The sequence below is a fragment of the Mycobacterium sp. NGS24 genome (assembly GCF_059813065.1).
In genome coordinates this window covers 460,308-516,619 of record NZ_JCALDW010000001.1, presented here as the reverse complement: position 1 = coordinate 516,619, position 56,312 = coordinate 460,308, and the positions used below count along the sequence as shown (strand labels likewise).

General features: G+C 67.0%; 54 protein-coding genes (2 of these 54 cut by a window edge). 18 read left to right on the top strand and 36 right to left on the bottom strand.

Annotated elements, in window-relative coordinates; translation table 11 throughout:
• On the top strand, positions 1 to 50 hold the final stretch of the coding sequence (locus AC5Y6Y_RS02375; protein WP_463824389.1) for a precorrin-8X methylmutase. Its footprint begins 577 nt before the window's first position; the window shows 50 of its 627 coding nt (coding positions 578-627); the start codon falls outside the window, past its left edge; it ends in the stop codon at positions 48 to 50.
• Entirely contained in the window at positions 47 to 1,519 is a 1,473-nt protein-coding gene (locus AC5Y6Y_RS02370; RefSeq protein WP_463824390.1) for a precorrin-2 C(20)-methyltransferase, read from the top strand. Before AC5Y6Y_RS02375 ends, AC5Y6Y_RS02370 begins: the two co-directional genes overlap by 4 nt.
• On the opposite strand, the gene AC5Y6Y_RS02365 is transcribed toward AC5Y6Y_RS02370, so the two are convergent.
• The 4 genes from AC5Y6Y_RS02365 to AC5Y6Y_RS02350 are packed head-to-tail and all read right to left on the bottom strand — an operon-like array spanning position 1,516 to position 4,917.
• Positions 1,516 to 2,253: a cobalt-precorrin-6A reductase gene (locus AC5Y6Y_RS02365; RefSeq protein WP_499929196.1), complete on the bottom strand. Its 738-nt coding sequence runs from the start codon at positions 2,251 to 2,253 to the stop codon at positions 1,516 to 1,518. The two genes, AC5Y6Y_RS02370 and AC5Y6Y_RS02365, sit on opposite strands and share 4 nt — an antisense overlap.
• Positions 2,253 to 3,002 carry a precorrin-4 C(11)-methyltransferase gene (gene cobM, locus AC5Y6Y_RS02360; RefSeq protein WP_499923125.1) on the bottom strand — a complete coding sequence of 250 codons (750 nt, stop codon included), beginning with the start codon at positions 3,000 to 3,002 and terminating at the stop codon, positions 2,253 to 2,255. The genes AC5Y6Y_RS02365 and cobM overlap by 1 nt, the downstream gene beginning before the upstream one ends.
• Positions 2,999 to 4,171: a precorrin-6y C5,15-methyltransferase (decarboxylating) subunit CbiE gene (gene cbiE / locus AC5Y6Y_RS02355; protein WP_499929194.1), complete on the bottom strand. Its 1,173-nt coding sequence runs from the start codon at positions 4,169 to 4,171 to the stop codon at positions 2,999 to 3,001. Before cbiE ends, cobM begins: the two co-directional genes overlap by 4 nt.
• Positions 4,168 to 4,917, bottom strand: coding sequence for an SDR family NAD(P)-dependent oxidoreductase (locus tag AC5Y6Y_RS02350; RefSeq protein WP_499929192.1), 750 nt, complete (start codon positions 4,915 to 4,917; stop codon positions 4,168 to 4,170). Before AC5Y6Y_RS02350 ends, cbiE begins: the two co-directional genes overlap by 4 nt.
• Before the next feature lie 35 nt (positions 4,918 to 4,952).
• Between AC5Y6Y_RS02350 and AC5Y6Y_RS02345 the strand changes: the two genes are divergently transcribed.
• A complete protein-coding gene (locus tag AC5Y6Y_RS02345; RefSeq protein ID WP_463824395.1) occupies positions 4,953 to 5,363 on the top strand; it encodes a F420-dependent biliverdin reductase in 411 nt (136 codons plus the stop codon).
• A gap of 12 nt (positions 5,364 to 5,375) precedes the next feature.
• Here the strand turns inward: AC5Y6Y_RS02345 and AC5Y6Y_RS02340 are convergent, their stop codons facing one another.
• Positions 5,376 to 6,830, bottom strand: a complete 1,455-nt coding sequence (locus AC5Y6Y_RS02340; RefSeq protein WP_499929190.1) for a phosphoinositide-specific phospholipase C-related protein — start codon at positions 6,828 to 6,830, stop codon at positions 5,376 to 5,378.
• 202 nt (positions 6,831 to 7,032) lie between these two features.
• Between AC5Y6Y_RS02340 and AC5Y6Y_RS02335 the strand changes: the two genes are divergently transcribed.
• From AC5Y6Y_RS02335 to AC5Y6Y_RS02320, 4 genes are all read left to right on the top strand, one after another.
• Positions 7,033 to 7,347 carry a DUF2563 family protein gene (locus AC5Y6Y_RS02335; RefSeq protein WP_499929188.1) on the top strand — a complete coding sequence of 105 codons (315 nt, stop codon included), beginning with the start codon at positions 7,033 to 7,035 and terminating at the stop codon, positions 7,345 to 7,347.
• 11 nt (positions 7,348 to 7,358) lie between these two features.
• Positions 7,359 to 9,662 (top strand): putative alpha/beta hydrolase, encoded by a 2,304-nt coding sequence (locus AC5Y6Y_RS02330; RefSeq protein WP_499929186.1) that lies wholly within the window; start codon positions 7,359 to 7,361, stop codon positions 9,660 to 9,662.
• Positions 9,663 to 9,777: 115 nt separating this feature from the next.
• On the top strand, positions 9,778 to 10,737 hold the full coding sequence (locus tag AC5Y6Y_RS02325; RefSeq protein ID WP_499929184.1) for a hypothetical protein: 960 nt from the start codon (positions 9,778 to 9,780) through the stop codon (positions 10,735 to 10,737).
• A gap of 2,065 nt (positions 10,738 to 12,802) precedes the next feature.
• On the top strand, positions 12,803 to 13,615 hold the full coding sequence (locus AC5Y6Y_RS02320) for a DUF5631 domain-containing protein (protein WP_499929182.1): 813 nt from the start codon (positions 12,803 to 12,805) through the stop codon (positions 13,613 to 13,615).
• Between the two features lie 123 nt (positions 13,616 to 13,738).
• Here AC5Y6Y_RS02320 and AC5Y6Y_RS02315 read toward each other — a convergent pair whose 3' ends face one another.
• Positions 13,739 to 14,866, bottom strand: a complete 1,128-nt coding sequence (locus tag AC5Y6Y_RS02315; protein ID WP_499929180.1) for a M24 family metallopeptidase — start codon at positions 14,864 to 14,866, stop codon at positions 13,739 to 13,741.
• Positions 14,867 to 14,907: 41 nt separating this feature from the next.
• Between AC5Y6Y_RS02315 and AC5Y6Y_RS02310 the strand changes: the two genes are divergently transcribed.
• Positions 14,908 to 15,864, top strand: coding sequence for a 5'-3' exonuclease (locus tag AC5Y6Y_RS02310; RefSeq protein WP_499929178.1), 957 nt, complete (start codon positions 14,908 to 14,910; stop codon positions 15,862 to 15,864).
• 3 nt (positions 15,865 to 15,867) lie between these two features.
• Here the strand turns inward: AC5Y6Y_RS02310 and AC5Y6Y_RS02305 are convergent, their stop codons facing one another.
• The 11 genes from AC5Y6Y_RS02305 to dop form a co-directional block, all read right to left on the bottom strand.
• Complete coding sequence (locus tag AC5Y6Y_RS02305; RefSeq protein WP_499923108.1) at positions 15,868 to 16,599, bottom strand: DUF4333 domain-containing protein; 732 nt, start codon at positions 16,597 to 16,599, stop codon at positions 15,868 to 15,870.
• Positions 16,600 to 16,691: 92 nt separating this feature from the next.
• Positions 16,692 to 19,433, bottom strand: a complete 2,742-nt coding sequence (locus tag AC5Y6Y_RS02300) for a DEAD/DEAH box helicase (protein WP_499929176.1) — start codon at positions 19,431 to 19,433, stop codon at positions 16,692 to 16,694.
• A gap of 108 nt (positions 19,434 to 19,541) precedes the next feature.
• Positions 19,542 to 20,402: a twin-arginine translocase subunit TatC gene (gene tatC, locus AC5Y6Y_RS02295; protein ID WP_499929346.1), complete on the bottom strand. Its 861-nt coding sequence runs from the start codon at positions 20,400 to 20,402 to the stop codon at positions 19,542 to 19,544.
• Positions 20,403 to 20,520: 118 nt separating this feature from the next.
• A complete protein-coding gene (gene tatA / locus AC5Y6Y_RS02290) occupies positions 20,521 to 20,772 on the bottom strand; it encodes a Sec-independent protein translocase subunit TatA (RefSeq protein WP_463824405.1) in 252 nt (83 codons plus the stop codon).
• 91 nt (positions 20,773 to 20,863) lie between these two features.
• Positions 20,864 to 21,832, bottom strand: a complete 969-nt coding sequence (locus tag AC5Y6Y_RS02285) for a helix-turn-helix transcriptional regulator (protein ID WP_499929174.1) — start codon at positions 21,830 to 21,832, stop codon at positions 20,864 to 20,866.
• Positions 21,829 to 22,827 (bottom strand): helix-turn-helix transcriptional regulator, encoded by a 999-nt coding sequence (locus AC5Y6Y_RS02280; RefSeq protein ID WP_499929172.1) that lies wholly within the window; start codon positions 22,825 to 22,827, stop codon positions 21,829 to 21,831. Before AC5Y6Y_RS02280 ends, AC5Y6Y_RS02285 begins: the two co-directional genes overlap by 4 nt.
• 80 nt (positions 22,828 to 22,907) lie before the next feature.
• Entirely contained in the window at positions 22,908 to 24,266 is a 1,359-nt protein-coding gene (gene pafA, locus AC5Y6Y_RS02275; protein ID WP_463824408.1) for a Pup--protein ligase, read from the bottom strand.
• Between the two features lie 119 nt (positions 24,267 to 24,385).
• Positions 24,386 to 25,147 carry a proteasome subunit alpha gene (gene prcA / locus AC5Y6Y_RS02270; RefSeq protein ID WP_463824409.1) on the bottom strand — a complete coding sequence of 254 codons (762 nt, stop codon included), beginning with the start codon at positions 25,145 to 25,147 and terminating at the stop codon, positions 24,386 to 24,388.
• Positions 25,144 to 26,010, bottom strand: coding sequence for a proteasome subunit beta (gene prcB, locus AC5Y6Y_RS02265; protein ID WP_499923103.1), 867 nt, complete (start codon positions 26,008 to 26,010; stop codon positions 25,144 to 25,146). Before prcB ends, prcA begins: the two co-directional genes overlap by 4 nt.
• Positions 26,007 to 26,201 carry a ubiquitin-like protein Pup gene (locus AC5Y6Y_RS02260; RefSeq protein WP_065049939.1) on the bottom strand — a complete coding sequence of 65 codons (195 nt, stop codon included), beginning with the start codon at positions 26,199 to 26,201 and terminating at the stop codon, positions 26,007 to 26,009. The genes prcB and AC5Y6Y_RS02260 overlap by 4 nt, the downstream gene beginning before the upstream one ends.
• Positions 26,202 to 26,316: 115 nt before the next feature.
• Positions 26,317 to 27,813, bottom strand: coding sequence for a pup deamidase/depupylase (gene dop, locus AC5Y6Y_RS02255; RefSeq protein ID WP_463824411.1), 1,497 nt, complete (start codon positions 27,811 to 27,813; stop codon positions 26,317 to 26,319).
• Positions 27,814 to 27,947: 134 nt separating this feature from the next.
• Between dop and AC5Y6Y_RS02250 the strand changes: the two genes are divergently transcribed.
• Positions 27,948 to 29,108, top strand: a complete 1,161-nt coding sequence (locus AC5Y6Y_RS02250) for a hypothetical protein (RefSeq protein ID WP_499929170.1) — start codon at positions 27,948 to 27,950, stop codon at positions 29,106 to 29,108.
• Positions 29,109 to 29,117: 9 nt separating this feature from the next.
• Positions 29,118 to 29,759 (top strand): hypothetical protein, encoded by a 642-nt coding sequence (locus AC5Y6Y_RS02245; RefSeq protein WP_463824413.1) that lies wholly within the window; start codon positions 29,118 to 29,120, stop codon positions 29,757 to 29,759.
• Between the two features lie 17 nt (positions 29,760 to 29,776).
• On the opposite strand, the gene arc is transcribed toward AC5Y6Y_RS02245, so the two are convergent.
• Complete coding sequence (gene arc, locus AC5Y6Y_RS02240) at positions 29,777 to 31,606, bottom strand: proteasome ATPase (protein ID WP_463824414.1); 1,830 nt, start codon at positions 31,604 to 31,606, stop codon at positions 29,777 to 29,779.
• Positions 31,607 to 31,889: 283 nt separating this feature from the next.
• On the opposite strand from arc, the gene lppK reads away from it, so the two are divergent.
• Both lppK and AC5Y6Y_RS02230 read left to right on the top strand, forming a co-directional pair.
• Positions 31,890 to 32,504 carry a lipoprotein LppK gene (gene lppK, locus AC5Y6Y_RS02235; protein WP_463824415.1) on the top strand — a complete coding sequence of 205 codons (615 nt, stop codon included), beginning with the start codon at positions 31,890 to 31,892 and terminating at the stop codon, positions 32,502 to 32,504.
• A 6-nt stretch (positions 32,505 to 32,510) separates the two neighbouring features.
• Positions 32,511 to 32,807, top strand: coding sequence for a DUF503 domain-containing protein (locus AC5Y6Y_RS02230; RefSeq protein ID WP_463824416.1), 297 nt, complete (start codon positions 32,511 to 32,513; stop codon positions 32,805 to 32,807).
• A 21-nt stretch (positions 32,808 to 32,828) separates the two neighbouring features.
• On the opposite strand, the gene trmI is transcribed toward AC5Y6Y_RS02230, so the two are convergent.
• Positions 32,829 to 33,671, bottom strand: a complete 843-nt coding sequence (gene trmI / locus AC5Y6Y_RS02225; protein ID WP_499929167.1) for a tRNA (adenine(58)-N(1))-methyltransferase TrmI — start codon at positions 33,669 to 33,671, stop codon at positions 32,829 to 32,831.
• Between the two features lie 84 nt (positions 33,672 to 33,755).
• Here trmI and AC5Y6Y_RS02220 point away from each other — a divergent pair, with 84 nt between their 5' ends.
• Both AC5Y6Y_RS02220 and AC5Y6Y_RS02215 read left to right on the top strand, forming a co-directional pair.
• Positions 33,756 to 34,607 (top strand): RecB family exonuclease, encoded by an 852-nt coding sequence (locus tag AC5Y6Y_RS02220; protein WP_463824418.1) that lies wholly within the window; start codon positions 33,756 to 33,758, stop codon positions 34,605 to 34,607.
• On the top strand, positions 34,604 to 35,401 hold the full coding sequence (locus AC5Y6Y_RS02215; protein ID WP_499923096.1) for a thioesterase family protein: 798 nt from the start codon (positions 34,604 to 34,606) through the stop codon (positions 35,399 to 35,401). The genes AC5Y6Y_RS02220 and AC5Y6Y_RS02215 overlap by 4 nt, the downstream gene beginning before the upstream one ends.
• A 79-nt stretch (positions 35,402 to 35,480) precedes the next feature.
• On the opposite strand, the gene AC5Y6Y_RS02210 is transcribed toward AC5Y6Y_RS02215, so the two are convergent.
• The 5 genes from AC5Y6Y_RS02210 to metH form a co-directional block, all read right to left on the bottom strand.
• Positions 35,481 to 36,851: an FAD-containing oxidoreductase gene (locus AC5Y6Y_RS02210; RefSeq protein WP_499929165.1), complete on the bottom strand. Its 1,371-nt coding sequence runs from the start codon at positions 36,849 to 36,851 to the stop codon at positions 35,481 to 35,483.
• Positions 36,848 to 37,330 (bottom strand): DUF4126 domain-containing protein, encoded by a 483-nt coding sequence (locus AC5Y6Y_RS02205; RefSeq protein WP_499923094.1) that lies wholly within the window; start codon positions 37,328 to 37,330, stop codon positions 36,848 to 36,850. The genes AC5Y6Y_RS02210 and AC5Y6Y_RS02205 overlap by 4 nt, the downstream gene beginning before the upstream one ends.
• A 106-nt stretch (positions 37,331 to 37,436) precedes the next feature.
• Positions 37,437 to 38,282 (bottom strand): ATP phosphoribosyltransferase, encoded by an 846-nt coding sequence (hisG, locus tag AC5Y6Y_RS02200; protein WP_463824422.1) that lies wholly within the window; start codon positions 38,280 to 38,282, stop codon positions 37,437 to 37,439.
• A gap of 2 nt (positions 38,283 to 38,284) precedes the next feature.
• Positions 38,285 to 38,566, bottom strand: a complete 282-nt coding sequence (locus AC5Y6Y_RS02195; RefSeq protein ID WP_463824908.1) for a phosphoribosyl-ATP diphosphatase — start codon at positions 38,564 to 38,566, stop codon at positions 38,285 to 38,287.
• A 73-nt stretch (positions 38,567 to 38,639) separates the two neighbouring features.
• Complete coding sequence (gene metH, locus AC5Y6Y_RS02190) at positions 38,640 to 42,431, bottom strand: methionine synthase (RefSeq protein WP_499929163.1); 3,792 nt, start codon at positions 42,429 to 42,431, stop codon at positions 38,640 to 38,642.
• Positions 42,432 to 42,780: 349 nt separating this feature from the next.
• Between metH and AC5Y6Y_RS02185 the strand changes: the two genes are divergently transcribed.
• Positions 42,781 to 43,671 carry a PAC2 family protein gene (locus tag AC5Y6Y_RS02185; RefSeq protein ID WP_499923091.1) on the top strand — a complete coding sequence of 297 codons (891 nt, stop codon included), beginning with the start codon at positions 42,781 to 42,783 and terminating at the stop codon, positions 43,669 to 43,671.
• Between the two features lie 2 nt (positions 43,672 to 43,673).
• On the opposite strand, the gene AC5Y6Y_RS02180 is transcribed toward AC5Y6Y_RS02185, so the two are convergent.
• The 9 genes from AC5Y6Y_RS02180 to AC5Y6Y_RS02140 form a co-directional block, all read right to left on the bottom strand.
• Positions 43,674 to 44,852 carry an FAD-dependent monooxygenase gene (locus AC5Y6Y_RS02180; protein ID WP_499929161.1) on the bottom strand — a complete coding sequence of 393 codons (1,179 nt, stop codon included), beginning with the start codon at positions 44,850 to 44,852 and terminating at the stop codon, positions 43,674 to 43,676.
• 4 nt (positions 44,853 to 44,856) lie between these two features.
• Entirely contained in the window at positions 44,857 to 45,759 is a 903-nt protein-coding gene (locus AC5Y6Y_RS02175) for an SDR family oxidoreductase (protein WP_499923088.1), read from the bottom strand.
• A 24-nt stretch (positions 45,760 to 45,783) separates the two neighbouring features.
• Positions 45,784 to 47,019 carry a cysteine--1-D-myo-inosityl 2-amino-2-deoxy-alpha-D-glucopyranoside ligase gene (gene mshC, locus AC5Y6Y_RS02170; protein WP_499929159.1) on the bottom strand — a complete coding sequence of 412 codons (1,236 nt, stop codon included), beginning with the start codon at positions 47,017 to 47,019 and terminating at the stop codon, positions 45,784 to 45,786.
• A gap of 378 nt (positions 47,020 to 47,397) precedes the next feature.
• A complete protein-coding gene (locus AC5Y6Y_RS02165) occupies positions 47,398 to 48,186 on the bottom strand; it encodes a 3'(2'),5'-bisphosphate nucleotidase CysQ (protein WP_463824428.1) in 789 nt (262 codons plus the stop codon).
• 17 nt (positions 48,187 to 48,203) lie between these two features.
• Entirely contained in the window at positions 48,204 to 49,019 is an 816-nt protein-coding gene (locus tag AC5Y6Y_RS02160; protein ID WP_463824429.1) for an SCO1664 family protein, read from the bottom strand.
• Entirely contained in the window at positions 49,003 to 49,590 is a 588-nt protein-coding gene (locus tag AC5Y6Y_RS02155) for a DUF3090 domain-containing protein (protein ID WP_463824430.1), read from the bottom strand. Before AC5Y6Y_RS02155 ends, AC5Y6Y_RS02160 begins: the two co-directional genes overlap by 17 nt.
• 64 nt (positions 49,591 to 49,654) lie before the next feature.
• Positions 49,655 to 50,377, bottom strand: coding sequence for a histidine phosphatase family protein (locus tag AC5Y6Y_RS02150; protein WP_463824431.1), 723 nt, complete (start codon positions 50,375 to 50,377; stop codon positions 49,655 to 49,657).
• Entirely contained in the window at positions 50,374 to 51,204 is an 831-nt protein-coding gene (locus tag AC5Y6Y_RS02145; protein ID WP_499929344.1) for an undecaprenyl-diphosphate phosphatase, read from the bottom strand. The genes AC5Y6Y_RS02150 and AC5Y6Y_RS02145 overlap by 4 nt, the downstream gene beginning before the upstream one ends.
• Before the next feature lie 63 nt (positions 51,205 to 51,267).
• Entirely contained in the window at positions 51,268 to 51,570 is a 303-nt protein-coding gene (locus AC5Y6Y_RS02140) for a hypothetical protein (protein WP_463824432.1), read from the bottom strand.
• A gap of 157 nt (positions 51,571 to 51,727) precedes the next feature.
• Here AC5Y6Y_RS02140 and AC5Y6Y_RS02135 point away from each other — a divergent pair, with 157 nt between their 5' ends.
• From AC5Y6Y_RS02135 to AC5Y6Y_RS02125, 3 genes are read left to right on the top strand one after another with little or no spacing between them, the layout of a single operon-like run.
• The gene (locus AC5Y6Y_RS02135) at positions 51,728 to 52,702 is read left to right on the top strand and encodes a YncE family protein (RefSeq protein WP_499929342.1); all 975 of its coding nucleotides are present in this window, start codon (positions 51,728 to 51,730) and stop codon (positions 52,700 to 52,702) included.
• Positions 52,699 to 52,941: a DUF5703 family protein gene (locus AC5Y6Y_RS02130; protein ID WP_463824433.1), complete on the top strand. Its 243-nt coding sequence runs from the start codon at positions 52,699 to 52,701 to the stop codon at positions 52,939 to 52,941. Before AC5Y6Y_RS02135 ends, AC5Y6Y_RS02130 begins: the two co-directional genes overlap by 4 nt.
• A gap of 2 nt (positions 52,942 to 52,943) precedes the next feature.
• Positions 52,944 to 54,020, top strand: coding sequence for a quinone-dependent dihydroorotate dehydrogenase (locus AC5Y6Y_RS02125; protein WP_499929340.1), 1,077 nt, complete (start codon positions 52,944 to 52,946; stop codon positions 54,018 to 54,020).
• Here the strand turns inward: AC5Y6Y_RS02125 and AC5Y6Y_RS02120 are convergent.
• The 3 genes in view from AC5Y6Y_RS02120 to AC5Y6Y_RS02110 are tightly spaced (at most 19 nt apart) and all read right to left on the bottom strand, a layout consistent with a single transcriptional unit that may run on beyond the window.
• The gene (locus AC5Y6Y_RS02120) at positions 54,017 to 54,589 is read right to left on the bottom strand and encodes an alpha/beta hydrolase (protein ID WP_499929157.1); all 573 of its coding nucleotides are present in this window, start codon (positions 54,587 to 54,589) and stop codon (positions 54,017 to 54,019) included. The genes AC5Y6Y_RS02125 and AC5Y6Y_RS02120 overlap by 4 nt on opposite strands.
• Before the next feature lie 16 nt (positions 54,590 to 54,605).
• The gene (locus AC5Y6Y_RS02115; protein ID WP_463824435.1) at positions 54,606 to 55,133 is read right to left on the bottom strand and encodes a YbhB/YbcL family Raf kinase inhibitor-like protein; all 528 of its coding nucleotides are present in this window, start codon (positions 55,131 to 55,133) and stop codon (positions 54,606 to 54,608) included.
• 19 nt (positions 55,134 to 55,152) lie between these two features.
• Positions 55,153 to 56,312 carry the 3' portion of a M20/M25/M40 family metallo-hydrolase gene (locus AC5Y6Y_RS02110; protein ID WP_499929155.1) on the bottom strand. Its footprint extends 181 nt past the window's final position, so only the last 1,160 of its 1,341 coding nucleotides appear in the window; its start codon lies off the right edge, out of view; it ends in the stop codon at positions 55,153 to 55,155.

Genomic DNA, 56,312 nt, shown 5'->3' with positions numbered 1-56,312 from the left:
GCGCCATGGCCGCTGCTGCGGTCAATGCGATCGCGACCGAACGCGAATGACCGGCCGGGGCACGCTGTGGGGTGTCGGGCTGGGTCCGGGCGATCCGGAACTGGTGACGGTCAAAGCGGCCCGGGTGATCGGCGCGGCCGACGTGGTCGCCTATCACAGCGCCCGGCACGGTCGCAGCATCGCGCGCGGCATCGCCGAGCCCTATCTGCGGCCGGGCCAGATCGAGGAACACCTGGTCTACCCGGTGACCGTCGAGACCACCGATCACCCGGGCGGTTATGCGGGCGCGCTGGAGGACTTCTACGTCGCGGCCACCGAGCGGATCGCCGCGCACCTGACCGCCGGCCGCAACGTCGCGCTGCTGGCCGAGGGCGACCCGCTGTTCTACAGCTCCTACATGCATCTGCACACCCGGCTGACCCAACGGTTCGACGCAGTGATCGTGCCGGGGGTGACGTCGGTGAGCGCCGCCTCCGCGGCGGTCGCGACGCCGCTGGTGGCCGGGGACGAAGTGCTCTCGATCCTGCCGGGCACGTTGCCGGTCGGCGAGCTGACCCGCCGTCTCGCCGATGCCGACGCTGCGGTGATTCTGAAGCTCGGGCGTTCGTATCATAATGTGCGCGAAGCCCTTTCGGCCTCCGGTCAGCTCGGCGACACGTTCTATGTGGAGCGGGCCAGCACCGCGGGGCAACGCGTGCTGCCCGCCGCTGAGGTCGACGAGACCAGCGTGCCGTACTTCTCGCTGGCCATGCTGCCGGGCGGCCGACGGCGTAGCAGCCCCGTCGGCTCCGTAGCGGTGGTGGGCCTGGGACCCGGTGACACCGACTGGATGACGCCGCAGAGCCGCCGCGAATTGGCCGCAGCGAGCGACGTGATCGGCTACCGCACCTATCTGGATCGGGTGCCGGTCCGCGACGGGCAGCGCCACCACTCCAGCGACAACACCGACGAACCCGCGCGCGCCCGGCTGGCCTGCTCGCTGGCGGAGCAGGGTCACGCGGTGGCGGTGGTGTCCTCCGGCGATCCGGGTGTGTTCGCGATGGCCACCGCGGTGCTGGAAGAGGCCGAGAACTGGCCGGGGGTGCACGTCCGGGTGATTCCGGCGATGACGGCCGCGCAGGCGGTCGCGAGCCGGGTGGGTGCTCCGCTGGGTCACGACTATGCGGTGATCTCGTTGTCAGACCGGCTCAAACCGTGGGAGGTGATCGCCGCGCGGTTGCGCGCGGCGGCCGCCGCCGACCTGGTGCTGGCGATCTACAATCCAGCCTCGAAATCGCGGACCTGGCAGGTCGGTGCGATGCGGGACCTGTTGCTCGAACATCGGCAACCGTGCACGCCAGTGGTGATCGGCCGCAACGTGGCTGGGGCCGATGAGCAGGTGCGCGTGGTGCGGCTGGCCGACCTCGACCCCGCCGATGTCGACATGCGCTGCCTGCTGATCATCGGGTCGTCGCAAACACGTTGGCAATCAACCGATTACGGTGACCGAGTTTTCACGCTGCGACGGTACCCGGGTTAGCCGGCGCCGAGAGCCGAGGCCAGGTCGGTCACCCAGCGTGCGGCCGCATCGACGGTCGCGACCGTCGTCACCCCGTCGGGCAACGGCGGCCGGGCCACCATCACCACCGGAATATCAAGTGCGGCGGCGGCATCGACTTTGCCGCGGGTCATCTCGCCGCCACTGTTCTTGGTCACCAGCGCATCGATGCGGTGGCGGGTCATCAACTCGAGTTCGTCGTCGCGATGATACGGGCCGCGGGACAGCAGCAGCTGATGGTGACGCGGCAGCGCGTCCGGCGCGGTGACCACGCGGATCAGGAACCACGCGTCGCTGTTGACGAAGGCGTTGATGGCCGACCGACCGCTGGTCAGGAAGACCCGCGAATACCGTTGTCGAGCAACCTCTTCAGCTGCTTCGGCATCGGAATTGACGACGGTGGCTGCACCGGTGTCCCACGGCGGGCGGGCCAGCACCAGCAGGGGGACGCCCAGATCGTCGCACACGGCGGCGGCGTGCGCGGTCATGGTGGCTGCGAACGGATGAGTCGCATCCACGACGGCGTCGATGCGCTGCTCGCGCAACCACGCGCGCAGCCCGTCCGTGCCGCCGAATCCACCGATGCGCACCGGGCCCACGGGCAGGGCGGGATCGGGCACCCGTCCGGCCAGTGAGCTGATGGTGTCGACCTGCGGGTGCAGCGTTTTCGCCAATGCCCGCCCCTCGGCGGTGCCGCCGAGTAACAACACCCGCATCAATGGGTCTCGCGCCGGGCTAGGGAGTACAGGTAGCTGTCGGTGAACCCTTCGGCCGCCAGGACGTCGCCGACGACGATGACAGCCGTCTTGGTGATGCCGACCTGATGCATCTGCCCGGCGATGCCGGCGAGGGTGCCGCGCAACACGGTCTGCTTCGGCCAGCTGGCGAAAGCCACCACCGCTACCGGTGTTTGAGGTCGATATCCGCCGTCGAGCAGCTGGGGAACGATGACGTCGATCTGCGCGGCGGCCAGGTGCAGCACCAGGGTGGCACCGGATCGGGCCAGGCCGGCCAGGTCTTCCCCGGGTGGCATGGCGGTGGAAAGGGTGGACACCCGGGTCAGTATCACGGTCTGGGCGACGCCGGGGACGGTGAACTCGCGTTTGAGCACGGCGGCGGCAGCGGCGAAAGCTGGTACTCCTGGCACGATTTCGTAATCGATGCCCAGCGCGTCGAGACGGCGGCACTGCTCGGCCAGCGCGCTGTACAGCGACGGGTCGCCGGAGTGCAGCCGGGCCACATCGTGACCCGCGGCATCGGCCCCGGCGAGTTCGCCGATGATCTGATCGAGCGTCAGCGGGCCGGTATCGATGACGTTGGCACCCGCAGGACAGTGTGCCAGTAGGTCTTTGGGCATGATCGATCCGGCATAGAGGCACACCGGGCAGCGCTGCAGGAGCCGTTGGCCACGGACCGTGATCAGGTCGGCGGCGCCCGGGCCGGCGCCGATGAAATACACCGTCATCGTTTGACCACCGACCACTGGGTGACCGGATACTGCGGGCGCCAGCCGGTGAAACCACCCAGCGGTTCGCCGTGGTAGTGCTGGAAGCGGCGCAGTTCCCCGCCGCGCTGCGAATGTGCCTGCGCCAGCGCGGATTCGGACTCGACCGTGACGGCGTTGGCGACCAGACGTCCACCTACCGGCAGGTGGTCCAGGCAACTGTTCAGCAGCCCGGGCCGGGTCACCCCGCCGCCGACGAAGATCGCCGACGGTTCGGGGGCACCGCCGAAAGCGGCCGGCGCTTCACCTCGTACCTCGACCTGCACGCCGTGGGCCGCGACGTTGGCTTCGATGTTGCGGCAGCGCTGCTGGTCGAGTTCGAAGGCTACCGCGGTGCATCCCGGCCCACTGCGGCACCACTCGACGGCGATGCTCCCCGATCCCGCCCCGACGTCCCACAGGCGCTGTCCCGGGCCCGGGCCCAGCGCAGCCAGGGTCACCGCCCGGATTCCGTGCTTGGTGATCTGGCCGTCATGGGTGAAGGCGTCATCGGCCAGCAGTGCGGTCCGTTCGTCGGGCAGGTAGCGGATGGCTATCACGTTGAGATCGTCGACGTCGGGGGGTGCGTTGCGGGCCCAGTCCCGGGCGGTGCCGTCGTGGCGGTGTTCGTGCGGTGCGCCGAGTTGTTGCAGCACAGTGAATTGCGAGTCGCCGCGCCCGTGCACGTCGAGCAGCACCCCCAGCGCGTGGGGAGTGTCGCGGTTGCTGGACAGCACGATCGCCTGTCCCCCGCGCCGCACCGCGGTGTGGGCCTTCGCGGTGACCAGACTGATCACTTCCGTCTCGTGCACGTTCCAACCCATCCGCGCACACGCCAGGGTCACCGACGACACATGCGGCAGCACGCGGACTGCGCCGGTGCCGAACACGCGGACCAGGGTGCCGCCGATGCCGTGCAGCAGCGGATCGCCGCTGGCCACAACGTGAATGTCTGGTTCGGTCACGGGCAGACTCCGCAGCGCGGGCAGCATCGGGGACGGCCACTCGCGGCGCGCCGCGGCAATGGTGTCGTCGAGCAGATCGAGCTGCCGCTTCGATCCGTAAATAACTGTGGCCCTTGTCAATTCAGCTTTAGCAGCTGCCGAGAGGCCGGACATGCCGTCGGCGCCGATGCCGACCACCGTGATCATCGGGGCATCCGTCGCCACACGGACTGCGGAAGCAGCTTCATCACAAAGAACATCGGACGCAACGCCCACGGGATCCAGACGCTGCGGCGACCTTTGGCCAGGGCCTTCGCCGTGGCGGCGGCAACCTGTTCGGGGGTGCTGGACAGCGGCGCCGGCGTCATCCCCCGCGTCATCCGCCCGATGACGAAGCCCGGCCGCGCGATCAACAACCGCACCCCGGTGCCGTGCAGGGCGTCGGCCAAGCCGTTGGCGAAGCCGTCCAGGCCGGCCTTGGCCGACCCGTACACGTAATTGGCGCGCCGCACCCGCACCCCGGCCACCGAGGAGAACACCACCAGCTCCCCGCGCTGGGCGCGACGCATCGCCACCGCCAGATGGGTGAGCAGACTGAGCTGGGCGACGTAATCGGTGTGCGCGATCGCGACCGCATGCGCCGCGTCGATTTCGGCGCGGGACTGGTCGCCGAGGATGCCGAAGGCCAGCACCGCGGTGCCCATGGGGCCGTGTTCGGTGACGATCGAGTCGACGAGCGGGCCATGTGCGGTCAGGTCGTCGGCGTCGAACTCTGTGGTGTGCACGGCGGTGGCGCCGGCGTCGCGCAGCGCGGCGACCTGCTCAGCGAGCTGGTCAGCGTGGCGAGCGGCCAGCACTACGGGCTTGCCGGAGGCCAACAGCCGCGCGAGTTCAGCGCCGATCTCGCTGCGACCGCCGAAAATTACTATCGGCCCAACGCCCGTGTCGTCCACGGCTGTGATTATGGCCTGCGCTAGCGTGAAGGGCGATGGCCAAGACCACGACCCGCCTCACCGATGATGCGCTGGCGTTTCTCACCGAACGTCATCTGGCCATGCTGACCACCCTGCGAGCGGACAACTCCCCGCATGTGGTCGCGGTGGGCTTCACGTTCGACCCCAAGACCCACATCGCGCGGGTCATCACCACCGGCGGCTCGCAGAAGGCCGTCAACGCTGAGCGCGGCGGCGTAGCCGTGCTCAGCCAGGTCGACGGGGCCCGGTGGCTGTCCTTGGAGGGCCGGTCCGTCGTGAACAAGGACATCGACGCCATTCGCGACGCCGAGTTGCGCTACGCGCAGCGTTATCGCACCCCGCGGGCCAATCCGCGACGGGTCGTCATCGAGGTTCAGGTGGAGCGAGTGCTCGGCTCCTCAGAATTGCTGGACCGAAGCGAATAGCCCTCGCGAGTCTCAGAAGCTGTAGTTCACCCACGCTCCACCGCCGGGTCCGGCTAGGGCATGCAGCCGGGAGTTCTGCACTCCGGTTCGCGGGAGCGCAAACGTCGAACTCATCCCGGAGCAGGCTGCCGCGGCACCGGTGAACGGCACTGCCGCCGTCACCGACCAACTGCCCGCTGCGGATCGACATGCCGCGGGATGCGGGTCCGTACAGGGTGCTGCAACCCAGCGCCCGTCAGCTCTTTGCAGCGTGCACTGGCCGGCACCGACACGCGGCTCTTCGTGGGCCCAGCTCCACAGCGTCGCCTGGATGCGTCCGTCCTCAGGCAACAGCTGGTCGAAACCGAATAGGTTGACACCGCAATTGGTCATCGACTGCGCCTTCAGCGGGGTGATCGTCTCCGGATTATTAGGCGGTGTGGTCGGGTTGACCAGCGCCGAGATGAAGGTCGAGTCCTCGTAGTAGCGCACGATGTTGCTCGCATAGACCGACGGCCCATAGGTGCCATCGCACGCCGGGTAGGGCTGGTAGAGAGAGGTCTTGCCGCTCTCGACCTCTTCGCCTTGCCAGTTGAAGACAACGGTGCCCAGCGCCGGCGCGCAGACCCCGCCGCTGACCAGCACTACCTGCGCACCCGCGGCGCGCACATCGTTGCGCGAGATCGAGCGGGGAAGCAGCGCGCAGCCGGTGGGACCGATGTCGGCGGGGTTCGGCGGATAGATGAGGCTTGTTCCGTTGGGACGGCGCAACTCTCGGTCCAGGGTGTCGAAGGCCGACGCGTACGCCGTCGGGTCCTGCAACTGGTCCTCGACGATGATCAGGACGACCTCGTTCGGGTGGGCATTGAGCCAGGCCGTGATGCCTGGCAACACCTGGGTCAGCAACGGTTCGGTGGTGCAACCCAGGTTTGCTTGACTTGCCGGACGACCGTGGCAGACGGCCACGCCACGACCGCCGAGTTGATTGATCTGGGGGATGTAGTGCAGGTCCAATTCGATTGCCCGGACGTCGATGTCGAGCTGTTGGGGCATCGACAGCTGCTGATTGGAGTCGGCGTGCGACGGGGTGAACTGATCTGCGAGGCTGTTGAAGGAATTGTGGGTGCCGATCCACTGTGCGCTACCGAACGGGACCGAGTCACCCAACGCATACTGAAACTGCGCGGTGCGATGGACCCAGGACTGCAGGTAGGCGAGTGTTGCGGCTTGAGTCACCTTGTGGGCGAGCGGAACTCGGCACAAATTGTCGGACACCCCGATGCGACGGCATTCGGCGGCAACGGCGTCAGCGAACTTTCCGGTTCCCACGCACGGAAACGCAACCGGGCTGATAGCGTTGCACGGTGCAGTCGGTGACGGCGGATTAGGGACGTCGTTGACGTCAGCTGTCACCGCGGGAGTGCTTGCCCACGTCAACACCAACGCACTCAACACGACCGCACATTTCAGCCACGGGGCGCTGGGCATGCGCGCAACCTTTGCACGGTGGCGTTGGAGGGGACGAGAAATGTTGTCGAGTCGTGTGAGTGTTGCAACCGCCTCGTGACGAGGCAGCGACCCGAGGTGAATTGCGAGCCGGTCGGCCCGACATTAACGTCGCGAGCATCTGAGGCGGATCTGTTGTTGCCGTGGCGATATCGAACTACTGACCGGACCGAGAGGAGAAATTGTGTTCGTCGACAACGGGTTACTGCACTCCGGGGGCGACCACTCTCAGCATGCCGGTCAGCATGCACACCGCGCCGGAAACCACCTGGCGCAGGGATCGCTGACGGCACTGATGTTCGGTGATTTTGCCGCTGCGGATGCATTTCATCACGTCGCGTCCTCGGCGCAGGATCGTCATGGCCGAATGCTGTTGAACCATCGGGAGACTCTGGCATCAGTCGGCACGAATGCACGAGTCGCCGCGACCCGGTTCGCCGAGATGGATAGCGACAATGCCAGCCGGATCAGGGCAGTGCGGTGCACTTACGATACCTAGACGTTCAGGGATTGATTGCCAGAGCCGATGGTGATCCCTGGGCGGTCGATCAAACCCTGCAGCGCGGTAGTCCGGCACAGATTTCGGATCTGGCTAAGGCATTTCACGAGGCGGGCCAATCGACTAAAGAGGCGGACGCCGCATTCGAAGAAGCGCGGCGACGTTTTGAAGAGGCCTGGAACCGCAAGAACGGTGAGCACCCGATCAACGACGCGGACGAGGTCCGGCGTGTCACCAAGTCACTCAAGTTGCAGGCGTCGCAACTACCCAAGATTGCCGTCGACCTCGAGCAGCTGGCGGCCGTTCTAGCTCAAGCGCAGCGTGCATCCGCCGCGCGGATCGCCGCACTGGAGCAGCAGTTGGAAAGAATTGACCCCAAGTTTGGTGAAACACTCAATCATGCGTTGACCGGCCGCTGGCCCCCGTGGGATTTGCGGCTGCCTACTGACGCCATCAACGACCTCATAGGGCAAGCCGTCTGCGGCATCAACAACGCGCTGCGTGAAATTAACTTCATCCGGGATCGGTACTCAGATGTGTTGCGACACTTGACCCACAAGATGCGGTCCGAAGATGGCTACGATGCGGCACCCGTAGCGGCATGGGATGGGCACGACATCGAGACGCCCGAACAGGCTGAGCGCGACGTTCACGCCGCCCTGGCCGGTGACCTCCAGGCCGCGACGCGGATTAACGACATCCTGGACTCGATCACAGAAGAACAACGGGCCGGCAAGGCGCCGCTCACGCCCGAGCAGGCGTCTGTGCTCAGTCAATTGCAGGCTCAGCAGAATGGGATGACGATCGAGGCATTTCACGCTGCCTTCTGCCACCTCGGTGACCAGGGGAAACTGATTGCCAACTCCTGGCAACTCATGAGCACGCCTGGGTTGAAGTTTCCGCGAACCGAACTAAAACCTGGCGCGGTGCAGGGTACCGAAATAGTCGAAGGCAATACGCACCTCCTGCCGACCGCTCTGTTACCGTCTGACGTTCTGCTTCGCGGCCGATGGAACCCTTTCGTGCTGGAGCGGATAACCAAGATAGCCAGCGCGGGAGACCCCAAGTTACGGGCGAACACGGGCTTTGACGCAATCATGCTGCAGCAGGCCGCGTCGGTGATGAGAGACGGCTTAGACAAATATGAAGACGTCGTCGTCACCAAAATCCTTGCCTTGGTCGCGCCGGATCATCAAATAGTGCACAACATGGTGGTCAGCCCTGAGGGCAACGTGTTTCTCGACAACCTCACCAGCCACCCCTGGCTGGACCGCGGCAAAAGTGCTGCATCTCTGTTCGAATGGGTGCAAGGCGCCGCACAGGGACCAGAAGCCCGACTTGCGGGCGAGACGGCGCGGGCGTACGGCGTGTATATCGGGACCCACTCAACGGACTTGCTCCACCTTGCCGGTGGGCACACTGTCGGCGAGATCAATCCGGACTTGGTGCAGAGCATGGCGCACGGGCTGGCACCCTACGTGAACAATATCGCCGGAATTCCGGGCAGTTTGGTCGAATTCGGCAATTCTGTCGATGCGATCGGTGACATCGAGAACGGACGGATGCCGATCGCAAAAGGAATCTTCTCCGTGTTGAGCACCGACCAAACAGCTTCCAACTATTTCAACGGCGCCGCCGAACAGCACGCACTGCTGGCCGAAGCTGCCTACGCCAGAGATCTCGTCAGCCATGCACCGAATATGAACAGCTACAACACTCAATTGGGCTCGGCGATGGCGTTGCGCGGACTGGTGGATACCGGCATTCACAACGCGGTTCAGGCCCAAGTAGTCAATCATCAAATCGCGGAGGACGCCGCCCAGCGGACCGAGTATAACTTTAGAAAGACCGCGTACGAAGCCGGACTCAAAGTTGCGAGTACCGCAGTGGGTTTGACGCCCGCCGGAACGGTTGGTGGTGCTGCGGTAAACATCCTGGGCGGGATAGTCGAAGGTGATGTGTTGGGTGAGGCACCCCAGCCATCGAGTTCATATAATCCGTCGGTGCCGTTGATGTCCATTGGGAGGGCTGACCGAGAAATTCTCAATGCTCTCATCGCTTCTGGACAACACGTCCCCGTTCCAGACGCATACCTGGTGAACGGACATATCGGCACACCGGACGAATTAGCCGGCGTGATGGGCGGTTTGAGCGCCGACGAGTACGACCACGTGCTCAATCAGGCATTGGTGAACTTGTTCGGCCAGAGCTTCGGTCACGACCCGGCGGCGCCCGCGCCCGTCGTACCTGACCAGCACATGATGAACCGCTACAACGCCGTCGTCGCCGAACCGACCCCGCTAGCTCCACGCTGAGCTGACTAACTCGACGTGCTGTCAGGCGATACCATCACCGGATCTCCGGGAGCCGGTCGCCTGGCCGGCTCGCTGGACCGGTCGCGCAGGGACGCGTCATGAATGGGAGGACGTGATGAGCGGGGACGACCAGCTGCGGATCATCCTCGAGCAGCTTTCCCAGCTGCTGGGGATACCGGCTCCGCCCATGATCACGCCTGACCAGTTGGCGAGTGGGAGCTCGAAAATCAGCCAGTTGCTACGCGCATTGGGTGCAGCGGCCAACGCCGGTGATGCCGAAGACAATGGTGCAGCTCTGGCCGGGCACGCCGAGCGCGAGGCAAAGACATCTGAAGCACTGGCCAAGTTCCCAGCCAATGAAGAACAGGCGGCTGCGCAGCTGGCCGGCGTCGGCGGTCAGGGCGAGATGTCGCAGATGTTGCAGCAGATGCCGCAGATGGCATCCGGTATCGCCGGCGGTATAGCAGGCGCGCTGGGAGGGTTGCTGCAACCGTTCAGCCAGATTCCCTCCCAGCTCGCCCAGGCTGGCCAGCAGGCCATGCAAGCCGGAATGGGGATGATGCAGCAGCAAGGTTCGCATCTGGGCGAGACCGAGCCCGCCGACATGCTGGACGCCGAAGGTGAATTCGGCGGTGGCAGTGGTGGATCCGCCGGGGCCGGTGGTGGCGCCAGCGGAGGTGGCGGCGCAGGTCTTGAGGGAACCACGCCGACGGCGATGCTCGGCCCACCGCCAACACCGTCGGCCGGTACCGTGCCGGCGTCCTCCCACGCCGCGTCGCCGGTGGCGACGCCCCCGGCCGAACCTGCGGCAAGTCCGCGTGGGGGGATGGGCGCGATGCCGATGATGCCGCCGGGCGCCATGCAGGGCGCCGCCAACAGCGGCAGTGACGCCAAGCCCGATACCAAACGCATCGTAGGGCCGACGGTGAAAAACGGGGCGCCCGTGCAGGGACGCATCACCGCGCCGCCACCGAGACCGGCGGTGGTCAAGCATGTCGAAGGCAAGCCGGTGCCGACTCGACGCATCCTGCTGCCCGACGACAAGCGCAACGACGGCGCCGATTCCGGCCGCTGAGATTCTTCAGCAAATGCTGCGGGGTCCTTGATTCGGTGTTCACAGGCGGATTTGTCTGGGCGGGCAAAGTCTGACTGGCGGAATTTCTGATGGACGATACGATCCACGCGTGTCGAATGTGCCTCCTCCGCAGCCAGTGCCACCGCCGTGGCCCATGGTCGCCTCTCCACTTCGTCCGCCGTCGCGGTGGCCCGCGTTGGTGTCACTCGTGATCGCACTGGTTGCGATCGGGGTCGCTATTGCAGCCTGGTTGCGTCCTATTCCTGCTCCGTATAAGCCGTCTCCGGCGCCGACGTATTCGAGTCAACAGGTAGCGGATGCGAAGGGGAAGGTATGCGCTGCGTATGCGAGAGTAAGCAGCGCCGTGACCGCAACGAGTTCTCGCGATAGAGGTGCTGACTACGCAACGCAACTTGCGTCGGCTGTGAATGCACGTCAAGCGCTCGTGGCAGGGAGCAATTACTTGCTTTCGACTCTTAGCGACGAACCAGCAACTCCTACGGATCTCGCACTAGATATTCGTACTCTTGCGCATTCCTACCAGTTACTCACAATAAAGCTACTCGCAGATGAGTCTGACGCTGAAATTACTGCATCAGTAAGGTCCGGTGACGAAGCAGCATCGGCACTCCAAGCTCGGTGCCGGTCATAGCTTCTGTGGTAAACAATTATGACTGACTTACCTCCGGGAGATTGGTCTTCCATTCTTGTTGGCGACCAGTGGCCCGACAGTAGCGACATGCTGGCTTTACAACAAAGCAAAGCTAATCGCGCTACTTTGACAGGCAGGTTCGTAGAATTCGAAGACGCGCTGCACAAAGCTCAAAACGATTTACTAGGATCCCAGCAGGGTCTTACCATTGATGATCTTCGTATCGCTTTCCGGCACGGTCAAGATCAAGCTCACCGAATTGCCGAAAAGAACCGCACTAAAGAAGCTGCTTATTCCACTGCTCTAGACAGTGTCATCAGTTTGCGCCAAGAGCTGACGCAGTTGGCCAGCGAAGGCAACGACAAAATCCAAGAGATCAAGAATTCGAAAGAGCCTGAAGCAGCAAAGGTAGCACAGATCATTACGGTAATACAGGCATGCCGCGCCACTGCGAACATTGCAGCAGCCAAATATGGCGCAAATGTCTTGGATGGGATACAAAGAGTGCTTCGCGCAAACGGAAGCCCGCTGTCAGCACACGCGTTCGTAAGGCAATGCGGCTCGGATATTAGCCAGATGTTTCGACAATCTGATAACGAAAATGAGTTGAAGGATAGTGTATACGATGCACTTCACAACCACCCGTCCCAAACCATCCCTTCAACACCGGTATATAGGAACCCTTCTTTGCCGACCGAAACGCTGCCGCGCGGTGTGCCCGACCCACTAGCGACAGTCGCTGCGACCGGGAGGCTGCCTCAACAGCCCAGGCCCGCAGACGTGTCGACGCCCGGAGTAGCACATCCCTCGTTGGCCAGCACTGCGGCTTCTGGCACCAACCCCCAACCACCTAGGCACCAGCCGACCCCGACTCAACCCTCGATCCTGGCACCGCCAACCGCTCCTCACGTCACAAGCGCTCCACCGGCAGCCCCAAGCATGTCGACGTCGAGCCGGGCAGCCTTGCCCCCTTCCGCTACGGCCATGCCTGCTCCCCATCTGTCAGCTCTCTCCCCCTCCGAACTCGCCCAAAGCTTCAATAGGGGTCTCGAAACTGGCGCACCGATTTCCCCACCGGTACACGCGATGCCGTCGACTCCAACCACGCCAGCGGAGTCGCATTTCACCCATCCCGTGTCGACGACTCCCGCAGCAGTCTCCAACGCGCCGGTACATGTTCCAGTGACGGATTCGCCCCCACCGGTTCACCACCCGACCGTCTCCGAAGGACCCTCGCCGGCCCCGCAGATAGTCGCCGCCGCACCTGCGGTGGCACCCGCCGTCACGCCGCAGCCCGTCGGGCCACTTCCCTCCTACGGTGCTGACCTACGGCCCCCGGTCACGACTAACCTCGCCCCGCCCGCGCCTTCGAGCGTGCCGCCACCGTTGCCGGCGACGCCGAGCTCGGCGCCGGTGAACCCATCGGCGGGCCAGTCTGGCGCGGGCCAGCCTGCGGTCGTACGCCAAAGCACCAGCCCAGCGACTCCCCCGCCGTCGCCGGGAATCAGGGTCGCGGCCCACGCTGTCGCTGCCACCGCCACCGGAGCTGCCGTCGGCGCGGCGTCAGCCGACGCCGCCGCCCGAGCCAGACTGCAGCGCCTGGTCAACTCGGTCGCGCGTCAACAACCTCGCCTGGCCTGGGCTGCCGGCGACCGCGCCGACCAAACCACTGTGCTGACAACGGATTTGGCCAGCGGATGGGTCCCGCCGAGTATCGACCTGCCTTCCGCGGTGACGCTGCTGACTCCGGCCCGGCGCCGCCGCAACCTGGAAGCCCTGCTCGGTGACGTCACCGTCGTCGCCAGCTACACACCGATCCATCATGTTGCATGCGACGACGGCGATCCCCCAGCAACGTCGACGCGGCCCCGATCTGCGCCCGACATCACCGATCTCGGCTGGGAGTTGTGCCAGGCCACGCAATGGCGCGACGGGCTGCCGCGACTTGCTCACACACTGGCCAAGGCGGCTTCGGCGGGCACAGGTGTGCTTGATTCCGAGGTTGACCTGCTACACCAGCACCTGAACACCATCAGCTCCCAAGTGCTCGACGGCTACCCCGACAAGATCGATGCCCACGCCGTCGGCAACTGGCAACTGCTGGCGGCAATCGAAGCGCTCATCAGCGACAACAAGGCCATCGCGAACTACCACCTCGCCTGGTTCCTGGCCGGCAGACCGACCGCCGACAGTAGCAGCCAAACCACGGACCGGTCGGACCCGTGACGAGTTCCGTCCCGGCTATCGCAAGTTCGCCCTGCTGCGCTACCTGGCTAAGGCGAAAATCAGCGACGCCGTGCCAATCCTGCACCGACGCAGGGACGTTGACCGCCCCACCGGGGCGCCGAGTCAGTCCACCGGCACCACGATCAACTCATGCGGACGGTTGTTGACCGACATCGCACCGTCGTCGGTGACCACCACGATGTCCTCCACCCGCGCACCCCACCGACCCGGAAAGTAGATGCCCGGCTCGATGGAGAACGCCATCCCCGCGGCCAACGGCAGATCGTTGCCGGCGACGATGTAGGGCTCCTCGTGCACGCACAGCCCGATACCGTGCCCGGTGCGGTGCACGAAATACTCCGCGAGTCCGGCCTCAGCCAGCACATCACGCGCTGCCGCATCGACCTGCGCTGCGGTCACCCCTGGCCGGACAACGTCGAAAGCCGCACGCTGAGCTCGCTGGAGCAACGAATATTGCTCCGCCACTTCCGAAGTGGGCTCTCCGATGCTGTAGGTTCGCGTCGAATCGGAGTGGTATCCCGGCTCGTAGGTGCCACCGATATCGACGACCACGATGTCTCCGACCGCCAACTCGCGATCCGAATACCGGTGATGGGGATCGGCGCCGTGCGGCCCGGACCCGACGATGACAAACGCCACATCTGAATGCCCCTCGGCGACAATCGCTTTGGAAATATCGGCGGCGACGTCGGCTTCGGTCCGGCCGGGTATCAGGAAGTCGGGCACCCGGGCATGCACCCGGTCGATCGCCGCGCCGGCCTTGCGCAACGCGTCAATCTCGGCCTCTTCCTTGACCATTCGGAGCTCGCGCAACACATCGGTGGCCAGCACCGGCATCACGCCCAGCGCACCGGCCAGCGGCAGCAGATGCAATGCGGGCATCGAATCGGTGACCGCCACCGCGGCGGGAGCGACGTTGAATACCTCGCTCACCAACCGATACGGGTCGTCGCCGTCGACCCAGTCCTGGACCCGCAAGCCCATTTCCAGCACTGCGGAATCCTTCAGCGTTGCAAGCTCCAACCGCGGCAACACCACCGTCGGGTTACCGAGCGCGGGCAGCACCAAGGCGGTGAGCCGCTCGAATGTCTCTGCGCGCGAGCCCAGCAGATACCTCAGGTCGTAACCCGGAGTGATCACCAGGCCGGCCAGACCTGCCCGGGCGGCCAACCCGGCGGCGGCCTCCAGCCGACGGGCATACACCCCGGCGTCGAATCGGTGAGAGTCCATGGTCAGTCAGGCTAACCGGGCAACCTGGCAGGATGATCCGCATGCCCGCCCCCCTAGCGCTGCTGGACGGCGCCAGCATGTGGTTTCGTTCCTTCTACGGGTTGCCGTCGTCGATCAAGGCCCCGGACGGCCGCCCAGTCAACGCCGTTCGCGGCTTCATCGATTCGATGGCTGCGGTGATCGCCCAACAGAAGCCGAGTCGGCTCGCGGTGTGCCTCGATCTGGACTGGCGCCCCCAGTTCCGGGTGGATTTGATCCCGTCGTACAAATCTCATCGGGTGGCTCAGGAGGAGCCGGCGGGTGAACCCGACGTCGAGGAAGTGCCCGACGAACTGACTCCGCAGGTCGACATGATCATGGAGTTGCTGGACGCGTTCGGGATCGCGACGGCGGGCGCGCCCGGGTTCGAGGCCGACGACGTGCTGGGCACCTTGGCCGCCAAGGAACGCAATGATCCAGTGGTGGTGGTCAGCGGGGACCGGGACCTGCTTCAGGTGGTGTCCGAGGAGCCGGTGCCGGTGCGGGTGCTCTACCTCGGTCGCGGCCTGAAGAACGCCACCCTGTTCGGGCCCGAACAGGTCGCAGACCAGTACGGCGTTCCGGTGGACCGGGCCGGGCCCGCTTACGCCGAGTTCGCGCTGCTGCGCGGGGACCCATCCGACGGCCTGCCGGGTGTGCCCGGGGTGGGCGAGAAAACTGCCGCCACCCTGCTGGCCCAGTACGGGTCACTTGAGCGACTCATGGCTGCCGCGGCGGACCCCAAGTCCAAGATGGCCAAGGGAGTGCGCACCAAACTGCGCGACGCCGCCGACTACATCGCGGCAGCAGAAAAGGTGGTTCGGGTCGCTACCGACGCCCCGATCACACTGTCGACGCGCAACGACAAGCTGCCCCTGCACGCAGCCGATCCCAAACGCACTGCTGAGCTGGCGACCGAATACCGCGTCGGTTCCTCGGTGGGCCGGTTGCAGAAAGCGCTCGACGGGCTGCCGTCGTAGCCGCTACTGCGGCCGGCCAACCTCGTAGGTGCCCTTGTCGTCCTGGAAGGTCACCGTGACGCGCTTGGATGCGCCGTCGATGCTGACCGTGCAGTCGAAGGTACCGCCCTTCTTCACGGTCGGGTTGGATCCGCCGTTGCACTTGACGTCTTTGACGTTCTTGGCGCCATAACCATTGGTTTCGTCGGTCAAAATCGTCTGCACGCCAGTGTTGGCTTTGTTGACGTCCAGTGTGGTGGTGACGAAGAAACCGGGCGCGACGAACCCGAGAATGCCGACGACCACGATCAGCAGCGCCAAGATGCCGCCGACCACACCGAAAATGAGGCCTTTGGAACGCTTGGGGCCGGGCTGGCCGTAGGGCGAGGGCTGGCCCGGGTACTGGCCGGGTTGTCCGTATTGGCCGGGCTGACCCGGCTGGCCGTACTGGGGCTGACCGTACGGAGCAGCCTGCCCGTACTGGGGCTGCCCGTACTGGGATTGGTCGTACTGCGGAGTCCCGCCGAACTGGGTGGCCTGCGAGTTGGGATCGTACCCGGGTTGGGCGTACTGCTGCTGGGGGTAGGCCTGCTCGGCCGGCTGCTGGTATCCGGCGGGATATTCGGCGGCAGGGTAGGACTGCGCGTGCCAGGTCGCGTCCTGACCCGGCTGCTGCTGCTGCCAGGGCGACCCGGCCACCGTCGGGTCCGAGGAGCCCTGGCCGGGCTGCTGCCACCTCGGGTCTGGTCCACTCATCGTTACTCCTCAGTCCGGTTTGTCCTGGCCACGCGTTGGGCCGTCCAGTCCTGTGTCGATCACGTCCGGATGTAACCGTAGCTCGGCCTAGCCTACCCGGCGTCAACTGCGACGACGCCGCGCCGAACGTCATTGATAGCGCGCTTGGCGGCGGCACGCACATCGGGGTCCGGGGCCGCATTGCGAACCTGGTCCAGCAGGTCGAGCACCTGACGGCACCAGCGCACGAAATCCCCTGCTGACAACGGTGTTCCAGCATCCGCGGCGTCGGCGGCGGCCAGTGCCGCGGCCAGGTCGCCGGTGCGCGCCCAGCGGTAGATCACCCGCACAAAACCGTCGTCGGGTTCGCGGCTCGGGGCGATCCGGTGGGCCTGCTCATCGGCCCGCAACGCCGTCGACAACCGAGCAGTCTGCATCAACGCCTGGCGCAACGCCGGGGTCGGTACATCCGTGCCGAACGGCGCGCCAGGACCGTCCCCGCCGCGGGTTTCAAACAGCACTGCCGACACCACCGCAGCGAGCTCGGGCGGCTTCAGGCCGGCCCAGGCACCCGTGCGCAGGCACTCGGCCACCAGCAGGTCGCTCTCGCTGTAGATCCGGGCCAGCAGCCGGCCGTCGTCGGTCACCTGGGGATCGGTTGCCGGGCCGCGGATGAACTCCCGCTCGGTGAGCAGTCCGACAATCCGGTCGAACGTGCGGGCCAGCGAATTGGTGGCGGCGGCCACCTTGCGCTGCAACTGCGCATTGTCGCGTTCGATCCGGAGGTAGCGCTCGGCCTGGCGGACCTGCTCCTCGAGACCTGCAGAACTGTGCAGCGGGTGGCGGCGCAACTGCTCGCGCAGCGCCGTCAGCTCCGGATCGTAATGCGCGTTCTCCTTCGCGCGGCGCCCCGAAGGAGCCGTCAGCCCCTCGGCGGCGGACCGCAGCGCGGACGCAAGATCCCGTCGTACCCGCGGCTGGCGGTGCTCGACCCGCTTGGGCAACGTCATGGAACCGACCGGGGGCGTGGCCCCGGTGTAGTCGGCCGACGAGATCCGCCCCGCCCAACGGTGTTCGGTCAGGACCAGCGGCCGCGGGTCGGAGGTGTCACGAGCGGACTCCAGCACCACGGCCAGCCCGCCCCGGCGGCCGTGGTTGATGGTGATGATGTCGCCGCGACGCAGCGCGGCCAGCGCATCACTGGCCGCCTGCCTGCGGTGCAGCCGAGAAGCCCGCGCCGCCGTACGTTCCAGCTCGCTGATCTGGGCGCGCAACCGGGCGTAATCCAGGACTGCTGAATCGTGACCGCCGATCTCGGCGGCGATCTCGTCGAGCATGCTCTTGCCGCGTTCGATGCCGCGCACCACGCTGACCACCGATCGGTCGGCCTGATACTGGGCGAACGACTGCTCCAGCAGCCGATGCGCCTCGTCGGGCCCGAGCTGACGCACCAGGTTGATCGTCATGTTGTACGACGGCACGAACGAGCTGCGCAGCGGGAAGGTACGGGTCGAGGCCAACCCCGCGACCTCCGACGGTTCCACATCCGGATGCCACAGCACCACCGCGTGGCCTTCCACGTCGATGCCGCGGCGGCCAGCCCGGCCGGTCAGCTGCGTGTACTCCCCCGGCGTCAGCGGTACGTGCTGCTCACCGTTGAACTTGACCAGTTTCTCCAGCACGACCGTGCGGGCCGGCATGTTGATGCCCAGCGCCAAGGTCTCGGTCGCGAAGACGGCCCGGACCAGGCCGGCGGTGAACAGCTCCTCCACCGTGTGGCGGAAGGCGGGCAACATCCCCGCATGATGGGCGGCCAGGCCGCGCAGCAGACCTTCGCGCCACTCGTAATAGCCCAGGACGGCCAGGTCGGCGTCGGCCAGGTCGCCACAGCGGTGGTCGATGACCTCGGCGATGCGGGCCCGTTCGGCTTCGGTGGTCAGCTTGAGCGGTGATCGCAGGCACTGCTGGACGGCGGCGTCGCAGCCGACCCGGGAGAAGACAAAAGTGATGGCGGGCAGCAGCCCGGCGGAGTCCAGGGACGCGATCACATCCGGCCGCGCGGGAGGGCGGTAGAACCTGGGTCGTCCCCCACCGCGCGCCGGGCCACCGCGTGGGCCCCGGCGCGGCTGCCAGTCCGACATCCGGTCGGCCTCGCGGCGATGCGCGATGTGTTGCAACAGCTCGGGGTTGACGTGCGGCTTGTCCTTGGGGCCCTGCGACCGGTAATCGAACAGGTCGAACAGCCGTTTGCCCACCAGGACGTGCTGCCACAGCGGGACCGGCCGGTGCTCGTCGACGACCACGGTGGTGTCACCGCGCACCGTCTGAATCCAGCCGCCGAACTCCTCGGCGTTGCTGACCGTCGCGGAGAGGCTCACCACCCGCACCTCGTCGGGCAGATGCAGGATGACTTCCTCCCACACCGGCCCGCGCATCCGGTCGGCCAGGAAGTGCACCTCGTCCATCACCACGTGGGAAAGCCCCTGCAGCGCAGCCGAATCGGCGTAGAGCATGTTGCGCAGCACCTCGGTGGTCATGATGACGACCGGGGCATCGGCGTTGACCGACACGTCGCCGGTCAACAACCCGATCCGATCCTTGCCGTAGCGGGCCGTCAGGTCCGAGTGTTTTTGGTTGCTCAGCGCCTTGAGCGGGGTGGTGTAGAAGCATTTGCCGCCGGCGGCCAGCGCCAGGTGCACGGCGAACTCCCCGACCACCGTTTTTCCGGCGCCGGTCGGCGCGCAGACCAGCACGCCGTGGCCGCCCTCCAGCGCGCCACAGGCCCGTCGCTGAAAATCGTCGAGGGCAAAGGGCAGTTCGGCGCTGAATCGGGCCAACTCGGGCAGATCAGTCACCCCACCACCTTGCCCGGGCTTGCGCGAGCGTCCCCAAATTGGCGGTCAACATGCCCTTTTGTCGCACATTTAGGGGCGCTGGGCGCCGCAACGGTGGCGCGTGGGTGCTTAAGTGACGTCGTCATGACTTCCGCCGATCACCGACGGCGCGGGTATCGGCTCGGGCTTGTCGATTGGCGATGCCTCGTCGTCGGGAATGGCGGCGGCTTCGCGTTTGGCTTTGCGCCGGTCGTGCAGTCTGGCGATCTGGATGGCGAACTCCAGCAGCACGGTCAGCGCCAGCCCGAGCGCGGTCATCGAGAACGGGTCGGAGCCCGGGGTGAACACCGCGGCGAACAGAAACATGGTGAAGATCAGGCCGCGCCGCCAGGATTTGAGCCGCTCATAGGTGAGCACACCGGCGAAGTTGAGCATCACGATCAGCAGCGGAAATTCGAAGCTGACCCCGAATACGACCAACAGATTGATCAGGAAGCCGAAGTACCGGTCGCCCGACAGCGCGGTCACCTGCACGTCGCTGCCGACCGTCAGCAGGAAGCTGAGCGCTTTGGACAACACCAGATAGGCCAGAAACGCGCCGGCGACGAACAGAAACGCTGCCGGGATCACGAACGCCACCGCGAACCGGCGTTCCTTCTTGTACAGGCCGGGCGTGATGAACGCCCAGAGCTCGTAGAACCACACCGGGCAGGCGGCCACGATCCCGGCCGTCATCCCGACCTTGAGCCGCAGCATGAACTGATCGAACGGCGCGGTGGCCAGCAGCCGGCACTGCCCGTCGGGGCTGATACTGGCGCGCGCCGATTGCGGCAGTGCGCAGTACGGCTGGCGCAGCCATTCGCCCAGGCTCTCCACCCCGAAAATCGGGTGGGAGTACCAGATGAATCCGAACGCCGTGGTAACCACGATCGCGCCCAGCGAAACCAGCAGCCGGGCCCGCAGTTCGGTGAGGTGGTCGACCAGCGACATGGTCGCGTCGGGATTGACCCGGCTGCGCCGGTTACGCGGGTTCAGCCGTCTCAGCGGACCGAGAGCGCGCGCTGAGGCCCTGGCACCTTTCACCACATTCGGTCAGAATGCCGCCGGGCTAGGCCGGCCGCGCCTCGGTGTGACCCTGCTCCGCGGGCGCGGGGTGTTCGACGCGCTGCGACTGCACCGGCGTGGGGTTTTCGATGGCGGCGTCGGTCTTGTTCTCGCTCTGCATCTCGCGGACCTCGGACTTGAAGATCCGCAGCGACTTGCCCAGCGAGCGCGCTGCATCGGGGAGCCGCTTGGCACCGAACAGCACGATCACCACAACGGCCAGGATCAGCCAGTGCCACGGTTGAAGACTGCCCACTTTGATTACCTCCAGACGTTGGCCCTGATGTTACCGCAGTACGGCTGCCGCACCGGGACACGCGCGCTGCGCGCCGTCGGCGCGACCGGCATCAGCCGAGTTCAGCGGCCTGGTAGGCCGCGATGGCCGCCTCCGCGGCGGATCGGACCCGGGACGCGAGCGACTCTGGCGCCAGCACCTTGACCTCGGATCCGAAGCCCAGCACCAGCCGCGCCATCCAGTCGTCGGAGGCATAGGTCATCGTCGCCTCGCAGGAGCCGTCGGAGAGTTCGCGTACCTCCCGCAACGGGTAGTACTCGAACATCCACGACGCGGACGGCGCCACCAGCAGCGTCGCCGACGGCAAGGACGGGTCGCCGTCGAACAGCGAGGTGTCCGGCGGCGATTGCCGGGCCGGTTCCGGCGGCGAGGCGGGTTCACCCAGGTCGGTGGCGTCGACGATGCGGTCGAACCGGAACAGTCGGACCCCCTCGGCCTCGCGCGACCACGCTTCCAGGTAGCTGTGGCCGCCGATCAGCAGCACCCGGATCGGGTCGACGGTCCGCTGGGTCAGCGAGTCGTGCGAGGCGGCGTAATAGTCGAGGGTCAGCGCATGTCCGTCGCGGATGGCCGCACGTACGACCGCTGCGGCGCGGCTCTCCACCGGCGCCGGTTCCTCCACCGCGGACACGGTGTCCTCATGTCCGACGGCGCCGGCCGCCGCGGCGATCTTGGCGATCGCGCTGCGCGCTGCCTGCGGATCGACGACGCCGGGAATGTCGGCCAGCGCGCGCAATGCCACCAATAGCCCGGTTGCCTCCGGCGACGTCAGTTTGAGCGGCCGGTCGATTCCCGCCGAGAACGTCACCTTGACGGTGTCGCCGGAGAACTCGAAGTCGATCAGGTCGCCGGGGTAATAGCCCGGCAGACCGCACATCCAGAGCTGGTTGAGGTCGGCTTCGAACTGCTTGTCGGACACGCCGAGTTCGGCGGCCGCCTCGGCTTTGGTGATCTCCGGATTCGACATCAGGTAGGGCACCATGTTCAGCAGCCGCACCAGCCGGTTGGACAGTTGGGTCACGCCGGCGCCTCCGCCGCAGCGGCCGCCGCCCGGAGCCGCGCCAGGACATCCTCGCGCAGCGATTGCGGCTGCAACACGATCGCGTCGGCGCCATAACCGGCGATCTCACGGGCCAGGCGATCGCTGAATCCGATGTCGATCTCGATCACGTCGCCGTCGCGGCCGGCCAGTCGCTGCGGGCCGACCGGCCTGCCGGTGCGGCGCAATGCGGTGCCGCGTCCGTCGGCCACCCAGACGTTGGCCTGCGCGCCGGTCGGTGCTTCGGCGACGGCGGCGGCCACGATCCCGGGAAGATCAACATCCTCGGGCACGGTGACCGCGCCGGGCTGCCCGATGGGCGTGACGCCGGGACCGATCCGCGAGAGTCGGAACGTGCGGGTGGCGTTGCGGTCCCGGTCATGCCCGACGAGATACCAGCGGCCTTTCTCGGTGACGACGCCCCACGGTTCGACAGTGCGGGTGGTGAACGGTTCGGCGCGCGACGGGCGGTGCGGAAACTGGACGGCCTGCCGAGATTGGATGGCCGCCAACAGGATTCCCAGGATGTCTTCCGAGCCCCGCAGGCCGGGAACACCGGGCGGTGAGGCGATGGCCACCGGGGCACCGGAATCGACCTCCACACCGGCCGCGCGCAGTTTGAGCAGGGCGCCCTGAGTGGCGGTGATCAGCTCCGGCGATTCCCACAATTGGGTGGCGACCGCGACCGCCGCCGCCTCGGCGGCAGTCAACTCGACCTCCGGCAGCGCGTAGGCCTCGCGGTTGATGCGGTAGCCCTCGGTGGGGTCCAGGTTGGACACTCTGCCGACCTCGAGCGGGATGCCCAAGTCGCGCAACTCGTTCTTGTCCCGCTCGAACATCCGCGAGAACGCTTCGGCGGTGGGGCTTTCGGAGTAGCCGGCGACGTTGGACCTGATCTTCTCGGCGGTGATGTAGCCGCGCGTGGACAGCAGGGCGATCACGAGGTTGACCAGCCGTTCGACTTTCGAAGTGGGCATCCGTCCTAGGTTAGATGCCTCGACTCCTTTTCATGCGCGGGCGCGAGCTTATGCGCAGGTTCGAGTAGCGCCGGGTTCGGTCACATACTCGCGATGAGTCGTTTCACCCGCTCGTCGACCGCCCGGAACGGGTCTTTGCACAGCACCGTGCGCTGCGCCTGGTCATTGAGCTTCAGGTGCACCCAGTCGACGGTGAAGTCACGACCGGCAGCCTGGGCTGCGCTGATGAACTCCCCGCGCAGCCGGGCGCGGGTGGTTTGCGGCGGGTGGTCCACCGCGTCGGCGATCTCCTCGTCGGTGGTGACCCGGGTGGCCAGACCCTTGCGTTGCAGCAGGTCGAAGACACCGCGGCCGCGCTTGATGTCGTGGTAGGCCAGGTCGAGCTGCGCGATCTTGGGGTCGGACAACTCCATGTTGTAGCGGTCCTGGTAGCGCTGGAAGAGCTTGCGCTTGATGACCCAGTCGATCTCGGTGTCCACCTTGGCGAAGTCCTGGCTCTCCACGGCGTCGAGCTGGCGGCCCCACAGGTCGACGACCTGCTCGATCTGCGCGTTGGGTTCACGGTTCTGCAGGTGCTCGACCGCGCGACTGTAGTACTCCCGCTGGATGTCCAGCGCGCTGGCCTGACGGCCGCCGGCCAGCCGGACCGGGCGGCGACCGGTGACGTCGTGGCTGACTTCGCGGATGGCGCGAATCGGGTTGTCCAAGGAGAAGTCCCGGAACGCCACCCCCGCCTCGATCATCTCCAGCACCAGCGCGGCGGTGCCGACCTTGAGCATGGTGGTGGTCTCGGACATGTTGGAGTCACCCACGATGACGTGCAGACGGCGGTACTTCTCGGCGTCGGCGTGCGGTTCGTCGCGGGTGTTGATGATGGGGCGGCTGCGGGTGGTCGCGCTGGACACACCTTCCCAGATGTGTTCGGCGCGCTGGGACAGGCAGAACGTCGCGGCTTTGGGGGTCTGCAGCACCTTGCCGGCCCCGCAGATCAGCTGGCGGGTGACCAGGAACGGCAGCAGCACGTCGGAGATGCGGGAGAATTCGCCGGCGCGCACGATCAGGTAGTTCTCGTGGCAGCCGTAGGAGTTGCCCGCGGAGTCGGTGTTGTTCTTGAACAGGTAGATGTCGCCGCCGATGCCCTCGTCGGCGAGCCGCTGTTCGGCGTCGACCAGCAGGTCTTCCAGCACCCATTCGCCGGCGCGGTCGTGGGTGACTAGTTGCACCAGGCTGTCGCATTCGGCGGTGGCGTACTCGGGGTGACTGCCCACGTCGAGGTAGAGCCGGGCGCCGTTGCGCAGGAACACGTTGGAGCTGCGTCCCCACGACACCACGCGGCGGAACAGATAGCGGGCCACCTCGTCCGGGCTGAGTCGACGATGCCCGTGGAAGGTGCAGGTGACACCGAACTCGGTCTCGATGCCCATGATTCGTCGCTGCACGTTATCGAGGGTACTTGCTGTCCTACCGCTGCAGTCAGCAAGCCGCGCCTGTGCCGCAACTGTGACCGGACGCGTCGGACCTGTTTCCGGCAGACCCGCGGCGCACTCCGGTGCCGCGCCTACTCGGGGGACTCGCCTTCGGACTCTGCAGCGCTGTCCGATTCCGGCTCGCCGTCCTGCAGCAGGCTTTCCACCGTCGACCGGGTGAGGCGTTTGAACGCCCGCCGCGGCCGGTTGGCGTCGAGGATCGCGACTTCCAGGCTGGCCACACCTACGCTGGCCTGGCCGTTGCTACTGGAGTCGGCACTGCCGGCGCGCAGCGCTTCCACCGCCATCCGCAGGGCGTCGGGCAGCTCGGCTTCCTCGGCGAACGACTCCTTGAGTGCGTTGATGATCGGTTCGGTGGTGCCGCCCATCACCACGAAATGCGGCTCGTCGGCGATCGACCCGTCGTAGGTGATCCGGTAGAGCTCCGGGGCCTTCGTCTCGCCGTAGTGGGCGACTTCAGCCACGCACAGTTCCACTTCGTAGGGCTTGGCCTGCTCGGTGAAGATGCTGCCCAGCGTCTGGGCGTAGACGTTGGCGAGCTGCCTGCCGGTGACATCGCGACGGTCGTACGCGTAGCCGCGGGTGTCGGCAAATTGGATGCCGCCGCGGCGCAGGTTGTCGAACTCGTTGAACTTGCCGGCCGCGGCGAAACCGACCCGGTCGTACAGCTCGCTGATCTTCTGCAGCGATCGCGAGGGATTCTCCGCGACGAACAGCACGCCACCGGCGTAGGCCAGAGCCACCACGCTGCGTCCGCGGGCAATGCCCTTGCGGGCGAGCTCGCTGCGCTCGCGCATCGCCTGTTCGGGCGAGATGAAATACGGGAAGCTCACTTCTCACCGCCATCGGGGCCGAAAGTATCAGCGCGCGAACGACTTTCGATGACACCGCGCGCGAGTTCAGCGATCCGGCGCTCCGGGATCTCCATCGCCCCGTCGGCGTCGATGGTGACCGCGGTGGGATAGATGCCGCGGACCAGGTCCGGACCGCCCGTCGCGGAGTCGTCGTCGGCCGCGTCGTAGAGCGCTTCGACCGCGACCCGCAGGGCCGAATCCGCGTCGGCGACTTGGGAATACAGCTTCTTGATGGACGACTTGGCGAAGATCGAGCCCGAGCCCACCGACTGGTAGCCCTCCTCTTCGATGTTCCAGCCGCCGGCGGCGTCGAAGGACACGATGCGACCCGCCGACTCCGGGTCGGCGGCATGGATGTCGTAACCGACCAGCAGCGGCAGCGCCACCAGGCCCTGCATGGCGGCGGGCAGGTTGCCGCGCACCATGATCGCCAGCCGGTTGACCTTGCCGGCGAACGTCAGCGGCACGCCTTCGAGCTTCTCGTAGTGCTCGAGTTCGACCGCGTAGAGGCGGGCGAATTCGACCGCGATCGCCGCGGTGCCTGCGATGCCGGTGGCGGTGTAGTCGTCGGTGATGTAGACCTTGCGCACGTCGCGCCCGGCGATCATGTTGCCCTGCGTGGATCGCCGGTCTCCGGCGATCAGGACTCCGCCCGGATACTTCAGCGCGACGATGGTGGTGCCGTGCGGCAGCTGGTCGCCGAGCGAGGCACCAGTGACCCCGACGGGCAGCAACTCCGGTGCCTGACGGCGCAGGAAGTCAGCAAACGACGACAGGTCTATGCCTGAGGATCCGGGAAGTGCTGAGTTGATGGGTAGGCGATCGGGCGACTGCCAGGTCACTGGCCGCCCTTTTGGACGTATGCCCGCACGAAGTCCTCGGCGTTCTCCTCCAGGACGTCGTCGATCTCGTCGAGCAGATCGTCGGTGTCCTCGGTCAGCTTCTCGCGGCGTTCCTGGCCAGCGGCCGCCGCACCGGTGACGTCGTCGTCATCGCCGCCGCCACCGCCGCGTTTGGTCTGCTCCTGCGCCATCGCCGCCTCCTGCTCGTCATACGCCCTTCGGGCGGGTGTCCATTCGCCCGTTGACTTTTCTCTACCCTACCGGTCGGCCCCGACATTTCGTCGGTCTGACCACGCCGTCAACCGGTCACCGCGTCAGCTGTTCCACCAGCTCCACGGCGCTGTCCACCGAATCCAGCAACTCCCCCACATGTGCTTTGCTGCCACGCAGCGGCTCCAGCGTCGGGATCCGCACCAGCGAGTCACCGCCGAGGTCGAAAATCACCGAGTCCCAACTGGCCGCGGCGATGTCGGCCCCGAACCGGCGTAGGCACTCGCCGCGGAAGTATGCGCGGGTGTCCGTCGGGGGGTTGTCCACCGCCTCGAGCACCTGATGCTCGCTAACCAGGCGCTTCATCGATCCGCGCGCCACCAGGCGGTTGTACAGGCCTTTGTCCAATCGCACGTCGGAGTACTGCAGATCCACCAGGTGCAGCCGCGGCGCCGACCAGCTCAGGTTCTCGCGCTGGCGAAACCCTTCCAGCAGCCGCAGCTTGGCCGGCCAGTCCAGCAGCTCGGCACACTCCATCGGGTCCCGTTCGAGCAGATCGAGTGCGTGTGCCCAGGTTTCCACGACGTGCGAGGCACGGGGATCCGGGTCGCGGCTGTCGACCAGCTTGGCGACCCTATCGAGGTAGATCCGTTGCAGCGCAAGGGCCGTCAACTCGCGACCGTCGACCAGCGCGACGGTCTGACGCAGCGACGGGTCGCGGCTGACCGCGTGCACGGCGTGCACCGGGCGCGCCAGGGCCAGGTCACTGAGGTCGACCCCTTCCTCGATCAGGTCCAGCGCTAGGGCGGTGGTGCCCAGCTTCAGGTAGGTCGAGGTCTCGGCGAGGTTGGCGTCACCGATGATGACGTGCAGCCGTCGGTACCGGTCGGCGTCGGCGTGCGGTTCGTCGCGGGTGTTGATGATGCCGCGCTTGAGCGTGGTCTCCAGGCCGACTTCGACCTCGATGTAGTCCGACCGTTGCGATAACTGGAAGCCGGCCTCATCACCGGAGGCGCCGATGCCGACGCGCCCGGATCCGGTCACCACCTGCCGCGACACCAGGAACGGCGTCAGGCCGGCGATGATGGCCGAGAACGGCGTCTGCCGCGACATCAGGTAATTCTCGTGCGACCCGTAGGACGCACCCTTGCCGTCCACGTTGTTCTTGTAGAGCTGCAGTTTCGCGGCACCGGGCACGCTGGCGACATGCCGTGCGGCCGCCTCCATCACCCGTTCGCCGGCCTTGTCCCAGATCACCGCGTCCATCGGGTCGGTGCATTCCGGCGCCGAATACTCCGGGTGGGCGTGGTCGACGTAGAGCCGGGCCCCATTGGTCAGGATCATGTTGGCCGCGCCGACCTCGTCGGCATCGACGACGGGTGGCGGTCCGGCCGAGCGGCTCAGATCAAACCCACGCGCGTCGCGCAGCGGCGATTCGACCTCGTAATCCCAGCGGGTACGTTTGGCGCGCTGGATGCCGGCGGCCGCGGCATAGGCCAAAACGGCTTGGGTCGAGGTGAGGATCGGGTTGGCGGTCGGGTCCGACGGCGAGGAGATGCCGTACTCGACCTCCGTCCCGATAATCCGTTGCATGCCTTGAAGCCTAGGCCCGCCGACGATGCAGCCCCTGCGCGGGCTGCTCCCCCGCCCTTGGCTCTGCGTCTAGGGCGACAAAGTGCGAGTAAGCCGCACCCTGCGCGCAGAGTGAACGGCTACTGTGACCCGCCATGGGCCCATCATCGGCCACGGACCAGGCGGAAAGCTGGTTCTTGCAGCGCGGTCTGCCGTCGGTGCTGACGACACGCGGGCGGTGGCGACGACTCTGGTCGCGGTCGGCGCCGATGTTGGCGGCCTACGCCACGCTGCACTGTTGGACTCTGCCGATCCTGTTCGTCGCGGACCCGGAGCACATCGTGATCGAAGGACAGCTCACCCCTCGGGACTTTTTCCTATTGGTGCTCCTCGGACTGGCCCCGGTGGCGATGGCGGTCGTCGGTTGGCTGGTGTCGCGGATGGCGGACCGTCGTAGACGCGCGACGGCCTCGACGGTGTCTACAGCGCTGGCGGGGATCGTGATTGCTCTCCAGAACGGACCGCAGCATCTCGGCAACGCTGCGGGCACCGCCGCGGTGTTGATGCTGTTGACCGGACTCGGGGTCGGGTCCGTCGCCGGTTGGTCGGCCCGCATGACGCTGTCGCACCTCACCACGATCGGCGGCCTCGCAGTTCGGGCGCTGCCGGTAGTTCTGCTGACCACCCTGGTCTTCTTCAATGGCAATGTCTGGCTGATGTCGGCGACCATCACCGGCGGCCGATTGGCGCTCGCAGTGGTGTTCTTGGTCGGCATCGCCGCCGCGTTCGTGGTCTCTGCGACCGCAGAACGTATCCGGCCAATGCTGCGCTCGCCAACCGGGGTCACCGACGAGGCAGAACGCCTAGCCGACACGCCCTTTGCGGCGATGCCGGACCCGCCGAACGCACCCGCGTTGAGCAGGATTGAGCGCGTCAACGTAGTTTTCGTGCTGGTCGCCTCGCAACTGACCCAGATCACGGTGGTCGCGGCGCTCACTAGCGGGATCTATGTGGTCCTCGGTTTAATCGTGCTGACTCCGGCCCTGCTCAAAGAGTGGGCCCGCACCACCGAGGCCAACTCGACGATTCTGAACCTGACGGTTCCCGTGCCTGATTCGCTGACTCATTTGTGCTTATTCCTGGGGGCGTTGACCTTCATGTACGTCAGCGCCCGCGCGGCCGGCGACGACGACTACCGCGCGACGTTCGTCGACCCGCTGATCGCCGACCTGCGTGCCGCCCTGGTGGCGCGTGGCCGGTATCGCGGTCCGGTAGCGACTACGCCGATGATTGACGCTGGTGAGCTGGGTGATTAGGTTCACCCTGTGTCAGCCCCACAATCGAGTTCCACATCCCGCCATGCCGCGGGTGACCTGTCCGGGAAGCGTTACGGCGAAGTACTTCTCGTAACCCCCGGCGAGGCGGGTCCGCAAGCCACCGTCTACAACAGCTTCCCGCTCAACGACTGTCCGGCCGAGCTCTGGTCGGCTCTGGACGCTCACGCCATCGCAACCGAAAACGGTGCGGCCACAGCGCTACTCAACGGTCCGCGCTACTGGTTGATGAACAGCATCGAGAAGCCCTCTGCGGGAATGCAGATCATCAAGACCTTCGGGGGCATCGACATGTTGCTGCAGGCCACTGTGCTGCTCTCGTCGATGAACCCGTCGCCGTACACCGTCAACCAGGTGAGCCGCAACACGGTGTTCGTCTTCGACGCCGGCCAGGAGATCTATGAACTTCAGGACCCGCACGGCCGGCAGTGGGTGATGCAAACCTGGAGCCAGGTGGCCGACCCCAACCTGTCGCGGGCGGATCTGCCCAAGCTCGGCGAGCGACTCAACCTGCCGACGGGCTGGGCGTATCACTCGCGTGTGCTCTCCGACGAGTTGCGCGTCGACACCACCACCCAAGCCGCTCAGGTACTGCAGGATGACCTGACCAACAGCTATTCGCTGGTGACCTGAGTCTGAACGCGCCTGGGCTACAGGTACTGACCCAGGTTCGACTCGGTATCGATGGCCCGCGACGCGCTCGACGACTTGCCGGTGACCAGGGTGCGGATGTAGACGATCCGTTCACCCTTCTTGCCCGAAATCCGCGCCCAGTCATCGGGATTGGTGGTGTTGGGCAAGTCCTCGTTCTCGGCGAACTCGTCGACGATCGAGTCGAGCAGGTGCTGGATGCGCAGACCCGGCTGGCCTGTCTCCAACACCGACTTGATCGCGTTCTTCTTCGCCCGGTCGACGACGTTCTGGATCATTGCCCCGGAGTTGAAGTCCTTGAAGTACATGACTTCCTTGTCACCGTTGGCGTAGGTGACCTCCAGGAACCGGTTGTCATCGATCTCGGCGTACATCCGCTCGACGACCTTCTCGATCATCGCCCGGATGCAGGCACCGCGGTCACCCTCGAACTCGGCGAGGTCGTCGGCGTGCACCGGCAGCGTGTCCACCAGGTACTTGGAGAAGATGTCCTGTGCCGCTTCGGCATCCGGGCGCTCGATCTTGATCTTCACGTCCAGACGGCCGGGCCGCAGGATGGCCGGGTCGATCATGTCCTCACGGTTGGAGGCGCCGATCACGATGACGTTCTCGAGTCCCTCGACACCGTCGATCTCGGACAGCAACTGCGGCACCACGGTGGTCTCGACGTCCGAGGAGACGCCGGTGCCGCGGGTGCGGAAGATCGAGTCCATCTCGTCGAAGAACACGATCACCGGGGTGCCCTCGGAGGCCTTTTCCCGGGCCCGCTGGAAGATCAGCCGGATGTGCCGCTCGGTCTCGCCGACGAACTTGTTGAGCAGTTCGGGGCCCTTGATGTTGAGGAAGTAGGACTTGGCCTCGCGGGCGTCGTCCCCACGCAGGTCCGCCATCTTCTTCGCCAGCGAGTTTGCCACCGCCTTGGCGATCAGGGTCTTACCGCAACCGGGCGGGCCATAGAGCAGCACACCCTTGGGCGGACGCAACGCGTACTCGCGGTACAGATCCTTGTGCAGGAACGGCAACTCGACGGCGTCACGGATCTGCTCGATCTGACGGGTCAGACCACCGATGTCGGAGTAGCTGACATCCGGCACCTCTTCGAGCACCAGGTCCTCGACCTCGGCCTTCGGGATGCGCTCGAACGCGTAGCCGGCTTTGGTGTCGACCAGCAGCGAGTCACCCGGCCGCAGTTTGCGGGGCCGGCTGTCGTCGTTGAGGGCGTCGGGATGCCCTTCGGGCAGGTCCTCAGCGACCAGCGGTTCGGCCAGCCAGACGATGCGTTCCTCGTCAGCGTGGCCGACCACCAACGCCCGGTGCCCGTCGTTGAGCACCTCACGCAGCGTGGAGATCTCACCGACCGATTCGAACGTCCCGACCTCGACCACGGTCAGTGCCTCGTTGAGCCGGACGGTCTGGCCCTTCCGCATCGACGAGGTGTCGATGTTCGGCGAGCACGTCAGACGCATCTTGCGACCCGAGGTGAACACGTCGACGGTCTCGTCCTCGTGCGTGCCGAGTAGCACGCCGTAACCGCTGGGCGGCTGCCCCAACCGGTCCACTTCTTCGCGCAGCGCCAGCAGTTGTTGGCGAGCCTCTTTAAGAGTTTCCATTAATTTGGAATTGCGCGCGGCGAGTGAGTCGATACGGGCTTCGAGTTGATGGACGTCGCGGGCCGTGCGCGTGGAGCTCTGATGGGCCGCTACGTTGTCCAGTTGCTCGCGCAGCACTGCTGCTTCACGACGCAACTGTTCCAACTCGGCAGCATCTTCGCTGGACAGGGGGATATCGCGGGGGTTCTTGAATGCTTCAGAACGCTCTGAGTCACCCATGTTGCGCTCCTTTCCCGCACCAGGAATGGCGTGGCGGATACATCTAAGCTACCGGCCAACCGCGAATGATGTGCGCAGTCAAATGCCCTTGAAAAGTTACAAGTTGGGTCACGCTGGTAATCTCGGGTTCTACTCGGGCCGCGCGAAAGGACTTCTGTGACGACGAAATCCCTAGCCACAGGCATTCTTATCGATGCGACGACAGGCTGCGCAAGCCCGGATGTGACTTACGTTTCATTCCGCTGGTTACCCACTTATCGGCGATAACCGCGCCCGCAAACGAATGTCCCGCAACGTCCGCGTAACACTGAGCGCCGCCCTCGTCACAGCGGCGGTCGCGATAGCCGGCTGTTCGCATGACACCGCAAAGAATATGGGCGCCAACGATTCGTCGCTGCCTGCTGCCTCGTCGAGCGCACCGGCCGCCCCGCCAACCGCTCCCCTGCCCGCGCCCGAAGCTCTCAGCGACATCCTGGTTCGGCTTGCCGATCCAGCCGTGCCTGGTGCCGAGAAGTTGAATCTTGTTCAGGGCTCCGGTCCGGATACCGTCGGCGCCTTGGACCGTTTCACCACCGCCGCACGTGACGGCGGCTACCTGCCGATGACGTTCGTCGCCAACAACATCGCCTGGTCAAGTCAGAACCCGTCGAACGCGATGGCCACCGTCGTGGTCACCACCGCCAACCCGCAGCACCGCGAGTTCACCTTCCCGATGGAGTTCACCCCGTTCCAGGGCGGATGGCAGCTGTCACGCAAGACCGCGGAGATGCTGTTGGCCATGCAGAATGCGGGAACGCTGCCCCCGACGTCGCCGCCGCCGCCCGGGCCTCCCCCGGTACCCGGCTCAGACCCCAGCCCGGCACCCGCGCCGCCCGCCAGCCCGTCGCCGACGCCGTAGCGCACCGTGTGGATCGGCTGGCTGGAATTCGATCTGCTGTTGGGTGATGTGCACTCCCTCAAGCAGAAACGCTCGGTGATCCGCCCGGTCGTCGCCGAACTGCACCGCAAGTTCAGCGTGTCCGCCGCCGAGACCGGGTCACAGGATCTGCATCGTCGCGCGGGGATCGGGTTGGCGGTGGTGTCGGCCGATCGGGCGCATGCGCTCGACGTTCTCGACCGGGCCGAACGGCTGGTCGCGGCACACCCGGAATTCGAGCTGCTCTCGGCGCGCAGAGGATTGCACCGCAGCGACGACGACTAGGCCAGCTCGGTCTGTTGCCGATCAGCCGTCGCGACCCTCGCGCTTGCGACCCAGCGGCATCGGCGCAACCGTGCCGGGCGCCAAGCGGCGCATCGCGATCAGGAAGGCGGTGTGCCCGCGCATCGTGTGTTGTGGCCGCACCGCCAACCCGACCACATTCCAGCCGCGCTGCAACGTCTCCCAGGACCGCGGTTCGGTCCAGCACTGTTGGGCGCGCACCGCCTCCACCGTCTTGGAGAGCTGGGTGACGGTGGCGACGTAGATCACCAGCACGCCGCCGGCGACCACCAGTCGCGACACCGCATCGAGCACGTCCCACGGCGCCAGCATGTCCAGCACCGCGCGGTCGAAGGATCCGTCGGGCAAGTCGGAATCGGCGAGGTCACCGAGGATCAATTGCCAGTTGTCCGGCAGCTCGCCGTAGTAGCTGCCGACATTGCGCCGGGCGTGTTCGGCGTGGTCGGCGCGCTGCTCGTAGGACACGACCTGCCCTCGGGGGCCGACCGCCCGCAACAGCGACAGGGTGAGGGCACCGGAACCGGCGCCGGCTTCCAGCACCCGCGCGCCGGGAAAGATGTCGCCCTCGTGCACGATCTGGGCGGCGTCTTTGGGGTAGATCACCTGCGGTCCGCGCGGCATGGACATGACGTAGTCGACCAGCAGCGGGCGGAGCACCAGGAACAGCGCGCCGTTGCTGGACTTGACCACGCTGCCCTGCTCCAGTCCGATGATCGTGTCGTGGGCGATGCGGCCGCGATGAGTGTGGAATTCGCTGCCCGGCGTGAGCGTGATGGTGTAGTGGCGGCCCTTGGCGTCGGTGAGCTGGACGCGCTCGCCGACAGTGAACGGACTGGTGGCTGACACGCCGTCCAGCGTGCCAGTCGACTCGCCGACCACGTTTATCGGGGTTGACCACGATTTGTCGTAGGCCGGTCATAAGCTGCGAATATGACCAATCAGCTGGCGGCTGCCCCGCCGGTTGCGCACAGCTCGCGGCCGGCGTTGTCCCCGTCGCGGGCTGCGGACTTCAAGCAGTGCCCGCTGCTGTACCGGTTCCGGGCGATCGACCGGCTACCGGAGGCGCCGTCCACACCCCAGCTGCGCGGGTCCTTGGTGCACGCCGCCTTGGAGCGGCTGTACGGCTTACCCGCCGGGCAGCGCGATCCGCAGACCGCCAGCGCTTTGGTCGAGCCGGCGTGGGAGCAGGTGCTGGCCCGCGAGCCGGACCTGCTCGCCGGACTGGAACCCGATCAGCGGACCCAGCTGCTCGACGAGGCGCGGGCGCTGCTGGCGGGCTACTACCGGCTCGAGGATCCGACCCGTTTCGACCCGCAGTGCTGCGAGCAGCGGGTCGAGGTCGAACTGGCCGACGGCACCTTGCTGCGCGGCTACATCGACCGGATCGACGTCGCTGCCACCGGTGAGCTGCGCGTGGTCGACTACAAAACCGGCAAGGCGCCGCCGGAAGCGCGCGCCCTGGCCGAATTCAAGGCCATGTTCCAGATGAAGTTCTATGCGGTGGCGTTGTTTCGCTCGCGTGGCGTGCTGCCTACCCGGCTGCGGCTGATCTACCTCGCCGACGGTCAACTGCTGGACTACACGCCGGACCGTGACGAACTGCTGCGATTCGAGAAGACACTGATGGCGATGTGGCGCGCGATCCAAGCTGCCGGCCAGACAGGCGATTTCCGGCCCAGCCCATCGCGGTTGTGCAACTGGTGTGCCCACCAGGTGCACTGCCCAGCCTTCGGTGGCACCCCGCCGCCCTACCCGGGCTGGCCGACCGAACCGGCGGCATGAGCGGCAGCTTTTACCGCCGTCTACCCCGACTCGGCGACGGCGATGAACGGTTTGAATCGACGGAATTCACGCGCAGCAACTGGGGGCCGGACCTGCAGCACGGGTCTCCGCCGATGGCGCTGCTGACCAAGCTGGTGGAAGAACTCTCGGCGGGATCGGGCTTGCGAATCGGCCGACTCAGCCTAGACATTCTGGGCGCAATCCCGGTCGCCCCGGTGCGTGCCCGCGCCTGGATGCAGCGGCCGGGATCGCGGGTGGCGATGATGTCGGCTGAGATGCACGTCGACCGGACGGATGGCTCCACCCGCGCCGTCGCGCGCCTGTCCGCGTGGTTGATCGCGGTATCCGACACCGCCGACGCCGCCTCGGACCGCTATCCGCCGGTACCAGAAGGTCCCGCCCAGCCCGTCCCGGACGTATTCGCCGATGCCGGGGGCTATTTCGATGCGATCACCTGGCGCCCGCAGCGCGTGGACGACGGCGCCGAGGCGCTGTCCTGGTTCAGTCCGATCGTGCACATCGTCGACGCCGAGGAGACGACGGCCCTGCAGCGCCTCGCCGCCGTGGTGGACTGCGCGAACGGGGTCGGCAAAATTCTGGATCCGGGCGAATTCGCGTTCATGAACACCGACACAGTGGTGCATCTGCATCGACTGCCCGTCGGCAACGACTTCGCGCTACGTGCCCGCGCGTCCGTCGGCCCGGACGGCGCCGGGGTGACCACGGGCGAGATCTTCGATACCGCGGGATTCATCGGCACCTCCGCGCAGACGCTGTTGATCCAACGGCGATAGCGCAGCGGCGCAGGCGCTGGCCTCTCTCAGCCACCGGCGGCGCGGGCCGTGCGGTGCCGGGATCTGACCTGCAGGGCCCCTAGTCCAGCGCCGTCAACTCCTGCAGCACCGTGGGAATCAGTTCGCTGACCGTCGGATGGATGTGCATGGTGCGCGACAGCGTGGTGTACGGCGCTTTGGCTGACATGACGTCCAAGACGCAGTGCACGGCCTCGTCGCCGCCGACACCGAAGATCGCCGCGCCCAAGATCTCGTCGGTGTCGGCGTCGACCACGATCTTCATGAACCCCTGTGTCTCACCCTTTTCCACGGCCCGGCCGACCCGCGTCATCGGCCGCTTGCCGACCAGCACCGTGCGGCCCGAGTCGCGGGCCTGCCGGACGGTCATACCGGCGCGCCCCAGCGGCGGGTCGATGTAGAGGGCGTAGGTGGTGATGCGATCGCTGACCTTGCGGGAGTCGTCATCGAGCAGGTTGGCGGCTACGATCTCGAAGTCGTTGTAGGAGGTGTGGGTGAAAGCACCCTTGCCGTTGCAGTCCCCCAGCGCCCAGATGTGGTCGATGTTGGTCTTGAGTTGGTCGTCGACTTCGATGTAGCCGCGCGCGTCGGTCTGCACACCGGCCGCGTCTAGGCCGAGTTCGTCGGTGTTGGGCTGGCGGCCCACCGCAATCAGTAGGTGAGTCCCCGCGATCGCATCGGCACCGGCACTCGGCGTGAGTTCAAATCCGTTGTCGCGCTTACTGACTCGTACACCGTCGGCGCCGGTGACGACGATGATGCCTTCAGCTTCCAGGATCTCGCGGATGGTCGCCGACACGTCTTCGTCCTCACGGGCGGCCAACCGCGGCCCCCGCTCGACGACGGTCACCCGGGCACCGAAGCGGCGGTACATCTGCGCGAACTCCAGCGCGATGTAACTACCGCCGACGATCACGAGATGCTCGGGCACCGTGTCGAGGTCGAGCACCGAAACATTGGTCAGATAGTCGACTTCCGCCAGGCCGGGGATGGCCGGCACCACCGCGCGGCCGCCGACGTTGAGGTAGATCCGGTCGGCGCGCAGCAGTTCGTTCCCGACCCGCACGGTGTGCGGATCCTCGAATCGTGCGTGTCCGCGGAAGACGGTGCAGCCCTTCATGCCGTCCAACCAGGATTCGACGCCGTGGCGGTCCTTGAGCATGATGTCGTCTTTGCGGGCCTTGACCTTGCCCATGTCGATGGTGACCGGTCCGGTCCCGACCCCGTAATCCGCGCCACGCCGCGCCAGGTGCGCGGCATGGGCGCTGGCCACCAGGGTCTTGGTGGGGATGCAGCCGTAGTTGACGCAGGTGCCGCCGACGTGCTGGCGCTCGATGACTGCGACCCGCTGTCCGGCGGCGGTCAGCCGCCCGGCCAACGGCGGTCCGGCCTGGCCGGCGCCGATGACGATCGCGTCGAACGTCTGCGTCACAAAGCCGCCGCGACAGCGACGATGGCGAACGCGCCCAGCACGGCAACCGCGTCTTCGAGCAGGGCGATCGGCAGGTCGTGGCCGCCGTTCTTGGCCACCAGCGCGCGCCGGGCCTGGTAGCCGCCGATGGTGCCGAGCACGGCCCCGACGATGCCGGCCCCCAGAGCCGCCCACTTGTGCCCCCACGCGGTGCCGAGGACCGCGCCGGCGAACCCGCCGGTGATCAGCCGGACCGCGAACACCGGTGTCGCGGTGCGTGGCGGCGTCTTGGGCAGTTTGTCGTTGACCAGCTCGGCGACTGCCAGCAGGCTCAGGATCACCACGGTCACCAGGTTGCCGACCCAGGCAGCCCAGGTTCCGGTCAGGTTGAGCCAGCTCAGCGCCACCGCCCAGGCGACCGCAGCAGGCGCCGTCAGGGATCGCAGACCCGCCACGACACCGATGAGCATGGCCAGCAGCAGGACAGTAACTTGCGTCACAGCAATCCCTCCTGGGACAGACGTAGCGCCTGGACACGGCGGCCGGACTTCCGTGGATGCACGGGTTCCAGCGGGACGCTAGCACAGCTAATGTCCGGGCAGCGGGTCAGAATCTGCAGAACCTGATGTCTGAGGCCAGGATCGCCTTGGCCCCGATCACGGCCAGCTGGTCCATGATTCCGTTGACGTCGCGGCGCGGCACCAGCGCGCGGACCGCGACCCACTGCGGGTCGGCCAGCGGGGCGATGGTCGGCGACTCCAGACCCGGGGTGATCGCGGTCGCCTTGTCCAGCACCGAGCGCGGGCAGTCGTAGTCGAGCATCAGGTACTGCTGACCGAACACCACGCCCTGCACCCGGGCGATCAATTGGTCACTGGCAGCGCCGGATTGGCTGTCTGCGCGTTCGATCAGCACCGCTTCCGAATCGCACAGCGGCTCACCGAAAGCCACCAGATCATGCAGGCTCAGGGTGCGTCCGGAGCCCACCACATCGGCGATGGCGTCGGCAACCCCCAGTTGCACGGAAATCTCCACGGCGCCATCGAGTCTGATGACAGTGGCATCAATGCCTTTGTCGGCTAGATCTTTTCGCACCAAATTGGGGTAGGCGGTGGCGATGCGCTTACCCGCCAGATCCGCCGTCGTCCAATCCAAGCCGGCCGGGCCGGCATAGCGGAACCTCGACGACCCGAAGCCCAGCGCCAGCCGTTCCCGCACCGGCGCGTCGGAGTCCAGCGCCAAATCGCGTCCGGTGATGCCGAAGTCGAGTTCCCCGGAACCGACGTAGATGGCGATGTCCTTGGGCCGCAGGAAGAAGAATTCGACGTTGTTGGCGGGATCGATGACGGTCAGGTCTTTGGGATCGGTGCGTCGGCGGTAGCCGGCCTCAGACAGGATCTCGGCGGCCGGTTCGCTCAAAGCGCCTTTGTTGGGTACCGCCACGCGCAGCATGCTCACAGCTTCCGGTAGACGTCATCGAGGGACAGGCCGCGCGCGATCATCAATACCTGCGTCCAGTACAGCAACTGGCTGATCTCTTCGGCCAGCGCCGCATCGGGTTCGTGCTCGGCAGCCAGCCACACCTCGCCGGCCTCCTCCAAGATCTTTTTGCCCAGCGCGTGCACGCCGGCGTCCAGCGCTGCCACGGTGGCGCTGCCCGCCGGCCGGGTGCGGGCGCGTTCGCCGAGTTCGGCGAACAGATCTTCGAAGGTCTTCACGGCCAGCGATTGTTCCACGTCCGTGCCGAACAGACGCAAAAGCACCCGATACGCCGGGTTTAAGGGCGCTTTTGCGTCTGCTCGCCCAAGTTCAGTCCTCCGGGTTGTAGCCGAGATTGGGGGCCAGCCAGCGCTCGGCTTCCCGCAGGGTCCAACCCTTGCGCTTGGCGTAGTCGGCGACCTGGTCCTGGGCCATCCGGCCGACCACGAAATACTGCGACTGCGGGTGGGAGAAATACCAGCCGCTGACCGCGGCACCGGGCCACATCGCCATCGACTCGGTGAGTTCGATGCCGGTGCGTTCTTTGACGTCCATCAGCTTCCACAGCGTCACCTTCTCGGTGTGCTCCGGGCAGGCCGGGTAACCGGGGGCGGGCCGAATGCCCTGGTACTTCTCGCTGATGAGCGCCTCGTTGTCCAGGTGCTCATCCGGCTGGTATCCCCAGAATTCCTCGCGGACCCGCTGGTGCATCCGTTCGGCGAACGCCTCGGCGAGGCGGTCGGCGATCGACTCCAGCAGGATCGCGCTGTAGTCGTCGAGAGCCTCTTTGAACTCCATGATCTTTTCCTGGCCGCCCAGCCCGGAGGTGACGGCGAAGGCACCGACATAGTCGCGCAGGCCCGTTTCCTTCGGGGCGATGAAGTCGCCCAGCGACCGGTTGGGGATGCCGTCGCGGTGCTCACCCTGCTGACGCAGATTGTGCAAAGTGGTCAACACCTCGGTACGGGTGTCGTCGGTGTAGACCTCGACGTCGTCCCCGACTGCATTCGCCGGGAAAAAGCCGATCACCCCGTTGGCGGTCAGCCACTTCTCCTTGATCAGGGTGTCAAGCATCTGTTGCGCATCGTCGTAGAGCTTGCGGGCCGCCTCACCCGAGGCCGGGTTGTTGAGGATGTCGGGGAACCGGCCCTTCATCTCCCAGGCGTTGAAGAACGGCTGCCAGTCGATGTATTCGCGCAGCTCGGCGAGGTCGTAATCGAGAAACTCGCGGACCCCGAGGCCCGCGGCGGGTACCGGCGGCGTGTAACCGTCCCAGTCGATCGGCGTCCGGTTGGCGCGGGCCTTCTCCAGGGTCAGCGTCGGGCGCTCGTTCTTCTGGGCGTGCCGTTCGCGCAGCGATGCGTAGTCCTTTTCGGTGGCTTCCAACAGGGCCGGTCGCTGCTTGTCGTCGAGCAGCGCGGCGGCGACCGGCACCGACCGGGAGGCGTCCTTGACCCAGACCACCGGTCCACTGCGACGCGGTGAGACCTTGACCGCCGTGTGCGCGCGCGAGGTGGTCGCACCACCGATCAGCAGCGGGATCTCCAGCCCCTCGCGTTCCATCTCGACGGCGAAGTTGACCATCTCGTCCAGCGACGGGGTGATCAATCCGGACAGCCCGATGATGTCGGCGTCGTGCTCCTTCGCCGCGGCCAGGATCTTCTCGGCGGGCACCATCACCCCGAGGTCGATCACTTCGAAGTTGTTGCACTGCAACACGACTCCGACGATGTTCTTACCGATGTCGTGCACGTCACCCTTGACGGTCGCCATCACGATGGTGCCGTTGGTGTCCTTGCCGGCTTTTCCATCCTGGGCGGCCCCGGAGTCCGCTTTCTCCTGCTCGATGAACGGCAGCAGGTAGGCCACGGCCTTCTTCATCACCCGGGCCGACTTCACCACCTGGGGCAGAAACATCTTGCCTGCGCCGAACAGGTCGCCGACGACGTTCATGCCGTCCATCAGCGGGCCCTCGATCACCTCGATCGGGCGACCACCTGCCGCGGCGATCTCGGCACGCAGCTCTTCGGTGTCGTCGTCGACGTTGGCGTCGATACCTTTGACCAGGGCGTGCGTGATCCGCTCGCGCACCGGCAGGCTGCGCCATTCAGCGGCCTTCGGGTCTTCGGACTTCTCCGTCTTGTTGAACCGCTCGGCGATCTCCAGCAGCCGCTCGGCGGCGTCCTCGCGACGGTTCAGCACGACGTCTTCGATCCGGTCCCGCAGCTCGGGATCAATCGAGTCATACGGCACCAGGGCGCCGGCGTTGACGATGCCCATGTCCAGGCCGGCCTTGATGGCGTGGAACAGGAACACCGCGTGGATCGCCTCGCGCACGGGATTGTTGCCGCGGAACGAGAACGACACGTTCGAGATGCCGCCAGAGATGTGCACCCCGGGCAGGTTCTCTTTGATCCAGGCGCATGCCTCGATGAAGTCGATGCCGTAGGTCGCGTGCTCCTCGATGCCGGTGGCCAGCGCGAAGCAGTTCGGGTCGAAGATGATGTCTTCGGCCGGGAAGCCGACCTCTTCGGTCAGGATCCGGTAGGCGCGCCCGCAGATTTCCTTGCGACGCTCGAGGTTGTCGGCCTGCCCCTGTTCGTCGAAGGCCATCACGACGACGGCCGCGCCGTACTTGCGGCACAACCGTGCCTCGCGGATGAACTTCTCCTCGCCCTCCTTCATGGAGATCGAGTTGACGATCGGCTTGCCCTGCACGTTTTTCAGGCCGGCCTCGATGACCTCCCACTTGGAGGAGTCGATCATCACCGGCACGCGGCTGATGTCCGGTTCGGCGGCGATCAGCTTGGTGAACCGGTCCATCGCGGCGACGCCGTCGATCATGCCCTCGTCCATGTTGATGTCGATGACCTGCGCACCGACCTCGACCTGCTGCAGGGCGACCGACAGGGCGGTGTCGTAGTCCTCGGCCTTGATCAGGTTGCGGAACCGGGCCGAGCCGGTGATGTTGGTGCGCTCACCGATGTTGACGAACAGGGAATCGTCGGTGATGTTGAGCGGCTCCAACCCGGACAGCCTCGTGGCCACCGGGAGCTGCGGCACCTCACGCGGGGATTTCCCCTCGACCACCTTGGCGATCTCGGCGATGTGCGGCGGCGCCGTCCCACAGCAGCCACCGACCAGGTTGACCAGCCCGGCCTCGGCGAACTCGGCGATGTAGGAGGCCTGGCGCTCCGGGGACTCGTCGTATTCGCCGAAGGCGTTGGGCAGGCCGGCGTTCGGGTAACAGGAGACGAACGTGTCCGCGATCCGCGACACCTCGGCGATGTAGGGCCGCATCTCCGGCGCACCCAGGGCGCAGTTGAGGCCGACCGCGATGGGCCTGGCGTGCCTGATCGCGTTCCAGAACGCCTCGGTGACCTGCCCGGATAAGGTCCGCCCAGAGGCATCGGTGATGGTGCCCGAGATGATCAGCGGCCAGCGGCGACCACGTTCCTCGAACAGTGTCTCGACCGCGAACACCGCCGCCTTGGCGTTCAGCGAGTCGAAGATCGTCTCGATCATGAGCAGGTCGGCACCGCCGTCGACCAGGCCGTTGGCCGATTCGAGGTAGGCGGCCACCAGCTGGTCGTAGGAGACGTTGCGGGCGCCGGGGTCGTTGACGTCCGGCGAGATCGACGCGGTGCGCGTCGTCGGGCCGATGGCACCAGCCACGTAGCGGGGCTTGTCCGGCGTGCTGAACTCGTCAGCGGCTTTGCGGGCCAGCGCCGCACCGGCGTAGTTCAGCTCATAACTCAGGTCCGCCATGTCATAGTCGGCGAGCGAGATCGCGTTCGCGTTGAAGGTGTTGGTCTCCAGGATGTCGGCGCCCGCCTCGAGGTACTCGCGGTGGATGCCCTCGATGATCTGCGGTTGGGTCAGCGTGAGCAGGTCGTTATTGCCCTGCAGAGCGGTCGGCCACTCGGTGAACCGGTCGCCGCGATATCCGGCCTCGTCCGGGCGGTCGCGCTGAATCGCCGTGCCCATCGCGCCGTCGATCACCAGGATCCGCTGGCGCAGGGCGGCCGCCAGCTCGTCGGTGCAGTCCGGGCGGATGTTCGGCTCGAAAATGTTCGACGCGGCGTTGTTCGACTGAGCGGCGTTCACGTACGTTCCTTCCACAGCGGAAGGCGTCCTTGAGATCTGCCGAGCGTGGCGGATGGCCGGTGCTGACCCCGGACTCCGTTGCAACGCCTCTCGACCCGGCAAGTCTACGTCGGTCTTCCGACATCTGGACGCCCAGCTAGACCCGACCCGGATCTTATCGGCAATGTCGTTGTCACCAGGGTCAACCAGCTCACCGTCGCAGCTATTTCCGCCACGAGCGTCCTCACAAAGCCGGTCTGAGGGCTGATTTGCCGCACATGTGGAGGCGCTCAGCGCAGCAGGACATCCTCGCTTCAGGCGATCGGTCCCGGCGCACCGCACGTCCGGATCGGTATGGCACCCGCAACGCCGTTAGGCTGACTGGATGACACTTCCCGACGGTGACCAGGACGGCGGCGACACGCTGCCGCGCCTGCAGAACACCGTCGTGGTGGCGGCGTTCGAAGGCTGGAACGACGCCGGTGACGCGGCCAGCGACGCGGTGGCTCACCTGTTCGACATCTGGGACGCCGCTCCCATCGTCGAGATCGACGACGAGGCCTACTACGACTACCAGGTCAACCGGCCGGTGATCCGCCAGGTCGACGGCGTCACCCGGGAGCTGGAATGGCCGGCGATGCGGATTTCGCACTGCCGCCCCCCTGACAGCGACCGCGACGTCGTGCTGATGTCCGGGGTCGAGCCGAACATGCGGTGGCGCACCTTCTGCGACGAACTGCTGGCGGTGATCGACAAGCTCAACGTCGACACCGTGGTGATCCTCGGCGCCCTACTGGCCGACACGCCGCACACCCGGCCGGTGCCGGTCTCGGGGGCGGCATATTCGTCGGAGTCGGCGAGGCTGTTCGGCTTGGAGGAAACCCGCTACGAGGGGCCCACCGGCATCGCCGGCGTCTTCCAGTACGCCTGCGTCGCGGCCGGTATCCCGGCCGTCACGTTCTGGGCGGCGGTGCCGCACTACGTGTCCCACCCGCCCAATCCGAAAGCGACGGTGGCGCTGCTGCACCGCGTCGAGGAGGTGCTCGACGTCGAGGTGCCACTGGCCGACCTGCCCGCGCAGGCCGAAGCGTGGGAGCAGGAGATCACCGAGATGGCCTCCGACGACCAGGAACTGGCCGAATACGTGCAGTCGCTCGAACAGCACGGCGACGCCGCCGTGGACGTCAACGAGGCGCTCGGCCAGATCGACGGCGACGCGCTGGCCGCCGAATTCGAGCGGTATTTGAAGCGGCGCCGGCCGGGGTTCGGGCGCTAGCCTCAGTCGGGCTCAGTCGTGCCCCGGCGCAGCATCGCGACGACGGTCGTCGGTTCGCCGGCCAGCGCTGTGGAGATGAACCGGTTGATCAGTGGGCGTGCGGTGAACCGCAACGCAACGCGACGCGAGGTCGGCAGCGTCCAGCAGCCGGTATCGCGGGTGACCTTCTGTTTATCCTCAACCACCCACCGCCACAGCTTCTCGTAGAAGTCCAGCGCCCGCTCAACCGTGGAGGTGGTGCGCAGCTGCTCGGCCAGCACGTAGGCCCCGGCCACCGCCAGCGACGGGCCGTGCGGGGCAAGCGGTGAGACCGCGGCGGCAGCATCACCGATCAGCACCACGCGGCTCTTGCTCCAGCGGGGCATGATGACCTGAGCGGCCGCCTGGTAGTAGATCTGCTCCGACGGTGGGCAACGGTCCAGAATCGCCGGCACCAACCACCCCATCCCGGCAAACTTCTCCCGGACGACGCCGCGCGGGTCGTCGGCCAGCGTCGGGTCGGCAGCGGCGAATGTCCCGCACACTGCGGCGCGACCGTCCGGAAGGAAGAAGGTGTCCAGCTGACGTTCGAGGGTGTCGGTCAGGACGATCTGCTCGACGTCGGCCTGACGGCCGATGTCGGTGGCGTCGCACACGAAAGCGGCGCAGTGAAATCCGAGATAGCGCAGGTAATCCGACTCGGCCCCGAACACCATCGCCCGCACCGTCGAGTGAATGCCGTCGGCGCCGATCAGCAGATCTGCCACCAGCTGCTCCCCGCTGTCCAGCGTCACCGAGATGCCGTCGTCGTTGTCGGTCACCGCGGACAGCGAGGTGCCCAAACGCACGTCGACGGCCTCGGGCAGATTGCCGCGCAACACGCTGGTCAAGTCGGCCCGCAACATGCTGGACACCCGGCCGCCGAGCGCCTTGGCGATCTGGTTGTACGGCAGGTCGGCCCGCCGGCGACCCTGCTCATCGACCAGCGTGGCCTCGTCGATGCGGTAGGAGACGTCTTTGACGGCGGGCAGCACGCCGATCGCCTCGGCGGCCTCGTATCCGGCGCCATAGAAGTCGATCAGGTAGCCCCGCTCGTCAGGCTCGGGCGTTCGTTCCAGCAAGACGACGTCGGCGCCCAGGCTCGACATGCGCTCTGCCGCGGCCAGCCCGGCGATGCCGGCACCGCAAATGATGACCTTCACGGCGTCATGGATTCGGCGGTTTCTCCAGACCCTGCGTGTAGGCGCTGGTGTAACGCCCGAGCGCGGCGACCTGCTCGTCCATCTTGGGCACCACCTCGACCGCGGCCCGGCTGGTCGGCAGGGTGCCGAGCCGGGTGGTCAACACCGGCTTGAGCCACCGGAATCCCGCGACCCACTCCGGGCAGTAGATGTGGTCCTTGCGGCCTTCGATGCCTTTGACGAACGCCGTGGCGCACTTGTCGACCGAGGTCGTCTTGTTCAGCGGGAACGGCAATTTGGCGAGCAGTTCGCCGAACGCGGGCAGATCGCCCTTGGTGTCGCGGACCAGCGCGGTGTCGATCCACGACATGTGCGCCGAACCGACGGCGACGCCGAGCGGCGCGACCTCCAGGCGCAACGCGTTGGCCAGATGTTCGTTGCCGGCCTTGGACATGTCATAGGCGGCCATCCCCGGCGCGGCGGCGAACGCCGCCAGCGACGAGACGACCAGCACGTACCCGCGGCGGTCGATGATGGCCGGCAGGGCGGCGCGCACGGTGTAGAAGACGCCGAGCAGGTTGACGTCGATCACCCGCTTGAAGGCCTCCGGGTCGATGTTGAGCACCGACCCGTAACTGGCGATGCCGGCGTTGGCCATGACCACGTCGATGCCGCCGAACTTCTCGACTCCCTGAGCGACGGCCGCCTGCATCGCCGGCAGGTCCCGCACGTCGGCGACCACGGTCAGCACCCGCTCGTCCCCGCCGAGTTCGCTCGCGATCGTCGTCAGCTCTTCTTCACCCAGATCGGTGAGCACGAGCTTGGCGCCTTTGCGGTGCAGGCGACGGGCGACTTCCGCGCCGATCCCCCGCCCGGCGCCCGTGATGAGAACGACTTTGTCCTGCACTGTGCCCTGCACCCGAGTCATGGCCGAAAACGTACCATCGCGGACTTACAGGTCCACTCCCAGCAGGGCGTCCACCGCGGTCGCCACCAATCCTGGCGCCGCCTCGTCGTGACCGCCGTAGTCGAGCGCGTCGGTGGTCCAACCATCAAGTGCAGCAACCGCTTTGGGGGTGTCGAGGTCGTCGGCCAGGTAGCGGCGCACCCGGGCCAGCACGTCGGCGGCGTCGGGCCCGGCGGGCAGCACGGTCGCCGAGCGCCAACGGTTCAGGCGACTCTCTGCTTCGTCGAGCACCGCCTGGCTCCAATATCGGTCGGCACGGTAATGGCCGGCCAGCAGGCCCAACCGCACCGCAGAGGGGTTGACCCCCTGGGTTCGCAACTTCGAGACCAGCACCAGGTTGCCGCGGCTCTTGGACATCTTGTGCCCGTCCCAGCCGATCATCCCGGCGTGCACGTAGTGGCGCGCGAATCTGCGTTCACCGGTCACGCATTCGGCGTGCGCGGCGGTGAACTCGTGGTGCGGGAAGATCAGATCGCTGCCGCCACCCTGGATGTCGAGTTCGCTGCCGATGCGGCTCAGGGCGATCGCCGCGCACTCGACGTGCCAGCCCGGGCGGCCCGGCCCGAACGGCGAGGGCCAGGACGGCTCGCCGGGCCTCACCGCGCGCCACAGCAGCGCGTCGAGTTCGTCGGTCTTGCCGGGGCGGTGCGGGTCGCCACCACGCTGTTCGAACAGCTCCAGCATGGTGTCGCGGTCGTAGCCGGACTCGTAGCCGAACTGCAGGGTGGCGTCGGCGCGGTAGTAGACGTCGGGGTACTCGCCCTCCACGACGTAGGCCGCGCCGGCGGCCACCATCTTCTCGACGAGTTCCACGACCTCGGCGACCGCTTCGGTGGCTGCGACATAGTCGTGCGGCGGCAGGACCCGCAGCGCGGTCATGTCCTGCCGGAACAGCTCGGTCTCCCGGTCGCCGAGATCGCGCCAGTTGACGCCGTCGCGGTCGGCGCGCTCGAACAGCGGGTCGTCGACGTCGGTGATGTTCTGGACGTAGTGCACATCGTGGCCCAGGTCGAGCCACAGCCGGTGGATCAGGTCGAAGGCGAGGTAGGTGGCGGCGTGGCCCAGATGCGTGGCGTCATAGGGCGTGATGCCGCACACGTACATGGACGCTTTCGGGCCGGGGGTTACCGGTCGGACCTGACGGTCGGCGGTGTCATAGAGCCGCAGCTCGGGGCCGCGTCCCGGCAGGGCCGGGACCGGCGGAGAAGACCACGACCGCATGGCTCGTACTTTAGGCGTGGCGACGATGCAGCCCACGCAGCGGGCTGAGAAGGAGGCGCGCAATCAGACCCCGCGTGGCGACGATGCAGCCCGCGCAGCGGGCTGAGAAGAAGGCGCGCAATCAGACCCCGCGTGGCGACGATGCAGCCCACGCAGCGGGCTGAGAAGAAGGCGCGAAATCAGACCCGCCGGACGATGCAGCCGTTCATGAGCAGCGCGGGCCGGCAATTGAGTGTGAAGACACGGATTTCAGAGTGAGCTGAGGGCGCTACTTTCGCGATTCTGCCGCACTGCGCTCACACTCAACGCCGTCGGCTCACACTCAACGCCGTCGGCTCACACTCAACGCCGTCGGCTCGCCCGGTGACCGAACCGGGGTCACCACCACGACTGGCGGATCGCGTCCAGCAGGATCGGCGCCACCTCGCTGCGGCACATCAGCAGATCCGGCAGGTAGGGGTCCAGCTGGTTGTACAGCAACGGCGAGCCGTCCAGGCGCGAGGCGTGCATCCCGGCGGCCAGCACCACACCGGCCGGCGCGGCCGAATCCCACTCCCACTGCCCGCCGGCGTGCACGTAGGCGTCGGCCACCCCGTCGATGACCGCCATTGCCTTGGCGCCCGCCGACCCGATCCGCACCAGCTCGATGTCGATGAGCTGACGCATGCGGTAGAGGATGGCCGGCGGGCGGGTGGCGCTCGCAGCGATGCGGATGACGTCGGGAACGCCGACGGGCGCGGCATCCGCGGTGACGGTGTCCGTGCGGTACACGATGTTGCCGCGCGCCGGCAGCGACACCGCGGCGTCGGTGATTTGATGCCTGCCATTGGACGGGCGTTGCCACAGCGCGATGTGCACCGCCCAGTCGTCGCGGCCCCGCATGGAGAACTCGCGGGTGCCGTCCAGCGGGTCGATGATCCACACCCGGTCGGATTTCAGCCGGACCAGGTCGTCGTGAGCTTCCTCACTGAGCACTGCGTCCTCGGGCCGCGCAACCGCAAGGCGACGCAAGATCAGGGAGTTCGCCCGGCGGTCGCCGGCATCGCCCAGCTCCCAGGGGTAGTCGAAACCGACCTCGTCGCGCACCTTGAGCAGCAGCTTTCCCGCGTCGACGGCCAGCTCCGCGGCCAGCGCGGCGTCCGTCAGGTCGCTCGCGGCCGGGTTCACCGCCCCAGTATCGCCGGTCAGAACGCCGGCCACGGAATCGGGCGGTGCCGGTTCGGGCTGGGCATCACCGGATCGTCCAGCAACGCGTGCGCGCGGCGGGTCAGCGCCGCGATCTCTGCGGTGGTGATCCGGCCCCGCAGCTCGGCGGCCAGCGGGCCGCGCAGCGCGTCGACCAGCCCGGCGACCGCTTCCAGCGTCGGTTCGTCGATCGGCTTGCCGGCCCACCCCCACAGCACGGTGCGCAGCTTGTCCTGCACGTGCAGGCTCACGCCGTGGTCGACCCCGTAGACGTTGTCGTCCAGTCCGTGCAGGACGTGGCCGCCCTTGCGGTCGGCGTTGTTGACCAGGATGTCGAAGACCGCCATGCGCCGCAGTCGCGCGTCGTCTGCGTGCATCAGCACCACCTCGTCACCGGCATAGTCGTAGGCCCGCAGCACCGGCAGGTAACCGGGCTCCGGTTTGCCGGTGGGAAACAGATCCACCAGGTCGGGGCCGGGCCGCGGATCGGAGTCGGCGGCATCGCCGGGCTGCTGCACCCACAGCTGCAGCATGCCGGGACCGGCGGGCCCGTCGCGAATGATGGTGTGCGGCACAATGTTCCACCCCAGCGCCTGCGATACCAGATAGGCCCCGAGTTCGCGGCCGGCCAACGTGCCGTCGGGAAAGTCCCACAGGGGTTGCTCCCCGGCGACCGGCTTGTAGACGCAGTGCACGGCCACCGAACCCAGCGCTGCCTCGCAGAGGAAGGTGGCGTTGCTCGCCGAGCGTATCCGGCCGAGGACTGTCAGTTCGCCGTCCCGCAGCGCCTCGCGTTCGTCAGACCTCGGGTTCATCGGTGGACCCGAAGAGCGCGTCGCGCCGGTAGCCGTTGGTGCGTGCGCAGATGTGTCCCTCGGGATCCAGCGGTTCATCGCACAACGGGCACGGCGGACGGCCGGCCGAGATGACGCGGTTGGACCGGGTCGCGAACTGGCGGGCCGACTCCGGGGTCAGAAACACCCGCACCGCATCGGGACCTTCGTCGGTGTCGTCGAGCACCACTGAAGCGTCGAACTCTGCATCAGTGACAGCCAGCAGCTCGACCACCACGGTCTGCGCCTCGGAATCCCAGCCCAGCCCCATCGTCCCGACCCGGAATTCGGCGTCCACCGGCATGGTCAATGGGCTCAGGTCGTCGACCTCGGTGGGTTCGGGGGGCACCGGCGTGCCGAAGCGCCGATTGACCTCGAGCAGCAGCGCGCCGATCCGTTCGGCCAGCACCGCGACCTGCTGTTTTTCCAGCACCACCGACACCACTCGGGAGTCGTGCTCCGCCTGGATGTAGAAGGTGCGGTTTCCGGGCTGCCCGACGGTCCCGGCCACGAAGCGGTCGGGTGTACGGAATACGTGAATTGCGCGGGCCATGGCTCTTCCAAAATACCGTGCAGGTCTGGTCGCTGTGCGACTCGTATTCCCAGGGCGCGCCCCGCTAACCGGTGGAGCCACCCACCACGGCGTCGCTGGAAGCCACTTCGCCGTCCGACGCCTCCGCGGGTTTTTCCTCCGGCTGAGCTGGAGGCGCCGCGTGCAGGCCGGCCGACAGCCGCGCCCCGGTGTGATTGACGTGCAACACAAACGGGCGCAGCGGCGAGTAGCGCACCACGCTCACCGACGCCGGATCAGCGTTGACGCGCTGGAAGCTGTCCAGGTGCATCCCGTAGGCGTCGGCGATCACCGCTTTGATGACGTCGCCATGGGTGCAGGCCACCCACAGCGCGTCACCGCCGTGCTGCTCGCCGAGGCGGCGGTCGTGCTCCCGGATGGCAGCCACCGCGCGAGCCTGGACCTGTGCCAGGCCTTCCCCGCCCGGAAACACCGCCGCGCTGGGATGGGCCTGCACCACCCGCCACAGCGGCTCGCTGACCAGCTCGCCGATCTTGCGGCCGGTCCATTCGCCGTAGTCGACTTCGGCGATCCGGTCCTCGACCAGCGGCTCCAGACACAGCGCCTCAGCCAGCGGCTCCACGGTACGACGGCACCGCAGCAGCGGCGAAGTCACCACCGCTTGGATCGACAGATCACCGATCCGATCGACCAGCCCGGCGGCCTGCTGGCGTCCCTTGTCGTCGAGGTCGACGCCCTCGGAGCGGCCGGCCAGGGTCCCCGCTGTGTTCGACGTGGACCGGCCGTGACGCACCAGCAGCACGGTCATGTCGCCGCGACCGTCCCGGTCGCCAGCAGGATCAGCACTGCGCCACCGACCAGCACCCGATACCCGACGAACCAGTACATGTTGTGCCGCACCAGAAAACGCAGGAACCACGACACCGCGGCCAGGCCGATCCCGAACGCGATCAGGGTCGATGCCAGCAGCTGTGGGCCGGTGGCGCTCATCCCTTCGGTGACCGGGTGGAAAGCGTCGGGCAGCGAGAACAGGCCGGAGGCGAGCACCGCCGGGATGGCCAGCAGGAAACCGAAGCGGGCGGCCAGTTCGCGTTCCAGCCCCAGGAACAACCCGGCGCTGATGGTCGCCCCGGAGCGCGACACACCCGGTACCAGCGCCAGGCACTGCGCGCCGCCCACGATGACGGCGTCACGCCAGTTCAGACGTTCCATGTCGCGTCGTTGCCGGCCCAGATATTCGGCCAGCGCGATCACCGCCGAGAACACCACCAGCGCCGCGGCCACCACCCACAGATTGCGCACGCCGGACCGGATCAGATCTTTGAACAGCAGGCCCAGCACGCAGATCGGGATGGTGCCGATGATGACGTACCAGCCCAGCCGGTAGTCGGCGTCGCGCTGAGACTTCACGATCAGCCCGTTGAACCACGAACGCAGGATGCGCACGATGTCGCGCCCGAAGTAGAGCAGAACCGCGGCCTCGGTCCCCAGTTGGCTGACCGCGGTGAACGACGCACCGGCGTCCCCGCTGAAGAACACCCGCGACACTATCGCCAGATGCCCCGAGGACGAGACCGGCAGAAACTCCGTGAGTCCCTGCACCACGGAAAGGACGACGACTTGTCCCCAGGACATGGGCACGACGGCGGACACGACGACGACCGTACCTGGTTGAGGGTGGAGCTTGCGGAGACCGGTTCAGCGCGCGACGGGTACCGCGTGGGCGACGGAGTCGCGTACCGCGGCGGCTAGGCTGCGTTCATCGGTGAGGTCGATGTCGCGGACGCTGCGCACAGCGCGCGCCACCACGTCTTCATCCTGCGGAACGGGTCCCGAGAGGCGGGGCCGGTAGATTTCAACGACGAGCGCATGGTGCTCGATGTGGAAGGAGAAGCTGCGGCCATCCCCGACCTGTCCATACCCGCTGGCGAAGATTCCAGCGCTGATGTCCTCGAAAACAAACTCATGGTTTGCAATATGCCGGTCAACGATGACGGTCATACGGGCAGAATACCCCCGCCGTACCGTTTCACACCGCCAAAATGACGGAATTGAGCGCGGTGCCGTTCCTTCGACAAGCCAGGGTTGCCGCCGACGTCGCGGGAGTGGTCGGTTGAGGTCACCGAATCGGTGCGCGGTGGCGCTGCTGACGCTGCTGATGCTGGTGGCTGGGTGTTCGTCGGATGGGCTGACGGCCGCGCCACCCACCATCCAACCCGCCGGTCCCGCGGTGGCGCCGCCCGCTGCGAATCCGGCCGGCACGGTGCGACCACTCGGGGGGCACCCGCAACGCGCCGTATTCGACGCCGGCACCCGCCAGTTGGTGGTCCTGTCCTCCGGCCCCGACCCGGCCGCACCCGCCAGCATCGCCCTGATCGGCGCGCAGGCCGCACCGCGCGAGATCCCACTGCCCGGACCCGCGACCGCGTTGGCCGGCGACGGGCGCGGGACGGCCTACCTGGCGACCTCGGGCGGTTACCTGACCGTCGATCTGGCGCGCGGCACCAGCACCGCGGTGCGCGTCGCCGAGCGGGTGGATTTCACCGCGATCGCGCGGCGTGCCGACGGCAGGCTGGTGTTGGGCAGCGCCGACGGCGCGGTATACACGCTCGACGGCGACGTACTCCCAAAAAACATCGCCAACCGCACCAAGATCTTCGCGCGCGTCGATGCGCTTGCGACACAAGGCGATACGACCGTTGTGCTGGACTGCGGGCAGACCTCGGTGACGTCGATCGGCGCCGACGGCCGCGCCGAGCAGGCGCTGCGGGCCGGGGAGGGGGCGACGACGCTCACCGTCGACCCGGCGGGCCGGGTGCTGGTCGCCGACACCCGCGGCGGCCTGCTGCTGGTGTACGGCGTGAACCCGCTGATCCTGCGTCAGGCGTTCCCGGTGCGCCGGGCGCCCTACGGTCTGGTCGGGTCCAACACCTTGGCGTGGGTGTCCCAGACGGCGTCCAACGAGGTCGTTGGTTACGATCTGAGCACCGGAATCCCCGTGGAAAAGGTGCGTTACCCAACCGTGCAGCAACCGAACTCGCTGGCCTTCGACGAGGCGTCGGACACCTTGTATGTGGTGTCCGCGTCCGGTGCGGGAGTTCAGGTCATCGAGCACGCGGCGGGCCGGCAGTGACGGCGCCGCGGTGGAGCCGACTGCCCGCCGGGTGGGAAGCGGACATGTCCGACGAGTACGAGTGGGCCCCGCTGCGGCTGCCGCCGGATGTCACCCGGCTCAGCGCGTCCACCCGGCTGTCGATCGAGGCGGAGTACCGCGGCTGGGAGCTGACCCGGGTGCGGCTCTACACCGATGGCAGCAGGCGGGTATTGTTGCGGCGCAAGAAGATTCGTGTAACCGAACCGTCGGAACCGTGAGCGTGTACGGTCTGCTGCGTGGCGTGCTGTTCCAGGTGCCGGCCGAACGCGTGCACACCCTGGTCTTTGCTGCGCTGCGCGGTGCCACCGCCGGCGGGCCGGCCCGCCGCGCGCTGAGCCGGAGACTGGCCCCGACGGATCCGATCCTGGCCAGCACCGTGTTCGGGGTGCGTTTTCCGGCGCCCCTGGGGTTGGCGGCCGGCTTCGACAAGGACGGGACCGGCCTGTCAGTCTGGGGCGCAATGGGTTTCGGGTACGCCGAGATCGGCACCGTCACCGCCCACGCGCAGCCCGGCAATCCGACTCCGCGGTTGTTCCGGCTGCCCGAGGATCGCGCCCTGCTCAACCGGATGGGCTTCAACAACCACGGCGCCGGCGCGCTGGCCGCGCGGCTGGCCCAGTGGGTGCCCGAGGTGCCGCTCGGGGTGAACATCGGCAAGACCAAGACCGCCGCCGACGCGGTGGAAGACTACCGGGCCAGCGCCCGGCTGTTGGCGCCGCTGGCGTCGTATCTGGTGGTCAACGTCAGTTCGCCAAACACACCGGGCCTGCGTGATCTGCAGGCGGTGGAGTCCCTGCGGCCGGTGCTCTCGGCCGTGCTGGCCGAAGCCCCCACGACGCCGGTGCTGGTCAAGATCGCTCCCGACCTCGCCGATGCCGAAATCGACGACATCGCCGATCTGGCCGTGGAGTTGGGTCTGGCGGGCATCGTGGCCACCAACACCACTGTGTCGCGGGACGGCCTGCGCACGCCCGGCGTCGACGAGTTGGGCCCCGGCGGCATCTCCGGGCCGCCGGTGGCGCGACGCGCTGTGGCGGTGCTGCGCCGACTGTATGCGCGTGTCGGGGATCGGTTGGCGCTGATCAGCGTGGGCGGCATTGAGACCGCTGACGACGCCTGGGAGCGCATCGTGTCCGGAGCCTCGCTGCTGCAGGGTTACACCGGCTTCGTCTACGGAGGAGGCCTGTGGGCCAAGGACATTCACGACGGCCTCGCCCAGCGGTTGCGCGACGGCGGCTTCCGCGGGCTGGGTGACGCCGTCGGATCCGCGGTCGGCAGAGAGACACCGCCGGGTTAGCTCAACTGGTCGGCGATGAAATCGGCGGTGCGCGAGTGCCATTCGCGCCAATGCCGGATCATGTGGTGGCCGACCCCCTCGATGCCCACCCACTGGGCGTCCACCCCGCGCTGCCGGGCGCGCTGCGTCTGCGCACGGGAGATCTGCGGGTCGGTGCGAGTATCCGCGCTGCCGTGCACCACCAGCAGCCGCGTACCGACCGGGATCAGATCGCCCTTGTCGCCATGCCACCACGGCGCCAAGGCCACCACCGCATCGATGCCACCCTCAGCGGCCAGGTGCGCCGCGACCCGCCCGCCCATCGAATGTCCAACCAGCACAACCTTTTCCGGCTCGCAGCGGGCGCGGAGCAGACGGAGCACGGTCCGGGCGTCACCTACCGGATCCTGGCGTGGGCTGTTCCACCCCCGCAGCCGGTAGCGCACCAGAACCACTTTGACACCGCGTCCGAGCCGACGCCGCAGGGCGTAGACGAGGAAAGCCATCCGCAACCCGGCCGGCTGCCACCACCGAAACGTTTGCTCGCTGCGGACCTGCCCACCCGGCAGCACCAGCACGCAGCCGCGCATCGAGCGTGCCCGGCGCCTACTTCTGCTCGTAGGTCGCGTGGATCACGGCCCGGGCGATCGCGTGCTGGAAGAGGTTGAAACCGAGGTAGGCGGGGCTAGCGTCTTCGTCGAGTTCGAGTTTGTCGACATCCACCGCGTGTACGGCGACGTAGTAGCGGTGCGGCCCGTGCCCGGGCGGTGGGGCCGCGCCGATGTAGCGTCGCTGCCCGGCATCGTTGAGCAGCGTCAGCGCGCCGCCCGGCAGGTTGTTGCCGTCGCCGGCGCCGGCCGGAAGTTCGGTGACGTCGACCGGCAGGTTGGCCACCGCCCAGTGCCAGAATCCGGAGGCGGTGGGCGCATCCGGGTCGTAGACGGTGACCGCGAAGCTGCGCGTCTCCGCCGGGAAGTCCGACCAGCTCAGTTGCGGGCTCACGTCCTCACCGCCGGCGCCCATGATTCCGCTGACCTGAGCGTTGGCCAGCGATTCTCCGTCGGTGATCGACTCCGAGGTCAGGGTGAACGACGGCAGGTCGGGCAACGCGTCATAGGGATTGGGCACAGTCATGAACAGTCCTTTCGTGTGATCAGCAGTGCGTGAGGAAGTGCGCCAGCACCTGGGTGCCGAACCGCAGCGCTTCGATGGGTACCCGCTCGTCGATGCCGTGGAACAGCGACGAGAAGTCCAACTCCGGCGGCAGCCGCAGCGGACTGAACCCGAAGCAACGAATTCCCAAGCGCGCGAACGCTTTTGCATCGGTACCGCCGGAGAGCATGTAGGGCACCGTCCGCCCGTCCGGGTCGACGGCAAGCACCGCGGCGTTCATCGCGTCGACCAGGTCGCCGTCGAATGTGGTCTCGTAAGAGTCCAGGCTGCGGATCCATTCTCGGGTCACGTCGGGCCCGATCAGCGCGTCCACCTCTGCTTCGAAGGCCGCCTGCCGTCCCGGCAGCACGCGGCAGTCCACCACCGCCTCCGCGGTCGCAGGCACCACATTGGCCTTGTACCCGGCCTTGAGCATGGTCGGGTTGGCGGTGTCGTGCAGCACCGCTTTGAGCATGCGGGCCATCGGGCCCAGCTTGTCGATGACCCCGTCGAGATCGGGCGAGGTGACGTCGAGGACCAGTCCGGTCTCCTCGCCGACCGCGGCGAGGAACTCCGCGACCGTGGGGGTGATGACCAGCGGGAACTGGTGGCGACCCAATCGGGCGACCGCCTCGGCCAACACGGTGACCGCATTGTGGTCGTGCACCATCGACCCGTGCCCGGGGCGGCCCTGCGCGGTCAGCCGCATCCAGGAGATGCCCTTCTCGGCGGTCTCGATCAGGTACAGGCGGCGCTCCCCGCCGTCGCGGCGCGGCACGGTCAGCGAGAAGCCGCCGACCTCGCCGATCGCCTCGGTCACCCCGGCGAACAGGTCGGGGCGGTTGTCCACCAGCCACTGTCCCCCGTACTTGCCGCCGTTCTCCTCGTCCGCGAGGAATGCGAACACCAGGTCGCGCGGCGGGACGGTGCCGGTCCGGCGCAGGTGGCGGGCCAGCACCAACGTCATGCCCACCATGTCTTTCATGTCGACCGCGCCGCGGCCCCAAACGTAGCCGCCCTCGATGGCGCCGGAGAACGGATGCACACTCCACTCGGCGGGTTCGGCGGGCACCACGTCGAGGTGCCCGTGGATCATCAGCGCCCCCCGGGACGGATCGGCCCCCGGCAGCCGGGCGAACACGTTGGCGCGACCCGGCGCTC

Bases quoted from the DNA above. Each gene is read 5' to 3' on its own strand.
- AC5Y6Y_RS02370 (WP_463824390.1), top strand. From the start codon at position 47: ATGACCGGCCGGGGCACGCTGTGGGGTGTCGGGCTGGGTCCGGGCGAT.
- AC5Y6Y_RS02365 (WP_499929196.1), bottom strand. From the start codon at position 2,253: ATGCGGGTGTTGTTACTCGGCGGCACCGCCGAGGGGCGGGCATTGGCG.
- cobM (WP_499923125.1), bottom strand. From the start codon at position 3,002: ATGACGGTGTATTTCATCGGCGCCGGCCCGGGCGCCGCCGACCTGATC.
- cbiE (WP_499929194.1), bottom strand. From the start codon at position 4,171: ATGATCACGGTGGTCGGCATCGGCGCCGACGGCATGTCCGGCCTCTCG.
- AC5Y6Y_RS02345 (WP_463824395.1), top strand. From the start codon at position 4,953: ATGGCCAAGACCACGACCCGCCTCACCGATGATGCGCTGGCGTTTCTC.
- AC5Y6Y_RS02340 (WP_499929190.1), bottom strand. From the start codon at position 6,830: ATGCCCAGCGCCCCGTGGCTGAAATGTGCGGTCGTGTTGAGTGCGTTG.
- AC5Y6Y_RS02325 (WP_499929184.1), top strand. From the start codon at position 9,778: ATGAGCGGGGACGACCAGCTGCGGATCATCCTCGAGCAGCTTTCCCAG.
- AC5Y6Y_RS02315 (WP_499929180.1), bottom strand. From the start codon at position 14,866: ATGGACTCTCACCGATTCGACGCCGGGGTGTATGCCCGTCGGCTGGAG.
- AC5Y6Y_RS02310 (WP_499929178.1), top strand. From the start codon at position 14,908: ATGCCCGCCCCCCTAGCGCTGCTGGACGGCGCCAGCATGTGGTTTCGT.
- AC5Y6Y_RS02305 (WP_499923108.1), bottom strand. From the start codon at position 16,599: ATGAGTGGACCAGACCCGAGGTGGCAGCAGCCCGGCCAGGGCTCCTCG.
- tatC (WP_499929346.1), bottom strand. From the start codon at position 20,402: ATGTCGCTGGTCGACCACCTCACCGAACTGCGGGCCCGGCTGCTGGTT.
- AC5Y6Y_RS02280 (WP_499929172.1), bottom strand. From the start codon at position 22,827: ATGCCCACTTCGAAAGTCGAACGGCTGGTCAACCTCGTGATCGCCCTG.
- AC5Y6Y_RS02260 (WP_065049939.1), bottom strand. From the start codon at position 26,201: ATGGCGCAGGAGCAGACCAAACGCGGCGGTGGCGGCGGCGATGACGAC.
- dop (WP_463824411.1), bottom strand. From the start codon at position 27,813: ATGCAACGGATTATCGGGACGGAGGTCGAGTACGGCATCTCCTCGCCG.
- AC5Y6Y_RS02250 (WP_499929170.1), top strand. From the start codon at position 27,948: ATGGGCCCATCATCGGCCACGGACCAGGCGGAAAGCTGGTTCTTGCAG.
- arc (WP_463824414.1), bottom strand. From the start codon at position 31,606: ATGGGTGACTCAGAGCGTTCTGAAGCATTCAAGAACCCCCGCGATATC.
- lppK (WP_463824415.1), top strand. From the start codon at position 31,890: ATGTCCCGCAACGTCCGCGTAACACTGAGCGCCGCCCTCGTCACAGCG.
- AC5Y6Y_RS02220 (WP_463824418.1), top strand. From the start codon at position 33,756: ATGACCAATCAGCTGGCGGCTGCCCCGCCGGTTGCGCACAGCTCGCGG.
- AC5Y6Y_RS02215 (WP_499923096.1), top strand. From the start codon at position 34,604: ATGAGCGGCAGCTTTTACCGCCGTCTACCCCGACTCGGCGACGGCGAT.
- hisG (WP_463824422.1), bottom strand. From the start codon at position 38,282: ATGCTGCGCGTGGCGGTACCCAACAAAGGCGCTTTGAGCGAACCGGCC.
- AC5Y6Y_RS02185 (WP_499923091.1), top strand. From the start codon at position 42,781: ATGACACTTCCCGACGGTGACCAGGACGGCGGCGACACGCTGCCGCGC.
- AC5Y6Y_RS02175 (WP_499923088.1), bottom strand. From the start codon at position 45,759: ATGACTCGGGTGCAGGGCACAGTGCAGGACAAAGTCGTTCTCATCACG.
- mshC (WP_499929159.1), bottom strand. From the start codon at position 47,019: ATGCGGTCGTGGTCTTCTCCGCCGGTCCCGGCCCTGCCGGGACGCGGC.
- AC5Y6Y_RS02160 (WP_463824429.1), bottom strand. From the start codon at position 49,019: ATGAACCCGAGGTCTGACGAACGCGAGGCGCTGCGGGACGGCGAACTG.
- AC5Y6Y_RS02155 (WP_463824430.1), bottom strand. From the start codon at position 49,590: ATGGCCCGCGCAATTCACGTATTCCGTACACCCGACCGCTTCGTGGCC.
- AC5Y6Y_RS02150 (WP_463824431.1), bottom strand. From the start codon at position 50,377: ATGACCGTGCTGCTGGTGCGTCACGGCCGGTCCACGTCGAACACAGCG.
- AC5Y6Y_RS02145 (WP_499929344.1), bottom strand. From the start codon at position 51,204: ATGTCCTGGGGACAAGTCGTCGTCCTTTCCGTGGTGCAGGGACTCACG.
- AC5Y6Y_RS02140 (WP_463824432.1), bottom strand. From the start codon at position 51,570: ATGACCGTCATCGTTGACCGGCATATTGCAAACCATGAGTTTGTTTTC.
- AC5Y6Y_RS02135 (WP_499929342.1), top strand. From the start codon at position 51,728: ATGCTGGTGGCTGGGTGTTCGTCGGATGGGCTGACGGCCGCGCCACCC.
- AC5Y6Y_RS02120 (WP_499929157.1), bottom strand. From the start codon at position 54,589: ATGCGCGGCTGCGTGCTGGTGCTGCCGGGTGGGCAGGTCCGCAGCGAG.
- AC5Y6Y_RS02115 (WP_463824435.1), bottom strand. From the start codon at position 55,133: ATGACTGTGCCCAATCCCTATGACGCGTTGCCCGACCTGCCGTCGTTC.